This window comes from Ferruginibacter sp. SUN106 (genome assembly GCF_050611765.1).
In the GTDB taxonomy this organism is placed as follows: domain Bacteria; phylum Bacteroidota; class Bacteroidia; order Chitinophagales; family Chitinophagaceae; genus Ferruginibacter.
Window position 1 is genome coordinate 172,760 of sequence record NZ_JBODJC010000006.1, and the last position, 57,671, is coordinate 230,430.

Here is a 57,671-nt window from a genome sequence, read left to right on the forward strand (position 1 = left end):
CAATAAATATTTATATCCTTTTTTGTTATAAGCTGCAGCAATAAATAAATCCACTTCATTTTTTATAAGTGTTTTATTAATAGTGATACCACCCCAATAAGAAGATGCGGAAGAGTAACAATTGTAATCGGCAGGTGGCACTGCAAATTTAAAAAGGGAAGATTTGCCAGCACCCGCAAGTACGCCATATTTGGTTTGCGCTATTAAACTATTGCAACAAAATAAAAGAAGTATCGCCGCAAATGCTTTATTACAGAGAAGTTTCAGATGTGGATTGTGGGGCATACCTTTTATGATACTTGCTGGTTTTGGTTATAGCAATTAAAACAATCAGAGTTATTATTGTATAAATATAAGTATTAAAAATTATTTGGTTTGTAAATTGATCACAAATCAAATTTAATACCCTGCGCCAATGGTAATTTATTGGTGTAATTAATGGTGTTGGTTTGTCTTCTCATGTAAACTTTCCATGCATCACTGCCACTTTCACGTCCGCCACCGGTTTCTTTTTCTCCGCCAAAGGCGCCACCTATTTCTGCGCCGGAAGTGCCTATATTTACATTAGCAATACCGCAATCACTGCCTGATTGAGAAAGGAATGCTTCTGCTTCTCTTAAATTAGTAGTCATGATAGCAGAGGATAAGCCTTGAGGAACGCCGTTTTGCATGGCCACTGCTTCATCCAGTGTTTTGTATTTCATGATATATAAAATGGGTGCAAAGGTTTCATGTTGTACAATGGCGAAATTATTTTTTGCTTCGGCAATGCAGGGTTTTACATAACAACCACTTTCAAAACCTTTGCCTTTTACAACACCGCCTTCTACTATAAATTTGCCACCTTCGGCTTTACATTTTTCAATCGCATCCAAATACATTTTCACCGCATCTTTATCAATCAGCGGACCCACATGATTTTTTTCGTTCAATGGGTTACCAATTTTTAATTGCCCGTAAGCATGCACTAATTTTTCTTTGAATTTATTATACACCGATTCATGAATGATCAATCTCCTGGTAGAAGTGCAGCGTTGCCCGGCCGTACCTACAGCGCCAAATGCAGCCCCTATCAATGCCATATCAAGATCAGCATTTTTGGTAATGATGATGGCATTGTTACCACCAAGTTCCAGTAAACTTCTTCCTAATCGTTCTCCCACTGCTTTGCCTACAGCCTTACCCATTCTGGTGCTGCCTGTTGCAGAAACCAACGGGATACGGGTATCATTACTCATCCATTCGCCAACATTCCTGTTACCTATTATTATATTGCTTACACCTTCGGGCACATTGTTTTTTTTGAAAATAGATTGAATGATATTCTGGCAGGCAATAGCACAGAGTGGTGTTTTTTCGCTGGGCTTCCATACGCATACATCTCCGCAAACCCATGCCAATGCTGCATTCCAGCTCCATACAGCAACGGGAAAGTTGAAAGCAGATATTACACCAACAATGCCTAAGGGATGGTATTGCTCGTACATGCGGTGCCCGGGCCTTTCGCTGTGCATAGTTAATCCATGCAGCTGGCGGGAGAGGCCTACAGCAAAATCGCAGATGTCGATCATTTCCTGTACTTCGCCCAAACCTTCCTGCAGGCTCTTGCCCATTTCATAACTCACTAACTCACCAAGGGATTGTTTATTTTTTCTCAATTCTTCACCAACCTGTCTTACAATTTCACCACGTTTGGGTGCCGGCCATAAACGCCATGCAGCAAAAGCTTCCTGCGCTTTGGCGATCACCGCATCGTAATTATTTTTATCGGCAGCAGTTACAGTGGCAATAAGATTACCATCAACAGGCGAGAAGGATTGTATTTTTTCACCCTTAGCTTTTGGCCAAAGTAAACCTGTAGAAACACCGTTATTATTTTTCTGAATTTTTAATTGGGCAAGAAATTTCATGTGCAGCATTATTTAACTGTAAAGGTAATAATACTAAATGAATGGTTTTGTGTAAGATTGCTTGCAAATAATTGTGGGAAGATCTTAATACTGCTCATTCTCATTTGGAAAATCCTTGCTCTTAATATCTTTTATGTATTGCTGCACTGCACCGGTAACCTGTTCATTCAGGTTTAAATACTGGCGTAAAAAACGGGGCTTGAATTCTGTATTAATGCCCAGCATATCATGCATCACCAGCACCTGCCCGTCGCAATCGCCGCCAGCACCAATGCCTATTGTAGGTATATGTAAACTTTCCGAAACTTCTTTTGCCAATGCTGCCGGAATTTTTTCCAGTACCACTGCAAAGCATCCTGCTTCCTGCAGCAGCAAAGCATCTCTCTTTAATTTATTGGCTTCCTGTTCTTCGGTAGCCCGTACTACATAAGTACCAAATTTATTGATGGATTGCGGCGTTAAGCCCAAATGCCCCATCACAGGTATACCAGCACTCACTATTTTTTTTACAGAATCCAGTACTTCTTCGCCACCTTCCAGTTTTACGGTATTGGCACCGCTTTCCTTCATTATTTTTATAGCAGAAGCTAAAGCGATATCTGAATTGGATTGGTAATAACCAAAAGGAATATCACAAACGATCAGGCTTCTCTCTCTTGCCCTTACCACACTTTGTGCATGATAGATCATCTGGTCTAATGTAATAGGCAAAGTGGTTACATGCCCGGCCATAACGTTGCTGGCACTGTCGCCCACTAAAATGATATCAATACCTGCTGCATCAAAAATAGAGGCAAAAGAAAAATCGTAAGCCGTTATCATAGAGATCTTTTCTCCGGCGGCTTTCATTTTTTGTAATGTGTTGGTGGTTACTTTTTTTACTTCTTTAACTACTGCAGACATGATGTGTGATTTTGAATTAATAAATGGCGAAGCGGAGTTGGTTCTGCATTAGAATAAAACAAGTCCTGTAAGTTATCGCTGGTGTAAAAGTAGAAAGAAATTTAATTGAAAACTATTTTTAAAATGGGCAGAGATTCGTTTGAGACATGCCCGTCAATCCAATGATCTGAATAAATAATCAGTTCTGGTATTTTGCACAATACAATATTTTCTTTGTAATCGTAGTACCAGTTTTGTACCAGTTCCACTTCTTTGATGTAAAATGGGACCGGGGCTTCATTGTAATATTCTTCTCCTGTTTTTATTCCAGCGGTATCATAAATGAATCTGTGCCTTGCAAATTTAGATACTATAAAAGTATCCACTTTAGCTGCAGCAATTTGCTGATTTGTTTTAATAGAAAAGACAGGCAATTTGCCGTTTAAAACATAAGGCCAAAGTGTTTGTAATAAATTTCTTCCGTATAATTCTTTAAGTTTTTGTTCTGCATCTGTACTATCTAACCGTATTTTTTTAGTGGTTTGAGATAAGAAAATGATTTTGTTTTGACTACCCGGTTTAAAGTCGGGTTTGAAATTAAAACAGGTACTGAAATAATCCATTAAGTTTATTGGGGTATAAAATTCCAACATTTGTGGAGTAATCCAGGGAATGTAACTTTTAAGCCTGCCATTTTCTACATAAACAATTTGTTCGGTAAGAGAAGTAGTTTTATCTGAAGAATCAACAGGGTAGGGCTTGATCATAGGACCGGGATATTCGCCGTAAGGATCATAAGGCCGCATGATACAAAATGGATAAAGAGCTTTCTTATCTAAAGAATCTTTTTTTATAAAATCAAGAGTATACTCCGAAACGAACTCCCGGTAGAGAGCGAAGGTGCCAGTAATTTCATTTTTCGAATAACGGTTCAGCAGCAGTTTATTAAAATTAATTTTTTCACCTTTTACTTTGCCCCACATATACGCAGCCCATTCAACAGAGGGCCTGTTAATAAAGGTGTCAAATTGTGTAGGTGCAATTATACGTTGCGCTACATTTTGATTGCTGAAAAAACAAAGCATTAGTATGATCGCAATTCTCATTTGTAAAAGAAAAAATTAGTTATGCTTTACAGCTTTGGGTTTAATAGCCTTTGGTTTTTCTTCAGGGAAAAGAATGCCCCAGTGATTTTGTAATCCAAGGTATATACCTGTACTGGTAACTACCTGCGACATGGGCACTACGGCAATCACTTTAGAATATAGTTTTTCTTTTGCAAAATCAAAATACAGGTCTTGCACAATGGCGAAATTGTAGATGCTGTCGTAATTTATTTCAGGAGTAATAGTTTTGTATTTGACAAGTTCTCCATTGGTATTGTAAATAGGGACTGTAATTTTTTGAACATGGTAAGCAGTTGTTTTTTGCCAGGGTACAATTTTTTTTGCATCCGGGTAAATATTATCATCCGCATTGTAAGCCTTCAGTTTTCCCTTTTTTATGTCATTTAAAAATAAGCGGCAAAGGCTCCAGTTGTTCAGGGTTAATATCTTGCTTGTTTCTACATGGTTTTGAGTGGTGGGCAGCAGCGTGAAATTATTACAGGTTCGTGTAATTAAAACTGCTGTAGGTGGAACAGTTATGGTATCACTGTTCACATCATTAAAGGCAAGGTTTGCGGTTTCAAAAAAAATAGTATTCTCACGGTAGCTTGATCTTTCTTTGTTGTAAAGAACCGGTGTAATTAAAATATTCTGAATTTTAAACTGGTTGTTCTTATAATAAAGCAGTTGTTTTACTTTAAAAAAAGAGATGGCGTTTTTTGTATTGCAGGTATCGCATGTATTTTCTTCTTCCCTGAAAATATCTTCGTAACCATCGGTCCTGGTATCAAAATTAAAACGCCAATTCATCAGTGTGGGATTGTAGGCAATTGCTTTTTTTGTTTTTATATAGTCATTCTCATTAATGCTAACAGGAGTAACTGCCAGCATTACACTATCTTCTGTATATGCTGAAATACTACCACTTTGTAATTTTTTTAAATAATAATTACTGATACTGAAATTAGGGTTGGTAGTGGTGAGGTTGATATAAGAATTGTAAACCGCTGCCCACTTTACGGCCGTATCTGTCTGAACAAAATTGGCATATTGCAATGGCTGCTGTGCAAAACAATTGCTGGCATAAAAAAACAAGAAAACAGGGAATAGCTTTTTCATTTTTTGGAGTTGTAACGGAAAATATAAGTAAATAGTGTAAGCGAAATGTTAAATCAAAAATCATAAATCACCAATCCGCAATCCTACTTTACTTCATCCCACAAATGCCGTATCAATCCATCGGCCAAACCAATTTTAGGTACATAGATCTCTTCGGCAGCAGCCCAGCGCATGGCATTGGTATAAATTTGCAAGGCAGGTACAATTACATCGGCACGGTCTTCCCTTAACCCATATTGATTTATCCTGTCTTCCAGGGAAACGCTGCCTAATTCTTTATAATAATCTTTCAAAAGTTCTAACGAAAGTGGTTTGCCATCTTTGCGTTTACTCATACTGAATACTTTGTTGATATTACCTCCACTACCAATGGCCACTACTTCTTTTTGCCCCTTGGTTACTGCTTTAAGCGCTTCTTTCATTTCTTCCCATTGCCATTCTTTTACCATGCCTTTTAATAAACGTATGGTACCAATATTGAAAGATTTTTTATAAATGAGAATGCCATTGGTAAAAAAAGAAAGTTCGGTACTGCCACCACCAACATCAATATATAAATAGCTGTGGTCTTTATCCATATTTTCTGCCACATGATTTTCATATACCAGGTTAGCCTCCGTATCTCCGCTGATCACTTCAATAGAAATATCGGTTTCCAGTTTTATTTTCCTGATAATGTCGCCGGCATTCCTGGCATCCCTCATGGCACTGGTGGCACAGGCTTTTAAATGCTCTACATCGTAAGCATTCATCAGGTGCTTGTAAGCTTTCATGGTTTGCATTACCATGCCAATTCTTGGCTTGGATATCTCACCGGTTTCAAACACATCAAAACCAAGCCTGAGCGGCACCCTGATAAGGTTTAGTTTATTAAAGGAAGTATTCTTTTTCTCATCAACAATTACTTCAGCAATTAAAAGCCTTGCTGCGTTACTGCCAATATCAATTGCGGCTAATTTCAAATTTTATTGTTAATAGGTTAATTAGTATTTCAAATCTACAGCTACACACCAAAACGAATTTACTAATAAACCAGTAAACCAATTAACAAATTAACTGGAAAGAGATTTCTTATGCAAATAGTTGTACGTCTCCAGCTGGCTGCGTACTTTTTTGGTGTTGCGTGGGTTTACATATTGGTTGCTGAGGGTATTGTCTAAAATTCTTGCTTTAATATTATCGCTTAACTGTATCTGTATAATGTCTTTTAATTCCTGCTGAATATTTTTGTCGAAAACAGGGCAGGCTGCTTCTACACGGTGGTCTATATTTCTTACCATCCAATCGGCACTGGAAATAAAAACTTTTTCCTTTCCATCGTTATGAAAGATCATTACCCTTGCATGTTCCAGGTATTCATCCACAATACTGATGGCGTATACTTCTTTAAATTTGGCATTTTCTGTAAGCATGCAAAAAATGCCTCTTATCACCATATTGATTATTACACCAGCTTTTGCAGCTTCGTATAATTTTTCAATCAGAATTTCGTCGCTGAGCGAATTTAATTTTAATGTTATAGCTGCAGGTTTTTTATGTTTTGCTGCTGTTATTTCTTTTTGAATCAGCTGCATTAATTGCCTGCGCATGCCTGCCGGGCTTACAATAATTGTTTTGCAGGCCCTTAAAAAATGTGGCCTCATTTTAGGTTGTTCCAGGTAATGGAAGATACGGTTTACATCGGCCATAATGTTTTTGTCGGCAGTTAATAAACAATGATCGCCATACACCCGGGCTGTTCTTTCATTAATATTACCGGTACTTACAAAGCCATACAGCAGCGGTTTGTTGTTCACCATCTTTTTTATCAAACATATTTTAGCATGCACCTTCATATCGGGCACACCAATCAAAACTTTTACGCCGGCTTCTTCCAGTTCTTCTTTCCATTCAAGATTGGCTTCTTCATCAAAACGTGCTCTTAATTCCAATACTGCTGTTACCTGTTTACCATTACGAACTGCGTTGGTAAGTGCATTAATGATTTTAGAGCGGGGAGCCAGCCGGTAGCAGGTCATTTTGATGCTTACTACTTCGGGGTCAATAGCTGCTTCTCTCAACAGGTCGATAACGGTATCAAAACTGTGATAAGGGAAATTGAGCAGTATATCTTTTTCAAAAATAACATCCGTAGTGCGGCTTACATTTTTTAATGCCGGATGAATAAATGGTTTTTTGCGTGGATTTTTTTTAGCAAATACTGACTCCGGAAAATCAATAAAGTCTTTAAAATTGTGTATACGTCCGCCGGGTATAAGATTGTCTTTATGCGTTAAACCTAAACGTTTAACCAGGTAAGCCAATAAAGAAGCATCAATTTCTTTATCGTAAATAAAGCGAACCGTTTTTCCTTTCTTACGGTTCTTTAAACCTTTTTCAATTTTTTGAATGAGGGAAGTAGATACATCATTGTCAATATCAATTTCTGCGTCACGGGTAACTTTTATAATAGCAGAAGAAAAAGTGTCATAGCCAAAGAAAGAAAAAATATGTGGTAAGCAAAAGCGAATGATGTCTTCCAGTAAAATGATATGCTTTTCATTTTGCTTTGAAGGCAATATAACGAACCGGGGCAAACGCCTTGCCGGTACCGAAACCAATGCGAATTTTTTTGCAATGCTCTTATCTTTTTTAGAAAGGGTACAGGCCAGGTAAATAGATTTATCACTAAGGGTAGGAAATTCCCTGATGCTTTCCATCATCAGCGGTACTACATTGCTGCGGATCTCTTCATTAAAATAATCGAGTACAAATTTTTGCTGTACCCGGTTTAGTTTTTGTTCGGTAACTAAAAATATTTTTTCTTTTTTCAGTTCTCGCAATATTTCGTTCCAAACCCGGTCAAATTCTTTTTGCTGTTCTAATACCTTCTCCTGTATTTCTTCAAGAATTAAACGGGGATTAATTTCAAGATGCATTTTCCCTTTTTCACCTAAAGCGATCATGCGGTTTAAGGTAGCTACCCTTACCCGGAAAAACTCATCCAGGTTATTGGAAAAGATACCGAGAAAGCGGATACGTTCTCTCAAGGGTACAGTGTCGTCTGCTGCTTCCTGTAATACCCGGCCGTTAAATGAAAGCCAGCTGATATCCCTTATGATCGTTTTTTGTTTTGGCACTGAAAGAAAAATTTAATTGTGCTAAATTATAGGGAGTAATGTAACCAAATTATAAATGCTATGTTAAGTTATAATGATATTTTATGACGGCAAAATTCAGGTTGTTTTCATACGCTCAATAATACCAGTAGTAGAAAAACCTTCAAGGATAGGGGCTATAATTACTTCGCCACCATTGGCAATGACTTCTTTTGCCCCTACAATTGTTTCAATCGTATAGTCGCCACCTTTAACCAACACATCAGGTAGTATCGCAGTAATTAAATTATAAGGGGTGTCTTCTTCAAAAATCACTACCGCATCCGTCATCACCAGCGATGCTAAAAGCAATGCCCTGGAATTTTCATTATTTACCGGGCGGCTTTCACCTTTTAATCTTTTTACAGATGCATCAGCATTTACACCCACAATTAAAACATTGCCGTTTGCGGCAGCATCACTTAAAGAAGCTATATGCCCTTCATGTAAAATATCAAATACACCGTTAGTGAATACAATTTTTTTATTCAGCAGCCGCCAACGTTTTAGTTGTTGCAATAAAGCGGGCAGGGTGAAAATTTTATTGGGTATTGACTGTACTGATTTCATTTTTCGTTTTATTTAAATAAGGCAGCACTGCTAAACATATAAATCCAACAACCAGTATTATGATAAATTGTGCCGACCATTGTAACCAACCGTTAGCACTGCCAAAAGCTTCTTCTACATTATATAATAGCATGGCTTTCATTAATAATTCGGGATAGGAGCCAATGCCCCCGGGAGTGATCATTGTGGCAACGGTACCAAAAACTAAGACAGGAAATGTAGATAGAACGGGCAGGTGGCTGGTTTGTTCGATAGCAAAAAAACCTACGTATGTGCCGGCCAGGTAGCAACTCCAGATAAAAACACTGTGAAAAATAAAGGCCCATTTGTTTTTAAGCCGCTTTACGCTAAGCAAGCCGTCAATAACACCATGGTAAATATTCTTCAGCTGCTGTACAAATTTTATGTGCAGGTACTTTGTAAAAATAAACCTGGTTATAAAGAATATAGCAACCAACGATACCAGTATAATCGAAACTTTAAGTATGGCAGTACTGGTATCCTGCGACAAAAAATATTCATTAATAAAATCTTTTGCATAGGTACCCACAATATGGGCTTGCGTTAAAAGAGAAATGATAATGACGATAAAAAAAGAAAGAACATCAACGGCTCTTTCTACCAGTATGGTGCCTACTAATTTATCGGTAGGTACTTTTTCGTATTTAGCCAGTATGGTACATTTTAATACTTCTCCCAGGCGGGGAAATGCAAAATTGGCCAGGTAGCCTACCATTACTGCACAAAAAGTATTACTCAATTTGGGGTTGTAGCCCATTGATTTCATCAGTATTTTCCATCTTATAGCCCTGCTGATATGGCTGGCAGATAAAATAAAAAATACGGGGATCAAAAGATAATAATTGGCGGTTTTTAAAGCCGTGATAAACTTCTGGTAGTTTTCATCACTCATTTTATGAAGGCTCCACCAAACTAAAAAAATACCTAACCCTAAAAAAAATGCGTATTTAAGTATTGAAATTAACCGTTTTTGCATACCGGCTCAAATTACGAATAGATTATTTAATACAATTGAAATATAAAATGATAATGATTATTTTTTTATGGTATAAGCATGTTATCTATCAGCCTTACTTCGTTTAAATATGCAGCAGCCAGTGTAACCAATGGAGTTTTACCATCCCAGTTTTGTACGAGTGCCAAAGTATCGGCAGTTGCAATTTCAACATAGTCTACTTTAAAACCTTCTGCAGTTAAATATTGTACAGCCCTGTCTTTTAAGTCTTCTATATAACCGGGCCTGATTTCTTTTTTTATAAACTGTAATGTCTCGGATATTTTAACGGCCTGATTTCTTTCCACATTATTTAAGCGCATATTCCGGCTGCTCATGGCAAGCCCATCAGGCTCTCTTAAAGTAGCACCAATAACAACAGTTATTTTCAGGTTCTCCAGTTCAATCAGTTTTTTTATTACCATGCACTGCTGGTAATCTTTTTGGCCCAGGAATAATTGATCCGGTTGCACGGCATGTAATAGCCGGTGCACTACCTGGCAAACACCCTGGAAATGCCCGGGGCGGTATTTGCCTTCCAAAACAGTTTCTAAATAACCCAATTGATAATGAGGCAGGTTGGCTACACCGTCAGGGTACATCTCTTTAACCGATGGCAGGAATAATACTTCACAACCATTTTTTTCTAAAAGGTCGATGTCCTTTTCCAGCGTTACCGGGTACTTCTCAAAATCTTTGGCATCGTTAAACTGGGTGGGGTTTACAAAAATGCTGCTCACTACAAGCTGTCCCAGTTGTTTTGAATTATTTATTAATGATATATGGCCATTGTGAAGCGCTCCCATAGTGGGCACAAAGCCAATAATCCGGCCTTTTTTTTTCTGTTCTGCAATAAAAGCGCCCAGTTCGGCAATTTTCTTAAATAGTATCATTTTAGTGATTATTAGGCTTCAAGGGCTTGTGCAATCTCAATTTCCCAAATAAAATTCGTACTTTTGCACTCCTTTAGAAAATTAAACGAGCAACTAACTTAGCGCAAAATGTCAACAAAGAAAAGAATTTTATTTATTGCCAATGAAATGTCGCCTTATCTGGAGCTTACGGATTTTGCAGAGATTGTGAATAAGCTGGCTGTAAAGTCGAATGACAGTGGTATGGAAGTAAGGTGTATCATGCCTCGTTTTGGTACTATTAATGAAAGGAGGCACAGGTTGCATGAAGTGGTTCGTTTATCGGGTATCAATGTTTCTATTGATAATGATGATTACCCTTTGATGATCAAAGTGGCTTCTTTGCCCAACGCCAGGTTGCAGATTTATTTCCTGGATAATGAAGATTATTTTAAGCGCAAATCGGTATTTACTGATGAAAAAGATAAATGGTTTGAGGATAATGGATTAAGGACGGTACTATTTTGTAAAGGAGCATTGGAAACGGTGAAAAAATTCGGCTGGCCTCCAGACATTATTCACTGCAGCGGATGGATGACCGGTTTAATTCCCATGTTCATTAAGAATGCCTACAAAAAAGAACCTGTATTTGGTAATTGCAAAGTAGTGTATACGATTGGTGAAAATACATTTAAAGATAAACTGGGTGCCGACTTTTTAAAGCTGGCTACCATTAACGATTATGTTACCAAAAAAGAACTGGAGCCTTTTAAAGATGCAAATAATGCAGCCATGTTTAAAGGAGGTGCAACTTTTGCAGATGCGGTAACTTTTGGTACGGATAAAGCGGATAAAAAACTGGTAGAAGAATTTTCAAAAGTAAAGGGAAAGAAGATTGTGAAGTATAATGCTGAAAGTGATTTAACAGACTATTTGCAATTATATGCCGACCTTGCCAAATAGAAAAAACCAACACATTTTATTAAATTTTTTTTTGTGCAAAAACGTATTCTGTCGATAGCAAGTACTGCTTGTTTGTTTCTTATATTTATTAACTGGAGCTGTAGTAAGTTGGATACCACTGATATTGGCAGTGATCTTTTGCCTGCGGTGGATAATGTTAATACTTTTGATACTCTTCTTACCATTAACACCACACAAGGTATTTTTGACCAGGATTCCACTATAGTGAATTATTCTGACGATCATGTGTTGGGTAAAATTCCTAATGACCCTTTATTTGGTGCAACCACCGCAAACATTTATACACAATTCAAGCCTGGTTTTTATCCGTTTTATTATGGCAATGCCAAGGATACAATAGTAGGATTTGATTCTGTTGTACTTTGTTTGAGTTATAAAGGGTTTTGGGGAGATAGTACTGTTCCGCTTCAGTTGCAGGCAAATGCTATTCAGAATATTTTTCACAATAACGGGTTATGGGATTCTATCAGCCAATCAAGAAATATTAATTATGCACCAAATGTAGCTGGCGTGTTGGGCAATGCCACCATTGATGTGAGAAAATTGGGTAACTATGTAAAATATGCTAATGGAAAGGATTCGGTAAAAAATCAGATCCGTATCAAATTTACACCTTCTGTGGCCAGCCAGTTTTTTGCGCTCGACACCAACGTATTAACTAATAATTTTTTCAGGTCTGATTCTCTTTTCAGGCTTTTTAATAATGGTTTTGCTGTAACAGTAAATGGTAGTGGAAACGGGTTGCTTTATACAAATTTTACCGATAGTTCCTCTAAACTGGAAGTACATTTCAGGAGAAAAAATGGTGGGGTTGTAGATACCACATACACTGCTTTGCAATTGATCAGTAGTGGAGATACCCGTTCTGTTACTGCCAATAATGTTATCCGCAATCGTTCGGGGCATCCTGTATTAACGCCAGCACCCAGTGAAATTTATTTGCAAACAAGTCCGGGTACTTATGCAAATCTTGATATTCCTGCTTTAGCAACTATTTCCAACAGGATAATTCACAGGGCAGAAATTATAGTAGAGCAGATACCGGATCCATCCAGCGTAATTTATACGCCAACTAATTTCTTGTATATAGATTTAAAAGATACAGGAACCACAAAATGGAAACCTATCTATTTTGACCTGAACCCAAATGTTAGTTACGACCCGGATTTTAAATTGAATACTTTTTTCCCTTCAGCCGGAGTTGACTTTTTATACCATGGCGGATATGCAAAGGATAAGACTGACCAGTTTGGTAATACCATTAAGGCTTATAATTTTAATATAACAAGATACGTACAACAGATAGTTACAAAACATACAACTAATTATCAGCTGAGATTATATGCACCCTATATGGCTGAATATCCTCAATATGCCTCTCCATTTGATGATGCCAGGCGAAGCGGAAGTAACCGTTTAGCTTTTGGCAGGGTTAAAGTAGGAGGTGGTAATAATGCGAATTATAAATTGCGCCTGAGGTTGGTGTATTCAAAAATTTAAAATAACTTATTAAGATAGGTGTATAAGTCTCCCTAAACTTCAGGGAGACTTTGTTCTTTAACTACAGCACCCTTATCTTTGCAATCTTAAAAAAAACAATATGCCGTATTTATTTACATCAGAGTCTGTTAGTGAAGGACATCCTGATAAAGTTGCTGACCAGATCAGCGATGCATTAATTGATAATTTCCTTGCTTTTGATGCCAATAGTAAAGTAGCCTGCGAAACTTTGGTTACTACAGGCCAGGTGGTATTAGCAGGTGAAGTAAAAAGTAAAGCTTATTTAGATGTGCAGGAAATTGCACGTGGTGTTATCCGCAAGATCGGGTATACCAAGAGTGAATATATGTTTGAAGCAAGCAGTTGCGGTGTATTATCAGCCATTCACGAACAGAGTGCTGATATTAATCAGGGTGTTGATAAGAAAAAGAAAGAAGAACAGGGTGCCGGCGACCAAGGGATGATGTTTGGTTATGCAACTAATGAAACAGAACATTATATGCCAATGGCGTTGGATCTGGCTCATAATTTATTGATTGAATTAGCAGCTATCCGCAGGGAAAAGAATTCTAAAATGCCTTACCTGCGTCCGGATGCAAAAAGCCAGGTTACATTAGAGTATGATGATAATAACCAACCGGTACGTATTGATGCTATTGTAATTTCTACACAGCATGACGATTTTGACAGCGAACCAAAAATGCTGGCAAAAATTAAAGCTGATGTGATCAATATCTTAATACCAAGGATGAAAACCAGGTATAAGAAATACGCTAAACTTTTCAATGGCGATATTAAATACCACATTAACCCTACAGGTAAATTTGTAATTGGTGGCCCTCACGGTGATACCGGTTTAACAGGCCGTAAAATTATTGTAGATACTTACGGTGGTAAAGGTGCTCATGGTGGTGGTGCATTCAGTGGTAAAGATCCTTCTAAAGTAGATCGTTCTGCAGCTTATGCTACAAGGCATATTGCTAAAAACTTAGTAGCGGCAGGTTTATGCAGCGAAGTATTGGTACAGGTATCTTACGCTATTGGTGTGGCAAAACCAACCAGTATCAACGTAAATACTTACGGTACTGCAAAAGTGGGCATGACTGATGGCGAAATAGGCAAGATAGTAGAAGGCGTTTTTGATATGCGTCCTTACTTTATTGAACAAAGATTGAAATTGCGTAACCCGATCTATAGCGAAACTGCAGCTTATGGCCATATGGGCCGTGTACCGCAGATCGTAGAAAAAACATTTACTTCTCCTGATGGTAAAAAAGTAACTAAAAAAGTAGAATTGTTTACCTGGGAGAAACTGGATTATGTAACAAAAGTGAAGAAAGCTTTCGGTTTATAATTCCTGAATTTTTTATAAATGAAATGAGAACCATCCCGTCCATTTTGGCGGGATGGTTTTTTATTGCCGCAATAAAGATTAATTTTGAACTGTGAGAAATTTTAAACATCAACATCAGCGCCCCAAAAAAAGCAGCCTTGTAATTGGCCGTAAAGCCGTTATTGAAGCTATGCAAACCGGCAAACAACTGGAACGTATTTACATGCAAACCACGGTGCATGGCGAAGTGATTGATGAAATAAAAAAACTAGCCGATGAACACCTGGTACCCATTAATAAAGTACCGGTGGAAAAGCTGAACAACTTTAATGTGAGCAATCATGAAGGGTGTATAGCGCTGATCTCAAAAATACAATACCAGGATCTGCAGTCTGTAATTTCTTTTATTGTTGATAAAGGTGAAACACCCTTGTTTTTAATTTTAGATGGCATTACTGACATCAGGAATATTGGCGGTATTGCCAGAAGTGCTTTTTGCTTTGGCGTAAATGCCATCATCATCCCTGATAAAGGAGTGGGGGCATTAAACGAAGATGCGATTACCACATCCGCCGGTGCATTGGAGCAGATTGCAGTATGCCGTGTTAATAGTTTAATGAAAGCAGTTGATGACCTGCACCTCAATGGTATTAAAGTATATGCCAGTGAAATGACTGCAGAAAAAAATATCAGCGATCTTGATTTTGTAGCACCTGCGGCAATTGTAATGGGCAGCGAAGACAAAGGGATTTACCCAGCCTTAATGAAGATCTGCGACGAACAATTTAAAATACCTATGGCAGGAGATTTTGAAAGTTTAAATGTGTCCGTTGCCACAGGCATCATACTATATGAAGCCATGAAGCAACGGGGATAAGTAAAGGCTGCCAGTTTAAAGCGTCATTTTACTGAGGCTGGCAGCTGCAATAAGTGCCACTATTACCGCAGCAGAGCCAATACCCAAAGCCCAGCCAACCACGTGATGCCTTCTTGTTTTTTGTTTGTCTTTTTCCAACACTTCTATCGTATTTATTTTTGCAATTGCAATTTCGGCCAGGCCGGCTGCAAAAGTATTACCCGTTGAAAGGTATAAGTGTACTTCTTTTAAAATTACAGCTCCGTTATACTCATCGCCACCCATCTGGTATTTTAATTTTTTAGGATTGCTGCTACCCGGATATAGTGTATGCATCTCAGGTAGGGCAACCAACGAACATTGTATTTTATTCTTATTGTCAGGCAATGAAATATTTTCCATTGCAAAAACCGAACTGTCGCTATGCAAAATAAAATACCTGTTTTTCATTTCCAGGGTATGGATGCAATCAGCTGCAGCAGTACTTTTTACAGTTAGCACTTTGTAGTACCCACTGCAGGAAAATAAAACAATGCTGAGCATAAACAGGCCGATGATCCTTTTCATAATTAAAGTTTTAAGTTGTAGTGAAAAACAACTGAGCAATTTGTAAAAACCGGTATTGAAAAAGAGGGCAGTAATCACTTGTTTCCGGGGAAGAGATATATTGAAGGTAAGTACATTTATTCAGCAATACCGGAAATTATAATTAAGCCCTCAAAATGCCTGCAGGCAGGTATTTGAGGGCTTGATGGTATTTGTTGCCACGGGGATAATTCAGTAGTAAAAAGATGGGGGTATAGTTTTGTAACCAATCTCTTTTATATCAGCATCATGCAGAACAATACAAGCAGGTAGAATCTTCTTTTATTTTTTTCTCTCAGGTACATGTTTTTAATTTTCGTTTGTTGATGATTTTTGATTGGCGGCTACTTCCAGTTTAGCCAGATTCTTTTGCTGTTTGCGTTTGGCTTTGTCCAGTTCCAGGTAATTTCTGCTGCGGATATTGATATTGCCTTTTTTATCCAGCGCCACAGTATTTACACTCAGCATTTGTTCAGTGCTGTTATTATATTTTTTCCAGTTGCCCAGGTAATTCCAAACCGGCATCCAAACTGATTGTTTATATTTTTTGCCCCAGGGATAACCGGCAAAGGCAAAGTTGTCGCCAAATATTCCCGGCTTATTCATTACCCAACTTTCACTTGCATAAATAGTACTGTTGCTGAATATTTTTCCAATACCCATCATGAGCGAATCGCCATTCATTCTTCCCGCAGGGGCATGTTCATTACCGGGAAAGGTAAATGTGGCGCCACCATAGCAACTGCCAATACCAATATTGGTATTTTGATCGCAATACACTTTCAACTGTTGCAGGCAGGTAGTAGCCGTACTGTCATTAATATTTTTATAACTGAATTCGTTGCTGCCAATATGAAAAGAAGAGTAGCCTTGTTTGTAAAGGCCGTGGCTGTCGAACCATAATGAACCGATCATCCCATGATGCCTGTTTAATATCCTGGCTATTTTTTGAGTAGCTTCTGTATCTGAACCAGCAATAATGAAATGGAATTTTTTATGGAATACATCATGAAAAAATGCCTGCGCTTTTACGGTTAGTGAGGAAAAATGAAACCCTTTATCTTTTCCGGTAACATAAAAATTATGTCTTTCGTTTTGCGCTGCGGCAAAAAGCGAGATGAGAAGTGTTGCTGAGAGGAATAATTTTTTCATGATGCTGCTGTTTAATTACCTGGTAAAACTAGCAGCGGTTGCTGCGGAAATATAATTGATTAAGCAGGTGTTGAAATCAACAGTGTGGTTTTTTACCAGCCGGTGCACATAAGTGTGGCCGCAAAACGAGATTGCAGAAAAATATGATTTATTCTGCCTTGCAGCTGCATTTTATGATAAACAAAATTTTATAATTACGGAAAATCCGTAAATTTAATTTGTATGACAGAGCCTAACCTGCAAAAAGAGTTATTTGCCTATATAAAGGAAGGATTGCCTGCACATATCTCATTAGTAGATACGCTGGCTGAATTACTTGATATCAGCTATGATAGCGTTTACCGGCGCCTCCGTGGCGAAAAACCTATTACGCTGGATGAATTAAAATTGCTTTGCGAAAAATTCAATTTATCACTCGACCAGGTATTGCAATTGCGGAGCAATAAAATTTTATTTACCGACCCTGAAGCTGATAATGATGTAAAAGATTTTAAAGAATATCTTGGTGGATTGCTGCAGGTATTTGAACAATTTAAGCAGGCCAAACAAAAGGAAATGTTGTACCTGAGCAAGGATGTACCTTTCTTTCATTTTTTTTATTTTAAAGAGCTTGCCGCTTTTAAGGCATTCTTTTGGGATAAGAGCATTTTAAATAATCCGGTATACGATGGCAAAACCTTCAGTATAAAAAACTACGACGTGTCAGAATCATTTGCCATGGGGCAAAAAATTCTGCAGGGGTATAATGAGATGCCTTCATCTGAATTATGGAATTACGAAAGTATCAACAGTACCATTTTGCAAATAGAATATTATCGTGATGCAGGTATTTTTGATACTAAAGAAGATCTTGCTTTGGTTGTGGATAGTTGTGATGCCATGCTGCAACATTTACAAAAGCAGGCAGAAAAAGGTATTAAGTTTTTACCTGGCGCAGGAGAGGCTGGTTACAAAGCCAGTTTAAAATTATATATCAACGAAATTATTTTAGGTAATAACAGCATTATGGTGGAGTTAGACGGGCATCGCATTTCTTTCATTAATTATATTGTGCTGAAGTACATCAGTACAATGGATAAAAAGTTTACTGAAAAAACATTTGATAATTTTAATAATCTCGTTAGCCGTTCGGTAATGATAAGTGGTACAGGAGAAAAAGAAAGGGTTAAATTTTTTAAAACACTAAGAGACAGGGTACAGGCATGCAAAAAATAGATAAGAAAATTAAGTTAATAGAATGCCCCCGCGACGCTATGCAGGGCTGGCTGCATTTTATACCCACAGAAAAAAAGATTGAATATATCAATGCATTGCTGAAAGTGGGTTTTGATACGATTGACTTCGGAAGTTTTGTATCGCCAAAAGCAATTCCGCAAATGGCAGATACCGGTAAAGTAATTGGTAATTTGGAATTGGGAGGTAGTACATCAAAACTGCTGGCTATTATAGCTAATGAAAGAGGTGCAACAGATGCAGTGGTGTACGATGAAATAACTTACCTGGGTTTTCCATTTTCAGTTTCAGAAACATTTCAAAAAAGAAATACCAATTCAACTATTGCTGAATCATTAGCAAGAGTGGAAGAGATACAAAACCTGTGCGTTAAAAATAAAAAAGAATTGGTAGTATATATTTCTATGGGTTTTGGTAATCCTTACGGAGATGAGTATAATGAAGCCATTGTTTTTGATTGGGTGGATAAACTGGTGGCGATGGATATAAAGATAATTTCACTGGCTGATACTGTAGGACTGGCAACAGCAGCGCAGGTGAGCAGCGTAACAAAATATTTAGTAGACTCATTACCGGATATTGAAATTGGTGTGCACCTCCATTCAACAGCATTACACTGGAAAGAAAAAGTGGATGCGGCACTGGCAGCAGGCTGTATACGTTTTGACGGCGCTTTAAAAGGCATTGGCGGTTGCCCCATGGCAGATGATGAACTGGTGGGCAACATGGATACAGAACTGATGATACCTTACTTTGAACGGTTGAACTTACTCTTAGGATTAAATACGGAGGCATTAGAAAAATGCAGCAGGATGGCGGCTGAAATTTTTATTTAGCCACAAATGTCGCTAATGATCACGAATAAAAAACATTAGTGTAAATTCGTGCAATTAGTGGCAACCATGAATTTTCATTTAGAATTTTCTCCAAAACAGTTATTACAAAAAATAAACCATCAGCATAAATTGTTGCTGGTGGGCAGTTGCTTTACCGAAAATATCGGTGATAAATTAGTTGCACACAAATTTTCAGTGTTGCAAAACCCCAATGGTATTTTATTTAATCCCGTGAGTGTAAAGGAAGCACTGGAAAATTATATTGTAAATAAAATAATTAAGGAAGAAGATTTGTTTTATTTAAATGAGGCTTACCATAGCTGGCAGCACCACAGCCGTTTTTCGGGCATTACCAAAGAAGAAGCGGTGAATAAAATAAATGCTTCAACCAATGTGGCACACAGCTATTTAAAAAAAACGGATTTTGTAGTAATTACTTTGGGCTCAGCATGGGTATATGAATTATCGGAAAAAGCGGCTAATGCAAAACAAGGAGCCGTTGCAGCCAATAATCATAAAGCACCGGCAGATTGGTTCAACAGAAGATTGCTAAGTAATGCTGAAGTAACTGAATTGCTAAATGAAATGATTAAGCAATTACAAAACTTTAACCCTTCAATAAAGGTAATTTTCACCATCAGCCCGGTGAGACATTTAAGAGAAGGTTTTGTAGAAAATAACCGCAGCAAAGCGGCTTTAATCAATGCCGTTCATCTTGTAACAGAAACATTTGCTGATGTCTTTTATTTTCCTGCTTACGAATTAGTGATTGACGATCTACGGGACTATCGTTTTTTTGCAGAAGATATGGTGCATCCGAATTATGCTGCTACTAATTATGTGTGGGAGAAATTTGTTGCATGCTGTATTGATGAAACTACGCAGGAGTTAATGATAGCCATCAATGAGATCAATGCCGCAATCAGCCATAAACCATTTAACTCAACATCCGAAGCACACAAAAAATTTCAGCAAACTAACCTCACTAAAATAAAAAATTTACAAAACAAACATCCCTATTTAAGTTTTGCAAAAGAAGAGGAATACTTCAATCCAAAACAAATCTAAAATCGCAAATCATAAATCCGAAATCCTAATGTATTCTGTCTCCTCTCACTTCCGCACTCTCCATTAATTCCTTCTCATATTTTAACCACTCACTCCATCGCTTCCGCACTTTTGGCTTAGGTAAATACAGTTCTGATAAATTGATGAATAAAGTATAATGGCCGGCTTCACTCTCCATAAATTTTCTGTAAAAATTACGCATGTATTCATCATCTAATCCTTCACTCAATCGTTTAAAACGTTCGCAACTCCGGGCTTCAATTAATGCCATTGTTAAAAGGCGGTCTAAAAAACGATCTTCCACACTGCCATCTTTTTTCTGAAATTCAAGCAATTTATTTACATAAACATCTTTGCGTTGTTTGCCCAATTGTAAATTTCTTTTCTTCAGTTCCGCCAATACCATTCTGAAATGTCCCCATTCCTCTGTAACAATTGGCGATAGTTCCTCCACTAATTCAGTTCTGTCGGGATAACGCTGTATTAAAGATATGCAGGTAGTGGCTGCTTTCTGTTCGCAATAAGCATGGTCGGTTAGTATCTCTTCCAGTTCTATTTCTGCCAGGTTTACCCAGCGGGGATCGGTAGGTAATTTTAAGCCCAGGATATTTTTTACATCGATGGTTTCTTCTTTCATAATACAAAAATAAAAAACTGCCTTGTTAAAAGGCAGTTTTTATTTTTTTGCTATACAAAAGGAGTACGGATAAGAGTCCCCGTTTTTAAGATGTTATTGCTGTCTGTATTTGTGGTATAGTTGCCACATTCCGGGAGCTCTTACTGAAACTGAAAGCGGCAGACAGCATATTGTGATAGGTTTAGCGATTACTTATTAGCTGATGTAAAATTGCTACATCTTTTAAACCCGTACAATACCCTTTTAGTTGTATTTTTTACAACAAACTATTATTGCACTACCTGTTTGCAGTATTTTTCATGGATAAATTATTTTCGTTAAATTACACTACAATAAAAATACTTTATGAGGATTGCTTTCTCCATTATTACTGCAGCTATTACTGTAGTATTAATAACTATATTGAATACCACAATGCTTTTGCAGGCACCATTAGGTAAATTATTAAGTCCGCAACATGGTATTTGGCAAAATGCCGAAAAAACAAACGAAGATTTTACGGCTGATCTTAAATTTCCACAATTAAATGGTAAAGTAAATGTTTACCTGGATGATCGTTTGGTACCGCACATTTTTGCAGAGCAGGAAAACGACGCCTATTTTGTACAAGGTTACCTGCATGCAAAATTCCGTTTGTGGCAAATGGAGCTCCAGACTTTTGCCGCAGGGGGAAGAGCCAGTGAAATACTGGGTGAAAAAGGGTTGAATCATGATCGTGAATTCAGGAGACTGGGAATGGTATATGCTGCTGAAATAGCACAAAAAGAAATGGAAAAAGACCCGGTGATTAAAGCTGAATGTGATGCTTACACTGCAGGTATCAATTCCTACATCAGTTCGTTAACAGAAAGTACATTGCCAATAGAATATAAAATAATTGGTTATCAGCCCGAGCCATGGACAAATTTGAAAACATCTTTGTTTTTAAAATACATGTGTTACGAGCTGGCCGCAACTGAAAATGATATGGAGATGACCAATGCAAAAAGTTTTTTTAATCAAGCTGATTTTGCAAAACTGTATCCTGCAATACAGGACTCTCTGGATCCCATTATTCCTAAAGGGACAGTCTTACCAACACAAAAAATATTCCCCAAAGCACCGGTTGCAGCAGATTCAGCTTATTTAAATACTTCGGTTGCAGCAAATGAAACAGAAAAACCAGACAGGGAAAATGGCAGTAATAACTGGGCGGTCAGCGGTAAAAAAACTCAAAGTGGTGCGCCGATTTTATGTAACGATCCGCATTTAGGATTAAACCTTCCTTCGCTTTGGTACGAAATACAGATTTCAACACCGCAGTTTAATGCTTATGGTGTTTCTTTTCCCGGTTCTCCCGGAGTGATCATTGGATTTAATGACAGCTGTGCTTTTGGTGTTACCAATGGGGGAAGAGATGTAAGAGATTATTATGAAATACAGTTTAAAGATGATAGCCGCAAAGAATATCTATTTAATGGTACTTATCATGCCACAACATTCAGAGTAGATACAATTAAAATAAAAGGCAAACCTGATTTTATTGATTCAGTAGCGTATGTACAGTTGGGTAATGACTGGTGCCCGGTTATGTTTGATAAATCTTATGGCGGCGTTAGAATTGATAACCATAAATATTACGCCGTGCGTTGGAAAGCACATGATGCCAGCAATGAACTGAAATATTTTAATTTAATTGACCGTGCAAAAAATTATGCCGATTATGAAGAGGCAGTGGTTAATTTTCATGCACCCGGACAAAACTGTGCTTTTGCCAGCAAGGGCGGAGATATTGCAATTCGTACACAGGGCGATTGGCCGGCCAAGTGGAAAGGCCAGGGCGATTTTATAATGCCGGGTACAGATAGTAGCTATTTATGGCAGGGCATGATTCCGCAGGATGAAGTGCCTTATCAATACAACCCGGAAAGGGGCTTTATCAGCAGTGCCAATCAAAAACCGGTTGATGATAAGACTTATCCTTATTACCTTGGAAAAAGTTACCCGATGTATCGTGGTATTGAAATTAATAAGCGGCTTACTGCAATGAGCAATATAACACCGCAGGATATGATGGCTTTGCAAACTGATAATCATAATACAGTAGCAGCAATGGTAATGCCTTTGTTTTTAAAGTCAATAAAAGAGAATGAATTAAACAGTGATGAAAAAAAGTATTTTACATTGTTACAAAACTGGAATATAAGGAACGATGTCGGTTCAAAAGGTGCAACAGTTTTTGAAGAACTATGGGATAATTTTAAAGATACTGTATATGAAGACGAATATGCAAAAGCGCCTAAAAATACATTGCTACCTGTGGAAAGCACTTTACTGGAAGGAATACTAAAAGATTCTGCTTACAAATTTTTAGATAATATTACCACACCACAAACAGAAACACTTGCAGATGAAGTAACAGCAGCATTTAAAAAAACTGCGGTGCAATTAAAGCAATCAGAGCTTGAAGGTAAACTGGAATGGGAAAAACATAAAGGAACGCACCTTACTCACCTTGCCAGGATACTGGTACCATTTAACAGGATGAACTTACCAATTGGCGGCGGCACACATTGTATTAATGCAGCAAAGCCGGAACACGGGCCCAGCTGGCGTATGGTAATAAGCCTGACACAAAAAACAGAAGCTTATGGTGTGTATCCCGGTGGGCAAAGTGGCAATCCCGGCAGTAAATACTATGATAATTTTGTTGATCAATGGGCCAACGGAAAATATTATACACTGTGGATGATGACAAAAGGTGAGGAGAAGGACAACCGTGTAAAAGCAGTAATGAGTTTTAGTAAAAGCTGATGTGGCTTAAATAGTTCTTCCTGATTAACCAATAAACCAATTAACAAATTAATTTACCTGAAATGAAATTCATCACTTCTCTTATACTTACTGCATTGTTAAGTTTTGCGGCCTGTCTTTTTCTTCCCTGGTGGAGTATAGCTGTTGCAGCATTTGTTGTAGCAGCTTTAATCCCTCTGCAGCCGGGTAAAGCTTTTTTTACTGCTTTTTTAGCATTATTTTTATTGTGGGGAGGCTTAAGCTATTGGATGAGTAGCAATAATGATCACATATTGGCGCAAAAAGTTTCGCTGCTGATTTTAAAAATCGATAGCCCTTACCTGTTGATTTTAGCCACTGCAATAGTTGGCGCACTGGTGGCTGGCCTTGGAGCATTAAGCGGTTCTTTGCTTAGAAAATCAAAATAAATTGTAACTATGAAACAATTATTTACTGTTGCGTTAATTGCTTTAACTGTTTCACTTCATGCCCAGGATTCTGTAGTAATTCCTAAAGGAGTGGCATATAAAAAGAAAGAAGCAGCGGTTAACAATAATGCCCGTACATTATTACAAATGGAACTGAACAGTGCAACAGCAACTTATTCTTTATTCGACGGCATTGTTTTTATGGGCCCACGATTATGGAAACGTTATAAAGAGAATCCTACCATAGGAAAGATAAAAGCCGGTAATGTACAATTTCGTGTACCATTTACTGATACCATTACAAAAAAACAAACCCTGGAAGTATTAAATGGCAAACTGATCCAGGATAAGGAAGATTTTAAGACGCTGTGGAAACAAATTATCACAGATGTAGGCAATACCACTCCACTGATAAGAAAAGTAAAAGAAAAGGAGCTGAGCTATTACTGGGCTATTATTAATTTTGATATTGAGGAGCCGGTATTTGTGGTAGAGACGGTTAATTTTAATCTCCTGGTACAATTTTCAAATAAAAAGATGGTGATTTACTGGCTGGAAGAAATGCCAAAGAATGGATAATAATATTATTCCTTTCACAGCTTTGTAACAATCCCGGTTTTAATTTCGTCTAATGTTAAAATCTTCTATGCGTTTTATACTATTATCGGGTTTCGTATTCCTTAGTTTCTATTCTTTAGCGCAAAAAATTTCCGGAACTGTATTTAATACTAAAGGAGATTTGTTGCCTTATGCTTCGGTTACAATTAAAGGAACCTCTGTTGGGGCCAGTGCCAACAACAGGGCCAAATTTTCCTTTAATGTGGCGGCCGGTACGTACACCATCGTTTGTCAGCATATTGGTTATACAAAGCAGGAAAAAACAGTAACTGTTAAGCAGGATGATATTGGCGTGCCTGACCTGCAAATTGCTTTTGTACTTACGGAACAGAAACTGGACCTGAAGGAAGTGATTGTAAAAAGCGGCGGCGAAGATCCTGCTTATGCTATCATCCGGCAGGCGATTAAAAAAAGAAACTATTATAATAAACAGGTGAATGCTTTTGAGTGTGACTTGTATGCTAAAGACCTTATCAAATTACGTAGCCTGCCTAGAAAAATAATGGGGCAGAAAATTCCTGATGGAGACAGAAGTGAAATGGGATTGGATTCTTCGGGACAGGGTATTATTTATTTATCGGAGTCAGTAGCAAAAGTGCACACCAAACAACCCGACAAATTTAAAATGGAAGTACTCAGCAGCAGGGTAAGTGGCAGCGGAGGTTTTGGTTTTACTTTTCCTACATTTATCAGTTTGTATACTAACAATGTAAAAGTATTTACAGAAAAACTGAATCCACGTGGATTTGTTTCGCCGATTGCCGATGGCGCAATCGGGTTTTACAAATATAAATTCCTGGGTAGTTTTTTTGAAGATGGCAAAGAAGTGAACAGCATCAGGGTAACACCAAGAAGAAATTATGAACCTTTATTTTCCGGTGTGATTTATATTACTGAAGGAGACTGGCGCATACATAGTTGTGATTTAAAGCTTACTAAAACTTCGCAATTAGAAATTTTAGACACCCTGCAACTGACACAATTTTACGTGCCTGTAGGCAATGATGTATGGCGGGTGAAAAACCAATTGCTGCATTTTAATTTTAAACTGATTGGTATTGATGCTATTGGGAATTTTGTAAACGTTTATTCTAACTATGTCATAAATCCTTCTTTCAGTAAAAAATATTTTGATAATGTGATTATAAAATATGATACGGCAGTAAATAAAAAACCAAAGGAATATTGGGATACGATACGGCCCGTGCCACTTGAGCCCGAAGAGAAAAAAGATTATGAAGTAAAAGATAGTATGTACCTGCTGCAGAAAGATTCTTTGTTAAGTAAACGATCAGTGGATTCTTTGAATAAAAAACAAGGCAAGATAAAAGTGCTGGATATTTTCTGGACTGGTTTAAACAGGAGGCACTATACAAAAACGGGTTCTACCACTTGGGGGGTGGAATCGTTAATAAAAAACCTTGAATACAATACTGTAGAAGGAGTAGTGTTGAATACCAACATTTATTATAACCGGTACCTTAAAAAATTAAAATCTAATTTTTCCATCAAGCCACATGTGAGGTATGGTTTTAGTAATACGCATTTAAATGCCTGGGCCGATCTTAGTTTTAGTACCAGAGACTGGAGCAGTGATAAAAAAATAAAACGTCAAAGCTGGTCCTTGTCTGGTGGTAAACGTGTGAGCCAGTTTAATAAAGAAAGTACTATAACGCCATTGAACAATAGTATTACCACTTTATTGTGGGGGGATAATTTTTTAAAAATTTACGAGAATTATTTTGGCAGCGTAGGTTTTAATAAAAGGTATGAAAGTGGGCTAAGGTTTTCTGTTAATGCCTTGTATGAAGATCGCATACCGGTAGAGAATACCAGCAAGTTTACCATCTTTAAAAAAGATTCGGTTAACATTACACCAAATTATCCTTACGAAAGAATTGCTCAGCAGTTCAGCCGCCACCAGGCAGTTATTTTAAGCTTTGATGTCAGTATAAAACCCGGGCAAAAATATATTGAATTTCCCGGGAACAAAGTGGCTATAGGATCTAAGTATCCTACATTCAGTTTAAATTATACCAAGGGCATTGAAAATATTTTTGGCAGTGATGTGAATTTTGATAAATGGAAATTTACTGTTAGTGATACAAAGAATTTTAAGTTAGCGGGAGAATTAAAATACAAAATCGGGGTAGGAGGTTTTCTGAATAACAAAAAAGTATTTATACAGGACTTTCAGCATTTCAATGGCAACCGTTCCACTGCGGCAAGTGAATACGTAAACAGTTTTCAATTAGCTTCTTACTATGCCAATAGCACAGCTGCCGATTTTTATTCGATAGTTCATCTTGAACACCACTTAAACGGGTTGCTGACCAACAAAATTCCGATGTTTAAAAAGCTTAACTGGAATTTAGTGGTTGGGGGCAATGCTTTTTATGTCAACAAGAATAGCAATTACGCCGAAGTATTTATGGGGCTTGAAAATATCTTCAAAATTTTACGGGTTGATTTTGTTACAGCCTACGAAAATGGAAAGAAAGGGACAACCGGCATCCGTATAGGGTTTGGCGGCATTATTGGTAGCAGCATAAAACCCGGTGCAGGTGGCAGGGGCGTTTCATTAGGTTTATAATTTTTAATTTATCTTTGCCATAGTAATTTGGTTTGCCCTGCAAGCATCCAATCAAATAAATGACCGGGCATTTTCCCTGGTCATCAAAAGATTTCCTGAATAGAGCGTACATGGTCAGACGAGGACGTCAGACCATATGTGCAAAAACAGGATCAAATTTTAAAACTATGGCAGTATTACACAACCGTATTTCCCAGGCGGAGCTAAAAAAATTATTGTACCAGGAAACGGAGCACCGCACCACCATTTCATTTTACCAGTATTTCCCTGTTATTGATCCTCAACAATTTCGTGATGAACTGTATACGGCTTTAAATGCATTAAAAGTATTTGGTCGTATTTACGTGGCACATGAAGGTATTAACGCACAGATAAGCGTGCCGGAAAGTAATTTTGAAGCATTAAAAAATTACTTGTATTCTATTGAGCCACTCAATGGATTAAGATTGAATATTGCTGTAGATGACGATGGTAAATCGTTCTGGGTATTAAAAATTAAAGTAAGAGAAAAAATTGTTGCCGATGGTATTACAGATGCCAGCTTCAGCATGGAGAGAAAAGGAAAGTATGTGAATGCTGAACAGATGAATGAATTACTGCAGGATGATAATACCGTAGTAATAGATATGCGCAATCATTACGAATATGAAGTAGGCCACGTTGAAAAAGCCATGGAAATACCCAGCGATACTTTTCGTGAACAATTGCCCATGGCAGTAGAAATGATGCAGGATAAAAAAGATCAGAATATCATTATGTATTGCACCGGGGGTATCCGTTGCGAAAAAGCCAGTGCCTACATGTTGCACAACGGATTTAAAAATGTTTTTCACCTGGAAGGCGGCATTATCAATTATGCACAGCAGGCTAAAGCGAAAGGTTTACAAAGTAAATTCATTGGTAAGAATTTTGTGTTTGACGACAGGCTGGGAGAGCGTATTACAGAAGATGTGATTGCCAAATGCCACCAATGCGGACAGCCGGCCGATACCCACACCAATTGCAAAAACGACGGCTGTCATTTATTATTTATACAATGCGAAGCCTGTGCCACCCAATACGATGGCTGCTGCAGCCAGGCCTGCCAAACCGTTTATAATCTGCCTGTTGAAGAACAAAAAGAACTCCGCAAAGGAATTGATAAAGGCATGATGGTATTTAATAAAAGTAAGAAACGGTTGCGGCCAAGATTGGATGAGATTAATGGGATATAATTAATACTGTAATAATCAGTACATCTTTTATTGCCTGTACTATATTTTTGAATATACCTGTAGTATGTGTAAGTATTTATGGTGCTTCCAATAGGTTACCAGAATGCCGCCCTGGCTTGCTTTTGTGGGTTTTATACGCAATATTTTCCCGTTTACAACGTTCTGCTACCGTAAAAAGAATTTAAAAAATATTTAACCCTCTGTTAAACCCTTTTGCAGGTCCACAGTCTATGAGTGGTATTAATTCACCACAAAAAATTATAAATGTTATGAAAAAAGTTATCATCGTCTCTATGGGGCTTTTATTAAGCTCATCCGTTTTGTTCACGTCTTGTAAAAAAACTAACAACGACAACAATGGCACATCAGAAAATGTGACCGAATCAAAAATTCAGTCTGATGACCAGGCTAATGTATCTAACCTTATGGATGAGGTGACTACAGATGCCAGTACTTCAGTAGAAAATGTAATGGCAGTTACTGGCGGCAACCTTTTAAATCACTTTTTAAGCCCTTGTAACAGCACTATTACTTACGATACTTTAAATGCCGTAAGAACTTTGACTATTACTTACAATGGTTTAAACTGTGCCGGTACACGTACACGTACAGGTTCAATTACTGTTTCTATTCCTGCAGGAGATAAATGGAAAAACGCAGGGGCTCAGTTAACAATTACTTACAACACTATAAAAATCACAAGGGTAAGCGATGGTAAAAGTATCACCATCAATGGTAGTGAAGTAGTTACGAATGTTACCGGTGGTTTATTATATCAATTACCAACAATCGGCACCATCACCCATACATTGTCAAGTCCTGGTATGTCTATCACATTTGATGATGGTACACAACGTAACTGGCAGGTGGGTAAACAAAGAGTGTTTACTTATAATAATGGTTTAGTCATCAGCACAACAGGTACCCATACTGATGGTGGAATTACAGGTATTTCTGAATGGGGTACTAACCGTTTAGGCAATGCATTTGTTACAGCCATTATCGACCCGATGGTAATTCGCCAGGATTGTAATTTCCGTTTAACCAGTGGCCGTGTAAAACACAGTAAATTATTGCGCCAGGTAGATGTTACTTTTGGTTTAGATGCTACAGGTAATCCAACTTCCTGCCCAGGTACCGGCACTTACTACATGAAGATTGTTTGGACTAATGCTGTTGGAGTAAGCATTACAACTATCTTACCATACTAAGTAAAATATAAAACTTATAATAGAAGCCGGATCAAAACTGATCCGGCTTTTTATTGTTATTTTATCAACTACAAATCAGGTACCCGTTTTCGGAAGCGGTATAACCCTGAAAATAATTTCTTTTTGTTTACAGGTATCAGGCGTTGTGCAGGTTGAAATGGTAATTTTTACAGGGGTTTCTTTTTTAATTAGTATTTTATAATTGCCTAAGGCCTCTGAACGTGTTGCTGTGGCTCCACTAACAGACACAGTTGTCATATCCCAGCCAACTCCAAGATGGGTTATTTTAATCTCGTTAGAAAAACCGGAATATAAAACGGGAGTGTTTGAGGTATCTCTTAAATCCAATACCGCACAATTTTTCCCATTACGATCGTCGTAATATTTTTGTGTAGTGTCAACTATCTTTCCTGCAACTGCACATTTGTAATAGATCTTATTGGTTAATATTTCAACTTCAGGTGTTTTTTCGGGATCTTTTAATTCAACAACTATTACCCCGTTTTTACCCTTTTTGCCAAATGCCGTGTTACCAGCATTAGGTTGTATCACTGTTATCTTTTTTAATTCTTCCCGGTTGTAAAAAGCAATAGTGGCAACTTCTTTATCATTCACTAAAAATAAAGGTTGCTTATTTTTTTTAAACTCAAAGGGGGTATAAAAAATCATTTCATTGGTAATGACTTTTTGATTGTTTATAATTTCTGTCCCTTGCGCATTACAAATGTAAAATGAAGCCAGGTAGAATAATGAGAGCACTATTTTTTTCATTTTATCCATTTTAAACAAACCGGGCTGCCCACACTTATTTTCTTTCCTGTGTCAGTTAACATACCGGTTTTCTTATCTACTTTAAAAATAAAAATATCATCTGTGTTTTGATTGGCCACCAGTAAAAAATTGCTTGAAGGATCGAAATTAAAGTTCCTGGGTGTTTTACCCATTGTAGATTGATCTCCTTTTAAAGTTAACTTTCCCGTTGTTCTGTCAACAGAAAAAATACTGATGGTGTTGGCATCGCCCCGGTTACTGCAATACAAAAATTTACCATCAGGAGAAACATGTATGTCGGCGCTGCCAATGGCACCTTTAAAATCAGCAGGCAATGCACTGATGCGCTGCTGCATTTGTAAACTGCCATTATTTAATTTATAACAAACTACGGTGCCGCTCATTTCTTCCATCAGGTAAGCAAATTTATTATCGGGAGAAAAGGACATATGCCTTGGGCCATTGCCGGGAGTGGACGGCGCTTCAGTTTTATATTTTAAGACTCCTTTGGTTTTATCAAAACTATAGATCATCACTTTATCAATACCAAGGTCCGGCACGTACAAATATTTATTATCTGCAGAAAGATTAGTGGAGTGTACATGCGGCCCTTTTTGCCTGTCCGTATTTGGCCCCGATCCATTGTGTTGTATGGTTTGTTTTAATGTGTCTAGTGAACCATCTTTATTAGCATGTAATAAACCAATACTTCCACTGGTGTAGTTGCCGGCAAAAACCCATTGGCCTGTTTTATCAATGGCAACATAACAGGGATGCTTACCCCCTGACGGTTGTTTGTTGATCTCGGTTAAAGTACCATTTTTTTTGTTGAAAGAAAATGCCGAAATATTACCACCCACAGTAAACCTTGTGCTATCAGCATTTTCATTTACCGCATACACATATTTCTGGTTGGGAGAAATGGCCAGGAAAGAAGGGTTGGAGCTTTTAACAACACTTACAAAACTGTTATCACCGGTCGTAGAATTAAATTTATACACGTAGATACCTTCGCTTTTGCCACCGGTATAAGTGCCGATCAATAAATAATTTTCCTGTGCCATAATGGCCAGCGGAAAAAATAAAAATAACGAAACAATAATTTTTTTCATTTGATTAATTAGGTTGTTTAAAAAAATAAAGGGATGCCTTTTATTGCCTGTAGAAAAAGAGCTGCTGTAAACATAAAGTAGATAGCCGTGTATAAAAATAGTTGATTTTTATTTCTGGCAACATAATACCCTAACAGCGGTATAACCTGTAATGCATGTATTCCCATAAAATGTGCAATCCGAAGATCGCCATATTTCTTGCTCCAGTTTAAAACAGGAAGGCCTTCGCTGCCATCTGCGCCGCCAACGGTATGTTTAAGTAATGCCACCATCATACCACCTTCTATTGAAAATATAAGAAACAATACCAATCCAAGCCGGATGCCCCAAAAATAGGCAGGTGGAATTGTAAATTCTTTTTGCCTGAAAAAACTGACGGTGATGAAAATACAAACAATAGTAAATAGGAGGATTAATAAACCCATGATGGAAAATACCATACCATTAAATGAACTGGTAATATTAAAATGAGAAGTGGTGTGTCTTATAGCCTGCATTAAAATAAATCCATTTTCAAAAAGCATAGTGATCACAATAAGCCAGGAATAAATTTTTATTTTTTTTGGATTATTTAAATAAAATAACAACCAGTCAAAAGTTAATACCATTATACCTACAGAGAGATAAAATTTCATTGGCTTTAACCAACGGCTTACATGGAGTATTTGTGTGTCATCAATAAATTGTAACATAATACAAGCAAGGCCAACTGCAATATTAAACAAGCCAAACCAGTAAAGTAATTTGTTTCTGCGATGGAGTTCTGCAAAAATTTCCATTGTGAATTAATTATAATTTGCTGCAAAATAGTTTTTAGTTTTTGCAAATCGTATCAAAAGATAGAGTAGCAAACCTACTGGCCCCAGCATAAAAGTAAAAAATAAAGCCGGCGTTATTAGCCAATGGTTAATGCCGTATTGTTTGGCATTGCTGGTTATCCAAATGCCGGTCATTAAATCAAAAGCTAAGTAATGCACCCAGCCACCAACTACTACTGTTTTATCAGCAAACAAACTTACTACACCATCAAGGGTGCTGAATTTCTGAAAATCAGCAGCATGAAAATTAGTACATATCAACCAGGAATATACCAAACAGAAAAGTGTGATCACAATACCAACTAAAAATTTGTGGGTATGTTTCCAGAAAGGAGTTGCAAAGATAAGAATGACCCATGCCAGTAAAGCAATGGTATTACAAAGTTTAAAAATAGTATCCGGGATCATGGTAATAATTTGAAATGACTAAAAATATAAGAAGCAGAAAGCTACAAATAAAATCAGGGAGTATAAACTTATCAAACAGAAAAATAAATCAACGCAACTGCTGCCGCAGTCATTAAAAGTAAAGAAAGAATACCAAATATGTTTTGAAAAGGTTTGTTGGTGAAATGGCCCATGATCTTTTTATTATTGCAGATATGCAAGATCAGGGCAATTAAAACCGGGGCTGTAATACCATATAATACCGCAGTGTAGATTAACGCTTTAATGGGGCTGATGCCTAAAAAATGCATCAGTAGCCCGAGTATAAGCGAAACGATCATTGTGATATAAAATCCTTTTGCTTCGTTAAATTTTTTACTCAATCCTTCTTGCCAGCCAAAAGTTTCGGCCATCATATAGCTTAAAGCACCTGCCAGTACAGGTATTGCCAGCAAACCAGTGCCTATTACACCCATTGCAAATAAGGCATAAGCCATATTGCCTGCCAAAGGTTTTAAAGCCTGTGCAGCTTCTTCTACGGTGTTGATGTTATGTATGCCGGCATTAAACAAAACAGTACCGGTAGTAAGTATCATAAAAAAGAAAACAAAATTAGAAAACGCAATACCTCCTTTTACATCAAACTGCATATCTGCAATGATCAGCTTATCTACAATTATTTTTTTCTCCTGCACTTCTTCTACTTCCATAGAGGCTTGCCAGAAAAATAAATAGGGAGAAATGGTAGTACCTAAAATACCAACAAGTGCCATAAAATATTCTGCATTGTTTTCAAATTTGGGTATCACCGCACTTTTTAAAACGGTGAGCCAGTCAATATGAATTAAAAAAGGGATAAGAATATAACTGAATAAAACAATGCAGAGCCATTTTAAAATCGTGGCAATTTTACGGTAGCTGAAAAAAATAAAACTCACCATCAATAAGATGGTAAAAAATATAGAAAAAATAAATGGAGGAACCTGCGGCACCATCAGGCTACCTACAGCACCCATGCCTGCAATATCTGCACCAACATTAAGTGTGATGGAAGGAAAACTAATTAAAAGAATGAGGTATAAAATGGATTTACTGTAGTAACGTTTTATCGTTCCTGTTAATCCCTGCCCGGTAACTAACCCGATTCTTGCACACATCTCCTGCAGGGAAGCCATTAATGGATATGTGAAAATTGCAGTCCATAAAAGTTTAGTGCCAAATTTTGCCCCTGCCTGGGAATAGGTGGCAATACCTGAAGGATCATCATCACTTGCCCCGGTAATCAATCCCGGCCCCAGTAGTTGCCAGTATTTTTTTATCTTTTGTGCAAATGAATTTGTATGCTGCATAATGCGTAAAGGTAGCACTTACAAAATGCAATCAATTTTATACCAGCTTGTTTAATTCAGCAACAATTATTTTTTCTGTTTCTTCTTCACTTAATTCCTGCGGCACAAATTTTTCGCCAATTACTTTTTCATACAACTCGATATATCTTTTGCTGATCACTTCCACCCATTCGTCGCTCATTGCAGGAGCGGTTTGTCCTTCCTTGCCCATAAAATTATTTTCAATCAGCCATTCTCTTACAAATTCTTTACTCAGTTGTTTCTGGCGTTCACCTTGTTGTTGCCTTTCTTCAAAACCATCAGCATAAAAATACCTGCTGCTGTCGGGGGTATGAATTTCATCCATCAAAACAATATTATCACCCAGTTTCCCAAATTCATATTTTGTATCTACTAAGATCAAACCTTGCCTGGCTGCAATTGCTTTACCTCTTTCAAAAAGCTGCAATGCATAAGCACTTAATATTTTCCATTCGGCTTCACTAGCTAAACCTTGTTTAATAATTTCTTCAGCGCTGATATCTTCATCGTGTCCTTCGGCAGCTTTGGTACTTGGTGTAATAATTGGTGTGGGAAAATAGTCATTCTCTTTCATGCCTTCGGGCATTGTTACCCCACACAATATTTTATTGCCCGAGGAATACGTTCTCCATGCATGGCCGGTAAGGTTGCCCCGGACCACCATCTCAATCTTAAACGGTTCGCACTTTGTGCCGATACTAACATTAGGAGCCGGAGTAGATAGTAACCAGTTGGGGCATATATCTTTGGTGGCTTGCAGCATATATGCAGCAATTTGTGTTAATACTTGTCCTTTAAACGGAATAGGGCGGGGCAGGATAACATCAAATGCGGAGATGCGATTGCTGGCTATCATTACCAATAAATTGTTAGAAATGTAGTACACATCTCTCACCTTGCCTTTATAAAAAGCGGTTTGATGGGGGAATTTAAATGGGCTCATACCGCTAAAGTACCATCAAGTGTTATAAATGCCTAAATTTGTTACAATTAGTATTCAACAGGCAGTTGGAAAGAAAATTTCAATAAAAAAATAACAATGCTTATTTTGCCTTATATTTTAACCCAAATAAAAGCTATATGAGAAAATTTGCAAGCTATGCGGTTGCTTTTTTACTGGCCAATGTTTTAACGATTGCGGCCTTTGCACAAAATGTAACTGTAAGCGGAAATGTACGTAACAGCGCTTCCAAAGAAGGTGCTGGTGCCGTATCCGTAACCATTAAAGGAGCATCCACAGGAACGTTTACAGATGATAAAGGAAATTTTAAATTATCGGTAAAAAGCTTACCGGTAACTCTGTTGATTTCCTCAGTGGGGTACGAATTGCAGGAAGTAACGATAAGTAGTGCGTCGTTTACCCAGGTCGAATTTAAACCAACATCGGCATTAGGGCAGGAAGTTGTGGTATCTGCAACCCGTGTGCCACAGAAAATTCTGGAATCCCCGGTTTCTATTGAAAGGGTAAGTGCGGCACAAATACGCAGCGCCCCGGCTGCAAACTTTTATGATGTGGTGATGGCACTTAAAGGAGTGGATGTAACTACCTCTTCATTGACTTTTAAAACACCTACCACCCGTGGTTTTAACAGTAGCGGTAATACCAGGTTTAATCAATTGGTAGATGGAATGGATAACCAGGCGCCGGGACTTAACTTTTCTGTAGGCGCTATCATTGGTTTAAGTGAACTGGATGTTGATAATATAGAATTGCTATCAGGTGCATCTTCTGCATTATATGGTCCTGGCGGTATGAACGGTACTTTACTGATGACCAGTAAAAATCCTTTTAAATACCAGGGGCTGTCTTTTTTAGTTAAAGAAGGTATGATGAATACTGATGGCAGGCAAAGGCCTTTATCACCTTACCATAACTGGAATTTACGTTGGGGTAAAAAAGTATCCGAAAAATTTGCATTTAAGATCAACGCAGAATTAATACAGGCAAAAGACTGGCAGGGAACAGACAGCAGGAACTACAGCAGGACAGGTACTACTGGTGCTGTAATTGCGGGCGACAGAAAAACTGATCCTAATTATGATGGTATCAATGTTTATGGAGATGAAACCACTGTTGACATCCGTGCATTTTATGCCAGCATTGCAGCAAGTTTACCGGGTGCTGCCAACTTTATTGCAGCTAATAATTTATTGGCTACGCCACAAAATGTTTCCCGTACAGGATATTCAGAAAAAGAATTGTTGAATCCTAATACCATCAATTTCAAGCTGGCAGGATCTTTACATTATAAATTATCTCAAAACACTGAAGCCGTATTAGCAGGATATTGGGGTACAGGTAATACTGTTTATACAGGTAGCGACAGGTATTCATTGAAAGATTTTAAAATGGGCCAGTACAAATTAGAATTGAATAATAAAAACTGGTCTTTAAGAGCCTATACTACACAGGAAAATGCAGGAGAGTCTTATAACGCCACTGCAACTACAAGGTTGTTTAATGAATCATGGAAAAAATCAGTTACTACCGATGCGGCCGGTAATCCAACACCACTGCCAACTGACTGGTATATTCAATATGCGTTTTCTTATTTAAGCAACCTGATGAACGGGATGACACAGTATGATGCTCAGCAGGCTTCAAGAGCTTTAGCAGATGTGGGAAGGCCGACCGCAGGTACACCTTCATTTAATGCTGCTTATGATGCTATCCGCAGAAGGCCCATCTCTCAGAATGGTGGTTTGTTGTTAGATAAATCTGATCTGTATTCTGTAGAAGGTAATTATAACCTTACCTCAGTTACAAAAGATTTCGCTGATATCTTGGTAGGTGCAAACTATAAAAAATATGTGTTGAATTCACAAGGAACTTTATTTGCAGATTCAGCTGGTACCATTGGTATAGCTACTTATGGTGCTTATATTCAGGCAACAAGACAAATTATTGATCGCCTAAAATTAACGGTATCCGGCAGGTACGATAAAATGGATAATTTTAAAGGCCGTTTTACACCAAGGGTAACTGCTTTGGTTAAACTGGCAGAGAATAATAACTTACGTTTCTCTTACCAGACTGCATATCGTTTCCCCAGCAGCCAGCAACAATATATTAACCTGCAGGTGGGTAGTACCCGTTTAATCGGTAGTAACCCAACATTTGCAAATGCTTTTGGTTTCCCTGGTAATCCATTGTACACTTTCAGTACTACAACAGGATCGTCTACACTAAGTAATTTTAAAGCATTTAATCCACCGGCAGTAAAACCAGAATCAGTAAGTTCATTTGAAGTGGGCTACAAAGGATTAATGTTAGGAAGCAAACTATTGATTGATGTATACGGTTATTATGGACAATACCAGGATTTTACCGGAAGAGTAAATACTATACAGACTACTTCGGGAAATGCGGCTGATACTGCTAACCCAAGTAAGAGAAGGAATATTTCTGTAGTGGTTAATTCTACCGACAAAGTAAAAACCTATGGTTTTGGGCTTAGTGTAGATTACAGGCTGCCTTTGAATTTTACAGTGGGTGCTAACGTAGCATCTGATGTATTAAAAGATGTACCTGCAAATTTTGTAGCATATTTTAATGCACCAAAATATAAAGCGAATGCCAGCTTTGGTAATTCAGGATTTGGTCCTGATAAACGCATGGGCTTTAATGTAGCGTACAGGTGGCAGCAGGCATTCTACTACCAGGGAGATTTTGCCAGCGGTAACCTGCCTGATGTACATACTTTAGATGCACAGATAAGTGTGAAATTGCCAAAAACAAAATCAATAATAAAATTGGGTGCTAATAATCTGCTGAACCAGTATTATTATAATGCTATTGGAAACTCACAGATCGGTGGTTTATACTACCTGAGTTTTGGATACAATGTTTATTAATACTTAAACCGTAACCAAATTTTAAATTTTAAACTTACTATAATGAAAATAATAAATAATAAACTGAGGGCTTTTTACTTAGTTGCTATATCAGGTTCGTTGCTGTTAACGGCATGTAATAAGGACCTGGAGCAATTGGCTCCGATTGCTAAACCAACTTATCCAAGTGGCTTGAATGTAGCAGCAACAATTGCAGCAAATCCAAATGACAGTTTGTTCTATAAAATGATAGTACGTACAAAAAACATTTTGTCTACTACCTTGCCAGACAGTAATTTAGTTCCTGTATTATCAGACTCAACTAAAACCTTTACGATCTTTGCGGTAGATAATGCCGGGATGAAAGTATTTGTAAATGCGGCATCTGGGGGTGCAATACCAATAAATGCTCCTGATGCAGCTTTTGTAAGTTTTATCAATAATAATGCTTTTCAAAAGTCTGCTTATAGTATTATAAAATATTTGATACTTGGCCAAAAAGTAACTGCGGGTTCGATTGGAGTCGGTTTTCCTAATTACCCTTTTACCACTCAGTTTATTTTAGATACAACCCAGCAATTTGTAAGGATGAACATTTTTCCGGCAAGAGGAACACCTTATTCATATGTAAATAATATTCCTCTTACAGCTGTGGATCAGGGGGCATCCAATGGGATAATACATCATACTTATACAGTGGTTGCACCACCATCTGCTACATTAAAAACAATGTTAGCTGCAGAACCTTCCCTGTCTTTTTTCAGGGCTGCAGTTGCACGTGCTGATAGTGGTTCTGTTGGATTATCTAAATTTGATTCTCTGTTAAATTATGGGGTAACCAACATGACTGTTTTGGCACCTAATGATGTTGCTTTTCAGAATTTACTTATACCAACCATTACCCAGGCTTTAATTGCACAAGGAGTGCCTCCCGCAACTGCTGCTGCACAAGCTGCTGCATTGGCATCTACTCCTGCTGTGTTTTCTAATCCTGCGTTGTATGGTGCCCTTACAGCTAGTACAGTAAAAAGTATCATTGCTTATCATTTGTTAGCATCTTTAACCACCAGCACTACAACGCCATATCAACCTAATATCAGGGTATTTTCTAACAATATTTCCGCAATTCCAATTTTTATAAAAACATTGGTAAATAATGTTGTTGCGGTTCACCCGGGTGTAATGGCGCAATCAACTTATGCAGGGCCTGCGGTTACCAGCTTAAAGTTCTCCAGCTATGGTACCTTCCCTCCGGGTGGAGCTCCATTTAGCTACACTGCTACAGCAGTTACTATGGATAAATTTGCAGTAAATGGTGTGTATCATATTATTGATAAAGTTTTATTGCCACAATAATTTTTCAACTTACAATTCTTACAATAAAGAGAACGGGCTTCAATTTTGAAGCCCGTTCTCTTTTATAAACTCTATAAAACTTTATTTACTCTTCGCACCTTACACATTAAACCTGAAGTGCATCACATCACCATCCTTTACTACATATTCTTTTCCTTCAATTCTTAGTTTACCATTTTCACGGCAGGCAGCTTCACTTTTGTATTGAATAAAATCTTCGTAGGCAATTACCTCTGCTTTAATAAAACCTTTTTCAAAATCGGTATGAATTACACTGGCAGCCTGAGGCGCTTTCCAGCCCTGATGAATGGTCCATGCCCTTACTTCCTGTACACCTGCAGTAAAGTAGGTGGAGAGGTTTAAAAGTTTGTAAGTGGAATGAATTAAACGATCTAATGCAGGCTCCGTCATTTTATATTCTTCCATAAACATGGCTTTGTCATCTGCATTTTCAAATTCTGCAATCTGTGCTTCAATGGCATTGGTCATGATGATCACTTCATTGCCTTCGTTTTTTACTGCTTCAATTAAAGCGGCAGAAAATTTATTACCGGTGTGCATGCTGGCTTCATCAACATTGGCCACATACAAAATAGGTTTATCTGTCAATAAGAAAAGATCAGCAATAGCTACTTTGTCTTCTTTACTTAAGCCAAGGGATAAAATATTTTTTCCTTTGTCTAAATGTTCTTTACATTTTGTAAGAATCTCCAACTCCACTTTCATTTTCGGATCTGTCTTGGCCATTTTTTCGGTACGCTGCATTTTCTTTTCCACGCTTTCCATATCTTTCAACTGCAATTCAGTTTCAATAATTTCTTTATCGCTTACCGGGTTAATAGGGCCTTCATCACGTAAAATATTTTCATCTTCAAAACAACGGATCACATGAATGATGGCATCCACTTCACGGATATTGGCCAGGAATTTATTACCCAACCCTTCACCTTTGCTGGCGCCACGTACCAGGCCGGCAATGTCCACAATTTCAATCTGTGTAGGCACGGTTCTGTCAGGAATTACCAATTCGGCCAGTTTATCCAAACGGGGATCAGGCACATTTACCAAACCGGTATTGGGTTCAATAGTGCAAAAACGGTAGTTGCTTGCCTGTGCTTTGGCGCTGTTACTCACTGCGTTAAATAAAGTTGATTTACCTACATTGGGTAACCCCACGATGCCTGCTTGTAATGCCATGACTGATTTTAGATTTTAGATTGACGATTGCAGATTTTTACAGGATTTACTCATTCACTAATAATGACTTCCTGTTTTAAAATCGGCTGCAAAGGTAAGTGGTGATTTCTGATTTTGGATGTATGATTTTTAATTGCCAATAAAATACTATTTTCATAGCTAATTGGAGTGCTATGAGGTAAAAAAGATCATAAATCTGCAATCAAACATCTAAAATCGTACTATGGCTTTAAGCAGAATATGGAGCGCTTTTATAATAATTGCAATTTTTGCTGCAGGCATCAAGTGTGTTACATCGGCCGATAGTAAAATGATCTTTAATAAAATGGTGGTAGGCAAAAGCGGCGATACCACTAATACCAAAGCTATTGACAGTACCAGCCTGCCACCGGCAATTGCCACATTACTGCTTACAAACAAGGAAACTAAAATTGGCGAAACAAAATATACAAAGCTTGCTGACGGGAAATTTATTACTTATAAAGAACAAAATGCCAACGGTATTTTAGCTACCTGCAATGATGCGGTCACTATTTGTATCGGGCTGATTGGCATTATGGCTTTGTTCATGGGATTTATGAGTATTGCTGAAAAGGCAGGCGGAATTAATTTTTTATCCCGGATCATAGGCCCTTTTTTCACCAGGCTTTTTCCTGAAGTACCTAAAGGCCATCCTGCATTTGGCCATATGATGCTTAATTTTTCGGCCAACTTATTGGGGCTGGATAATGCAGCCACGCCTTTTGGCATAAAAACCATGGAGACCTTGCAAACACTTAACCCTGATAAAGACAGGGCAAGCAATGCACAGATCATGTTTTTATGCCTTCATGCATCGGGATTAACACTAATACCTGTAAGCGTAATTGCTGTACGTGCAGCTAATAAAGCATCTGTACCTACTGATATTTTTCTTCCCTGCATGATAGCCACTTTTATGGCAACAATGGCGGCCTTATTTATTGTTTCATTCAAACAAAAAATAAACTTATTGCAACCCGTAGTGCTGGCATGGATCGGAGGTTTGTCTGCAATTATAGCTGCATTGGTATGGTACCTTACTACTTTAAACAGGGAAGGGCTGGAGCAATTTTCCGGCATTTTCAGCAATGCATTTATTCTGCTGATTTTTTTATTGATTGTAATTGGCGGTTTAATTAAAAAGATAAATGTGTTTGATGCTTTTATTGAAGGGGCAAAAGGCGGTTTTGAAACTGCGATAAAAATTATTCCTTACCTGGTGGGCATGCTGGTGGCCATTTGTATGTTGCGCAATAGCGGTGTATTTGATGTTATAATTGATGGGGTAAAGGGCTTATTTGGATTAATGGGTTTTGATACCCGCTTTGTAGATGCTTTACCAACGGCTTTAATAAGGCCTTTAAGTGGCGCAGGCGCAAGAGGAATGATGGTGGACACAATGAAGACTTTTGGGCCTAATTCTTTTGCCGGAACATTGAGTTGTATTATGCAGGGCTCATCCGATACTACTTTTTACGTAGTGGCCGTTTATTTTGGAGCTGTAGGTATTAAAAATACACGCTACGCAATCGGGGCAATGTTGCTGGCAGACCTGGTGGGCTTAATAACCGCAATTAGTATTTGCTATTTATTTTTTGGATAAAATATCTGTCATGATTGCTGAAAGAAAAATACCTCTTCAAACAATTTTGCTTGCAGGCTTGCTGGTGGGCACATTGGATATCCTGTCTGCATTTGTAGATGTGTATGTTAATACCGGTAAAAATCCATTGATTGTTTTAAACTATATTGCCACCGGAGCTTTTGGTAAAACTGATTTTACTGCCAGCAACGGGGGAGCAGCAGTGGGTTTACTGTTTCACTACATTATTGCATTCGCATTTACTATACTGTTCTTCTGGTTGTATACTAAAAGTAATTTTCCATCGAAGAATTGGGTTCTAACAGGCATTGTGTATGGTTTATTCATCTGGGCAATAATGAATTTTATTGTAGTGCCTTTAAGCAATGTACGCACGGCTCCTTTTACTGCGTTCAGATTAATAAAGGCAGCGCTTATACTTATTGTGATGATAGGATTGCCGCTTTCGTTTATAGCAGGCAGGTTTTCAAAAGGTTGATAAATTTCCCTGAATTCTTATAATTAAAAAGAGGCCGACTTATTAAGTCGGCCTCTTTTTAATTTATTATGAAATCTATTTTACTGGTTTAATAAAAAAGAAATATAAGGTTTGGTATTTGCGGCTGTTGCTCCTTTATAACCAGAAGCAAAAGCAGTGTATACTCTTTGGTTAGTTGATGTGCTAAGACTTGAATATGTTGCCATAGCTGTGCTTGTAGGCAAAGTGCCTGTTTCTCTTATGCTCCAGGTACCGGCAACAGTTTGCACAGGATAACTAAAATAAGCACTGCTACCAAGGTAAGGAATTTTTGTAGCTAACAATGTAGTGTTATAATAAAGGTCTACAAAAGGGGCATTCGGCATCATATTTACAAACCTGTACTTACAGGTATTACCATCAGGAAGCGTAAGGTTATCTTCAATAGATAAAGCCTTAGTGTTAGTAAGGGTATCAGTAACATGCACGGTATAATTTTTATTGGATGCAAGTGTTATTGATGTAGTAAACAGCACTACGGAATCTACATTAGTATTTTTTTTAGGTATCGCAATAGAAAGCGTATTTGTTCCCGGGGCTACCGCCAGATAGTCGGGAAAATTTGAGCCATTGGTATTATAACCGCCTCCGGGAAAAGGAGTTCTTCCCGTAATTAAACCACTTACCCTTTGGCTATTAATAGATAATTGAACACCCGGATTATTCACATAGGCGCTTAAATAATTGATCTTTATTAAAGCATTATCTGTGGTTACAAATATTCGTTCAGCATTGTACTCGATTTTTTTTGTACAACTGCCGGCAGCAATAATTATTGAACCCAACAGTATATTTTTAATTATTTTTTTCATTTGTTACTTATTTAAAGTGACTGAATTTATTAAGGTTCTGTAAACCACATTTTAACAGTGTGGTAATCATTATTAGTAGCACCTATACGTTGTAATTCCAGTATGTTCCATACATATTCAGAATTAAAACGAGGCCTTACTCTATATACCAGTTTAGTGGCGTTATCAGGAAAAAGGTCACCGCCACTAGGCACAACAAAATTGGTATATACCTGTTGGCCTCCATAGGAGTCAATATAATGAAAGCGCCTCATATCAGCCCATGTTTCTAACGTACCCCAGGCAAACATGGCAATATATTTTTGTAACATAATTTTAGACATAGTTAAGCCAGCGGAAGTTGCAGGTACTACAGCTGTATTCGTCATGTAAGTATTCTTGTTAATAGCGTTAATGTCTTTACCGGTAGGAATATTTACATTGTATGTTGATGAAAGCATGTCAAAATTTAAGCTGATACCATCCTGGTAGGCCTGGTATGCCAAAGCTTTATCTCCTTTTCTAAAAGCTGCCTCAGCAATCATAAATTTCACTTCACTTGCCGTCATAACGGGAAAGGGTGCACTATTACGAAAAAGATAGCGGCAGTTAAGATCGTTAGCAGGGGCAGTATTACTGGCAGTACCAGACTGGCTTACTCCCCAGAAATTTTCAGGCCTGTCGTTAGCCGCCATTACTGCCTGGCCTTTGTTTGGATCTAAACCTTTAATAGTGCCGTTAGTATTACCTCTTAAAATATACCAGCCTCTTGGATCTTGTACACCTGCAAATTCGGTGTTAGTACCATTTACCAGGTTGGCAATATAAGCGCCCTGGCGAATTGCTGTAGGATTTGTAACCCCTGTTCCGGTTAAATTTCCTCTGAACGGGCCAAAGAAATTATTGGTTGCACTTAACGAATTAGCAGTAAATTTTACTACCGCATTATCATTGTTATTAGCCATAGAAAGATTGCCATAGTAAATAACTGAATCTGCCTTGTAAATAGATTTGTTAGAAAGATGGTTATGATACCTTGCCAAAATACCGTACACAAATTTTTTCCATTTAGCTACATCGCCATTATAAAAGAATGCATCACCTTTGGCAAGGTTAGCCTGGCTTACAGCATCACCTGTTTTATTTAGGTTATCTAAGGCTTCAAAACAAAGTTGTCTAACATAATTGTATACATCTTCTTGTGTATCGTACTTAAAGGTTATTTTTTCTGTTTGAAATGCTTCTTTTAGAATTACATCACCATAATAATCGGTTAAGGTTAACCAGCTCCAGGCTGCAATAGCTTTACCAACCCCTACATAATCCCATTTTTTTTCCTCTGCAGCCCATGCCATCATCTGCATATTATTCTGCCCGATATCATAGTAATGCATACGCCATGTGGATTGCCCGATATCTGATGCGTTATTAGTGTAGCCCATCTCGTCGTAATTACTTAAAGGAAGGTAGAACTGGAAACTCTGTACATAGGCACCTATATACCTGATATCGTTCATCGGGCCATGCCCTGCATAATTACCAGCCATGGAAGCAATTATATTGGGTAATAATTCTTCAACAGGAACCCTTACCGGAGCATTAGGGTTTTGATAAACATCATCAATTTTTTTTGAACACGAAAAAAACGAAATCACAAGTGTGCAAAAAAGGAAAGTTTTTAAAATAATATTTTTCATAATCATTTCTTTTTTAAATTTAAAATCCTGCTTTAATACCAAAGTTTACACTAACAGGTGTACCTACGTTACCATAGTCAAATCCAAATGCACCAACGCCTCTGCTTCCCGCAGTATTGCCATTTACCTGAGGGTCGGCGCCGGTATAATTCGTAATTAAAATCAGGTCGTTAATAGTTACAAATGCACCTAATGAACTAAGCAATTTTATTTTTTTAACAGGGAAAGAATATGATAAAGACACATCCCTTAATCTTAACCAGTTCACATCTTTTTCTATAAATTCTTCTTCAGGCATCGTGGTATAATATGCCTGATTGTAATAAGGAGTTATTGAAATAGTGTTTTTTGTAGGTGTGGCAGTGTTTTCTAAGCCATCCTGTAATACACCTTGAATTACACGTGGGTTTAATCTGTCTAAGGTTCTCAAGCTTCTGCCTTGCGTAGTAAGGTATCTGTCTGTAGCGTTAAATATATCGCCACCTACTTTTAAATCCCAAAGAAAACTGAATCTAAACCTTTTATAACTCATGTTATTAACGAAGCCAAGTGTAAAATCAGGGTTTCTATCACCTCTTACTCTAAAGTTATTATCAAGTACCGGTAAACCTGTTGTTGGGCTTATTAATAAAGTGCCGGCATCATTTCTTGCATAGCCGTAAGCTGTAATTGTTGTTGTTGGTCCTCCAACTACCAAGCCACCACGTGCGTTGGCATAAAGCCATGTATCTGACTGGTAAAATTCTGGTACGTTAGCTGGCAGTTCCAAAACCTTATTCCACATTTTATTAAAATTCAATCGACTGGTCCAGGTAAAGTTTTTATTCTTTACCAGATCGAGGCTTGCTGCAATTTCAACTCCCTGATTTTGATTGGCTCCTACATTGAGTGTGTTCAAAACAAAACCAGTACCATAACTTGCCCTGAACTGTTCTACAATCAGGTTCTTGTTTTTGGTGTTATAGTAAGTAGCTTCTAATGAAATGCGGTTATTATTAAATCTCAATTCTGTACCTACTTCAAAAGTTTGTTGTTTTTCGGGTTGTAATAAAGGATTGTTGTTGGTAAATCCATAAGCATATCCCAGGCCACTTGAAAGTACCTGGTTAAAAACTGATTGGTTGGCATAAGGCTGACTTGATCTTGCAGTACTTGCCAATGAACCTCTCAGCTTCCAGTAACCTAAAATATTGTTTTTTAAAGAAGGTATTAAATCGGTAACGATTACACTTAAACCAGCTGCAGGATAGTTATAATTCCTGAACTGTTTAGGAAAAATGGAAGATTCTTCAAAGCGGTGAGAATAATTCAAAAACACAGCCGACTTCCATCCGATCGATACTTCTCCAAAATACGCCATAGACCTTCTGATATTATAATTCGGTAAACCTTTTATGGCGTTGGATAAACGAACCCTCGTTGCAGGGTCAGTATTGTTACTATCTGTACGGTTTGCATCTGTAAGATTGTTACCAACTACGGCCCATTGCTGATATTCATAATCCTGCCACATATTACCAACCATTATTCTACCGGTAAAATCACCAACAGATTTTTTTGCAGTTGCGGTAATCGTATGGTTATAGCCATAATAACTTCTGTAATAATTATCCTGCTGCCCTTTTTGAGCACGGGTTAGATAAAACGACATAGAATCGTACCTGGTATATCCATCATTTTCATAGGTATCATAACCAAATCTTCCCGCAATAGATAACCATTTTGTAGGATTGATATTGATGCCAAATGTTGCTAACCAACGATTGGTTTTATCTGAACTACGATTCTTGTATACATTATAAAAAGGATTATCTAAATCTGAATTGGGATTAGAACTGAATAGCGGTTTTTTAAGACCACTTGCTGATTGCCAATCTCTGATATCGTCTGTAGCCGGCCAAACTAAAAGGTTTAACAAATAACCACTTGCTCCTCTTAACGGCTTGTCATTAACTGTGTTGATATAACTAATAGACGGCATGATCTCAATATATTTTCCAATTTTTGTGGTATTACCAACTCTTAAATTATACCTGGTGTATGTATTAGTTGGAATAGTTGATTTCTGATCAAAAAATGAACCTGAGAAAATAAAGCTGGCATTTTTTTTACCATACGATGCAGAAAGATTATGGGTTTGAGAAAAACCATTTCTGAAAAAATTATTAAGATTATCGTATTTGGGAGTACCTACCTGGTATGCAGGACCAAATGCTGCAAAAACGTCCTGCGCAATGCCATTGGTTCCTCCTGCAAAGGCAGAAATATTTTGAGGGTATCGGTTCAGTGTCTGAGTCCTGAAACTATTATCATAGCTAAGGGCCAGCTTTCCAGTTGGCTTTGCTTTTTTAGTGGTAATTATAATAGCACCAGAGCTGGCTTGGCTACCATACAAAGCAGTTGCTTCCGGTCCTTTTAAAACAGTTATTGATTCAATATCATTTGGGTTAATATCAGAAATTCTGTTGGAATAATCGTTGCCTCTGTTTGGTCTGTCAGACGCAAGGCCTAAAGAAGTACCACCATTGCTGGTTTCATTAAGTGTAGAGTTATCTGCAATTACACCATCAATCACAAAAAGCGGTGTATTATCTAATGATAAAGAGTTAAAACCACGCAATACAATTTGTGAGCTTGAACCAGCAGCACCACCTGTTTGGTTAACCGTTAAACCAGCTACACGACCCTGAAGGGAGTTTACAAAATTTTCTCTTTGCGTTTCCTGCAGTTCGCTACCCGATACCTTTTGTACAGAATATGGAAGTTCTTTTGGATTTCTTTTAATATCCATTGCTGTAACAACTACCTCATCAAGCGTTTTGTCGGTAAGTCTAAGCTTTACTGTTATGGTGGTGGCATCTTTAACTGTTACCTGTTGTGTAACAAAATCAACAGACGAGATAACCAGTACATCACCCTTGGCAGCATTTATAGTAAAGTTACCCTGGGCATCTGTTTTAGTTCCGGTACCCTTTCCTTTTATAGTAACAGAAGCACCTTCGGCAGCAGAGCCGTCATCTTTCAATACCCTTCCGGTAACAACCGTTTGCGCCTGCGAAACAAGCGGAATCAGAAAAAACAGAAATACAATTAATCTGTTTGCAAATTTTCTCATATTGTGTAGTTTAGTTGGTTTAAAAAAATTAAATACATAAGTGTACAAACAGGAAGGTTCTTTGAAGGAGATTGGAATTCATAATAGCAAGTCAACAATATAATCATAACACGGTTACCCCTGCATCTTTATAAGGCTGCAGCATGGGATGGTCGTGTGGCAATTCTGTAATCAAAACATCTATCTTATCTAAATCACAAACATGAATGGGTTGTATGCTACCGATCTTTTCAGAAATAGTGAGGCACACAGTTTTTTGCGAAGCCTTTATCATCGCTTGTTTTAAATGCACCACGTCCCAGTCATTATCAGTTATGCCATGTTCCGGATCGATGGAGTTAATGCCTAAAAAACAAAGATCAGGTTTTAAGCTTTTGATACGGGTAAGCGCATCTGCACCCAATGTTATTTTAGAATTTTTCGACAGCTTATCACCAATAACAATCACTTCAATATTGGGATGGTGCATGTATTCAACGATAGCAGGTATACTACCCGAAATAAAAGTGGCCGATAATGAAACCGGCAACGACCTGGCTAATTCTATAATGGTAGTGCCACCGCCGGTTAACACAAACATGCCGTCTTTAATTAACTGCACTGCTTTTTCGGCAATGATCTTTTTGTTATCCTGCGAATACACTTTTTTGGATGGGTAAGTGATATCATTGAAAGCATGAGACAGGGCGCCGCCGTGTACTTTTATTAATTTACCTTCTTCTGCAAGTTCCTGTAAATCTCTTCGGATGGTGTCTTCAGATACATCTATTTCGGTGCTCAGGCTGGCAGACAGCACTTTATTATGCAGGTTTACCTGGTGTACAATATACGCCTGTCTTTCTTTTTTGAGCATTAGCCTGGTAATTACTCTTCAAATTAAAGGAAATTATTGCAAAAAGCCGCAAAAATAACTCACTATTATTGCACATTGTTTGCAATAACCTGCAAAAAATGCAAGTTTAGAGGCGTTTCAGATAAAACTGCTTCACAAAAATGCCTAAAGCCGCACTCCTTCAATCATACATCTAAAATCATACATCTGAAATCCTAATGCTTGTTTACTTTGTTCTTGTCTTTAAACAACTTTTGCATTTTGCCATTCTTTTTTGAAAGTTCCGGGGCTGGTGCTTTAACCGCCGCAGGTTTTGCAGTTGAGGAGTTGTCAGTAGTTTTTGCGGCGTCACTTTCCTCATCCTCTTCACCGGTATAATAATCACCAAACAGGTTGGATAAAATTTTAGCGTGATAGATAGAACGGAAATCTTTATTGCTGATGAGAATGATAGTGGCATCTTCTTTAAGCAGCCTTATAAACACTGCACGGCTGCCGTGCCACCAGCCATTGTGGTAGATCATTTTTTTACCATCGGCATAAATATTCATGCGCCAACCCAATCCATAATTTCTTACGCCTGGTTTTTCGTTGCTATAGGGAGCATAAGCTTGTGCCAGCGTTTCTTCAGTAAATATTTTTTTGCTGGATAAAGCCCTGTCCCATATCAGCAGGTCTTCGGGAGTGGTGTATACATTTTTATCTCCATAAACACCATCCGAAGAATTGAAAGGAATTAAACCTCCTCTCCAATCGTAGCTGTAATTTACTTTTACAGAATCTGAAGGCAGGTAAACAAAAGTATTTTTCATTTGCAATGGTCCAAAAAAATGCTGTTGCAGGTACGCCGGAAATTTTTCGCCTGTAACATTTTCAACCAGCAAAGCCAGCAAGGCATAATTGGTATTGCAATAAGTAAAGTGTGTATTGGGAGATGTGATATTTTCAAGTTCCGCCTTTTTGGTAACCATATAATTCAGCACATCTTCGTTGCTGGCAATTTTCTTTTTATCCCAGCCCAGCTTTTCCATAAAATACAGGTAATTGGGCAGGCCGCTGCGGTGATTTAATAAAGAACGTATGGTAACACCGGGGTAATTAAAAATTTTAATGTACTTGCTCAACTCGTCATCAATATTCAATTTGCCTTCCTGCCATAGTTTTAAAACTGCCATGGCAGTAAATGTTTTGGAAGTAGAAGCAATTTGTAAAGGTGTAGAGGCGGTTAGCAGGTCGTTGCCAGGTAAATGTCCTGTGCCGGTATATTTTTCAAAAACGATGTTGCCGTTTTTAGCCACCAGCATACTGCCGTTATATCCTTTATAAAGTAATGCAGAATCAAACCATTGTTCGCAGCCTATGCGTAAACGCTCTGCTTCAGCTTTTGCGAGGGGAGCAGGCTTGGGTAATTCAATAATTCCGGTAGTATCTTTAAGGGTGCCACCGGCCGTTTTTTTTGAGCTTGCCTGGCAGGAAAATAATGCAGGAATTATAATAAGTACAGCAGAGATTTCACGCAAACGTTGCCATTTCGAATTAACAGCCGTTTTATTGAATAAGGTCGAAAAAGTTGGTATCATAAAAATATTAAGACATAGATAGAATATATTTGCACAAAATACGGCGTAAATATCATGGCAGAAAAAAAAATCACCAGTTATCCCAAAGAAAAAATTAATATCCTTTTTTTAGAAAATATAAGTGACGTAGCGGTAAAGTTCTTTAATGCAGCCGGTTATGCTACGGTAAAAAAAATAAATGGAGCTTTATCAGAAGAGGAATTGATTGCTGCGGTAAAAAATGTGCATTTGCTGGGTATCAGAAGCAAAACACAGATTACTAAAAAAGTACTGGATGCAGCTGAAAAACTGCAGGCAATTGGTTGCTTTTGCATTGGCACTAACCAGGTAGATTTAAAAGAAGCTACCAATAAAGGTGTGGCTGTTTTTAATGCGCCTTACAGCAATACCAGGAGTGTAGCGGAATTGGTAATCGGCGCTTCTATAATGCTGATAAGAAGAATTGTAGATAAGAACAGGGCCGCACATGAAGGAATATGGAATAAAGATGCCAGCGGCAGTTACGAATTGCGGGGTAAAACATTGGGCATTATTGGTTATGGAAATATCGGCAGCCAGTTAAGTGTATTGGCTGAAGGCCTGGGAATGAAAGTGATTTTTTATGATGTGGAAACCAAACTGCCATTGGGTAATGCAGAAGATAGAAAAACATTGAAGGAACTGGTGAGCCATGCAGATATTGTAACCTTACACGTTCCTGAATTAGCGAGCACTAAAAACCTGATCAACAAAGGCAACTTAAAATATTTTAAAAAGGGCGGTATACTTATTAACTACGCCAGGGGTGAAGTGGTAGACCTGGATGCTTTGGCCAAATCTTTAAAAGAAGGGCATTTAGGTGGTGCAGCTATTGATGTATTTCCATGGGAACCTGAAAAGAACGGCGATAAATTTACCACACCACTACAGGGATTGAGCAATGTGTTGTTAACGCCACATATCGGGGGCAGCACGCAGGAAGCTCAACAGAATATCGGCGAAGATGTAAGCAATAAATTGTTTAATTATTTAGAGAAAGGTGCCACTTATGGTTCTCATACCGTGCCTGCATTAAGCCTGCCGCCGCAGGAAGGTACGCACCGCATATTGCATATACACAATAATGTTCCCGGTGTGTTATCAGAAATAAATACCCAATTAAGTAAGCATAAAATAAACATCTTAGGGCAGTACTTAAAAACAAACGAAGCCATTGGTTATGTGGTACTGGATGTAGATAAAGGGCTAAGCAAAAATGCAGTAGAACTGCTGCGTAAAGTGAAAGCGACGATTAAGGTGAGGGTGCTTTATTGATGTAAGGTTTTTTAGTTACGGGTTAAAGAAGTTACGGGTTAGAAGAGTTACGGGTTATTTGATTGTTGGTTTGATAAAAGGAGTTCATTCCTTCGCAAACAATCAAATAACCCGTAACCCGTAACTTCTTTAACCCGTAACTTCTTTAACCCGTAACTCGTAACTCCTTTAACCCGTAACTATTTAGTAATACTTAACTCTATCGACACACTCGTCCCAATTCCTTTTTCACTGCTGATCTGCAGTTTTGCATTCATCGTTTTTATCAGGTCTTTAATAATAAGGTACCCCAGGCCGTTACCTTTTCTGTTATCAATATTGGCAGAAGAAATAATGAACTGATCGGCCATAATATTTTTTATCTGGTCAGCTGTCATTCCAACGCCTTCATCTTTTACAGTAATAATTAATTTATCTCCAACCGGCTGTGCGCTGATGATGATGCTGCCTTTCTCTGAAAAATTAATGGCGTTGGTAAAGAGGTTATAAACGAGGATCTTCAGTGGTTCAAAATACTGGTATATCTTAAGTTCAGGGTCAACAGTGTTTTCCAGTACCAGGTTTTTCTGTTTGGCTAAAGAAAATAAAACACCCAATACCTGGTTGATCATGTCGTGTAATGTAAAAGATTCTTTTACCAGGCGCCTGTTTTCATTCTGGTATTTTATCCAGTTTAAAATATTGGTAGATAACAATTGCAATTCCTGCGATGTATTGGTGATTTCCTGAATAGTTTCCTGTTGCAATTCTTCCGACATCAGACTTCTTTTTTCAATTAAATTTTTACCGGCTACCGTTACAAATCTTAACGGTGTAACAATATCATGACTGATGATAGAAATCAACCTTGTTTTAATGGTGTTATTTTTTTCAAGTATTTCATTTTGGGTTTGTAATTCCTTTGTCTTTTCTGCAACCTGCTTTTCCAGTTTATACTGCCTGATTTTGTATTGCCTTGTGCGAAACCGGAAGAAAAGTGCGATGACGCCCAAAAAAGCCAATACGCAAAGCAGCACAAACCACCAGCGTTTATACCATGGCGTATTGATAGTAAACTGAACAGTGGCGTACGAAAAATTATGCTGCCCGTAACCGTTCATTTTTCTTATGCGGACAGTATATTTTCCCTGTGATAAATTAATAAGGCGAATGACACCATTGCTCTCGGGTGTTACCCAGTTCCAATGTGTGGTATCATTTACCTGGTATTGCAGATAAATATTTTCGCTGCCGCACCAGGCTGCAAATTGAGGCCTGATAATTATTTCACCGGTATAGGCATCCAGTTTTATTTTTGAAACCGAATCCGCAGGTATTCTTTTATTGTCTGCAACTATTTCATCAATATAAATATCACCAGTGGGTAATACTTCCTGTATCTGGTCTGGTTTTATCCATTGCAGCCCATCCATCGACGGAAAGGACACTGTTTTATCCTTCATATACAAAGCGCATGGTGTGCAGCCTCCATTGAGCTCGGTCATTTTCATGCCATCCTTCTTGCCAAAATAGTGATAGTACACCGGCTCGGAAACTTCGTTTTCAAAATAATTCACCAGGTCGCTTAACAGGCATTTATATATTCCTTTGTTGCTGCTTATCCAGCAAAAGCCTTTGTCGTCAGGTACAAAACAATTGGTGAACAATAAAGAGTTTTGTTTATCAAGGGGCATTGCTTTTACCTTATTGCCCTTGCACATATAAAATCCTGCGCCATTACTGCCACACAAAACATACTCTTTGTATAGCCAAACATTGCCAATGCAAAACCCCGGCCGTGATAATAGCGTGTCTAACTTTTGCAGGTGCATATTATAACGCAGCAGGCCACCGCAATTAGCAATATAAAAAATACCCTTTTCATTGCTTTCTACAAAATCATAGGACTCCAGTCCGGGTTTTGCCTGCGTTTTAAATTTATATATGTAATCCATACTGTCTGCCTTAAGCAGGCCTATGCCAATATGATTTACAATGTACAATTGCTCACTGTTGGTTACAACAAGTTCGCTATGCGACAGCTTATTGTAAACTATTGTTTGTTTAGAAGCTGCATTATATTGATGCAAAGTTGCAACAGGCTGGTGAGGCTCCTGCTTGCTGTACCAAAGGCTGCCATCGGGGGTTTTAGTTACGTTGTATAAAAATTTACCGGCAATGGGCAGGTCACCGGGTGGAAAATTTGTTTTACCAATAATATCGCCTTCATTGGTAAGTACATTTCCATTGTTTAATTCTACCTGCGAAAAATAACTGTTGCGGTTCTTAGGGTTGCCATTTTTTCGCTGCAGCGATTCAACTTTATTAAGGCTGGCCACTATCAATCCGGATGATTCTGTACCAATAAACAGCAACTGTTTTTTTTTGCTGTACTGTACAGATTTTATATAAGAATCTGTAGGCACGCCCACAAACTGTAATTCAGCTTTTAAAACACCGTTTTCATATTTCAATACCCATACTTTGTCATCTTCTATATAAACAGGTTCAGTCATACCGGGTTGCCAAAACAATAAGTTGTTATCGCCGGCAGGTTTTAATAAGCCTGCATTTGGGCCGGCAATGGGTACAGGGCTAAGGGTATTATCATTAAAATTGATCTTGTATATTTTTTCATTGGTATCAATTAAAAAATAATTTTTATCAATTTCGAATATATAATTTACCTGTTTAAAAGGCAATATTACCGGTGATGGCAAACTTTTGGAATGGTAATACAAATTATTTTTATTCAAAACAACGCTTGAAGTATCGCTCAGGCAAAATAATTTATCAATGCCTTCAGCAAAAGTTTTATTGCTCTTCTTTTGAAAAAAAGTATCGGCATCAGCAGCAAAATAGGGAAACTGACTACTGGGTTTACCAGATGCTGCAGCAGTCCGCCATAATACCGGTTCATTTTTTTGTATCACATACATATTGCCTAACTGGTCGGCAATATGTATGCTGCCGGTATTGTCATGCAGGGCAAACAGCATCCGGTTCATTGCCATTTGCGGAATATTTTCTTTGTTGAATACTTTAAAATCTATGCCATTAAAACGCACAATACCAATACCGGTAGCCATCCACAAAAAGCCGGTTTCATCATCCCATTGCAAACCACTGATCACATTGGAAGGAAGGCCATTCTCTGTAGTAAATTGCTGCACATAACAATTGGGCTCATTTTGTGCAAATGATATTGTAAAGGCAAATGCAAAGAAAAGAAGGAGTAAAGTTTTCTGCATAGTCAACTACAAATTACACTAATTTAATTCATAAGTTATGCTAATTTCATTTCCCAATCCGGCGCATTATTTAAAAATTTCAATAACTGCCATCAATTAATAACTCACATTATACAAAGTGGCCAGTTCCATCAGTTCTTTAATGTTACCGGCATTGGTCTTTTCAAAAATGCGGTTCTTAAGGGTGGAGATGGTATTCATTTTTAAATTAAGGTTATCGGCTATTTCTTTGGTGCCGATGCCCTTCAATACATAGTGCAGAATTTCCAGTTCTCTTGGCGCTAAAGCCTTAAAAGGGTTATCCTGGTGCTGGATATTGTTTTGACGAACCGGCATTTCATTATGCATGAATTTATACAGTATCTGCACCATTTCTTCTTCGCCTACCGATTTAGACATGTAGTAGTTAATGCCATACTGCTTTAATGCTTCGCCATAAATTTCTGCCGGCTGCATCGAAAAGATAAGGATATTTAAAGCGGGATATACTCTGCGGATGTTAGGAATTACTTCCAGCGTACTGCCATCCGATAGAATAATATCCAGCACCAGGTGGGTGTATTTATTTTTTACCAGCTCCTTCATCAACTCATTACAGGTAGCCACTTCCTGAATGTCAGTAAAGCCCAGTGTAAGCTGCATGTGCAACTTAAGGCCCTTCCTGATCATACTGTGATCATCTGCTATTAAAATTTTTGGCTGCATCGTTCTTTTATTCTTCTGTTTGTTATGCTAATTTCTATATTTTATCGGAGCTTCTTCTTTTTATTTTTTTACTTACCGGATAAGAATAAAAGTGCCTTTTACTACTTTTAATTCTGTGGAGCTGCTTTCTTTAAAACTAAGTAAATAAATAAAGCCACCGCCGGGAGAGTTGGTACCATTCAGTTTACCATCCCAGCCTTTATTTTTATCACTTGTTTCAAAAACAATTTGTCCATAGCGGTTGAAGATCTTTAAATTAAAATCAGTAACCAGTTCGGTACCAAAAACTTTAAACAAATCATTTTTACCATCGCCGTTGGGGGTAAATGCATTGGGTATAAATATGGTGCAAAGCCCTTTTGAAATAATGATATCATCTGTAGTTGAACCGCAGGTATTGGTGGCGGTCAAAGCATAGTTTCCGGTTTTGGTGATGGTATACACCGGGTTGCTTGTTCCGTCCTGCCATTGTAATTGCCATAGCGGATCTGTTACAGGATTGAGTGTGATAGTATTACCCGGGCAGATCAACTGATCGGGCCCTAAAGTAAATTTTGGTTTTAAATTGTAATTGATAACTACCGTATCAGTTTTTTTACAACCATTTAAATCCAGTTTTACAATATAGGTTCCTGGTTTGCTTACAGGGTAAATGGGATTGGTATTGCCATCCTGCCACAGGTAAGTGGCGTTTGGATAGGTGGCATCCAATGTTACTATAACGCCTTCGCATACTGTTTTATCAGCGCCTAAATTTATTACCGGCGATGGCTTAACTGCTGTGATAATTAAACTATCCCTGTAAGAACAACTGCCTTTGCTTACTTCGCACCAGTAAAGGCCGGCCTGGAATGCTTTTATTGTAGCAGCAGTGGCACCGGTGTTCCATAAATAACTGGTAGCATTAGATACAGAAGCATTAAGTGTTAAACTATCTCCTGCACAAATAGCTGCATCGGGCCCAAGGGTAAAAACAGGCGCAGCAGTAAACAGTACATTGATGCTGTCTCTTTTTTTACAACCACTGATGGTGTTACTTGCTTCTACCCAATACAAACCAGAAGTGATTGGTGTATAAACAGGGTTAGTTGTTCCATCCTGCCATAAATAAGTTGCGTTAGGATTAGTAGCATTGAGCGTTACAGGAACTCCCTGGCAAACCGTAATATCATTGCCCAGGTTAACTACCGGTGCAGGTTTTACAGCCGTTATAGCTAAGCTATCCCTGAAAACGCAACCGTCTTTATTTACATCACACCAGAAAATACCTACCTGGAATGCTTTGATGGTGGGAGTGGCAGCGCCTGTATTCCATAAATAACTGGTGGCGTTTGCCACAGTGGCATCAAGTGTTAAAGAATCACCGGCACAAATTGCCGCATCTGCACCAAGATTATATACCGGCATTGGTTTAAAGGTAACATTGATACTGTCTCTCTTCATGCAGCCGGCACTGTTACTGGCCTGCACCCAATATAAGCCGGAAGCAGTTGCTGTAAATGTAGGATTGGTGGAACCGTCCTGCCATAAAAAAGTATTGGTACTTCCAACACCCGATGAGTTCAGTAATAAACTGGTAGCGCCGCAAACCAAAGTGTCGTTACCTAAATTAATATTTATAGCATCGGTGCTTACCTGCTTTTGTAAAGTATCTGTTCCGCAGTTGGTGAATTTTACCAGCTGTACAGTATAATTGCCGGGGGCAGAAAATATATGTACTGCATTGTTTTGTGTAGAGATGTTATTAGCGCCGGATGCCGGATCTCCGAAGATCCATTTTACTGATACTACATTTGACGCAGGTGTGTAATTAAAAGTACCTGTTAAAGTCT

At 37.9% G+C, this 57,671-nt stretch carries 46 protein-coding genes (2 of these 46 running past the window's edge); 18 read left to right on the forward strand and 28 right to left on the reverse strand.

Annotated elements, in window-relative coordinates:
* From ACQ334_RS23060 to panC, 10 genes are all read right to left on the reverse strand, one after another.
* Window positions 1-285, reverse strand: the 5' end (the start) of a protein-coding gene (locus tag ACQ334_RS23060) for an OmpA family protein (RefSeq protein WP_430990644.1). 1,071 nt of this gene lie to the left of the window's left edge; 285 of the gene's 1,356 nt are visible here — the first part of the coding sequence; the start codon lies at window positions 283-285; the stop codon falls past the left edge of the window.
* Between the two features lie 101 nt (window positions 286-386).
* Entirely contained in the window at window positions 387-1,910 is a 1,524-nt protein-coding gene (amaB, locus tag ACQ334_RS23065; protein ID WP_430990645.1) for an L-piperidine-6-carboxylate dehydrogenase, read from the reverse strand.
* A gap of 84 nt (window positions 1,911-1,994) precedes the next feature.
* Window positions 1,995-2,813, reverse strand: a complete 819-nt coding sequence (gene panB, locus ACQ334_RS23070; RefSeq protein WP_430990646.1) for a 3-methyl-2-oxobutanoate hydroxymethyltransferase — start codon at window positions 2,811-2,813, stop codon at window positions 1,995-1,997.
* A 101-nt stretch (window positions 2,814-2,914) separates the two neighbouring features.
* The gene (locus ACQ334_RS23075; protein ID WP_430990647.1) at window positions 2,915-3,898 is read right to left on the reverse strand and encodes a hypothetical protein; all 984 of its coding nucleotides are present in this window, start codon (window positions 3,896-3,898) and stop codon (window positions 2,915-2,917) included.
* A 15-nt stretch (window positions 3,899-3,913) separates the two neighbouring features.
* Window positions 3,914-5,017: a hypothetical protein gene (locus ACQ334_RS23080; protein WP_430990648.1), complete on the reverse strand. Its 1,104-nt coding sequence runs from the start codon at window positions 5,015-5,017 to the stop codon at window positions 3,914-3,916.
* Window positions 5,018-5,100: 83 nt separating this feature from the next.
* Window positions 5,101-5,979 (reverse strand): exopolyphosphatase, encoded by an 879-nt coding sequence (locus tag ACQ334_RS23085; RefSeq protein ID WP_430990649.1) that lies wholly within the window; start codon window positions 5,977-5,979, stop codon window positions 5,101-5,103.
* 90 nt (window positions 5,980-6,069) lie between these two features.
* Complete coding sequence (gene ppk1 / locus ACQ334_RS23090) at window positions 6,070-8,136, reverse strand: polyphosphate kinase 1 (protein ID WP_430990650.1); 2,067 nt, start codon at window positions 8,134-8,136, stop codon at window positions 6,070-6,072.
* A gap of 96 nt (window positions 8,137-8,232) precedes the next feature.
* Complete coding sequence (gene rfaE2 / locus ACQ334_RS23095) at window positions 8,233-8,724, reverse strand: D-glycero-beta-D-manno-heptose 1-phosphate adenylyltransferase (protein ID WP_430990651.1); 492 nt, start codon at window positions 8,722-8,724, stop codon at window positions 8,233-8,235.
* Entirely contained in the window at window positions 8,696-9,721 is a 1,026-nt protein-coding gene (locus tag ACQ334_RS23100) for a lysylphosphatidylglycerol synthase transmembrane domain-containing protein (protein ID WP_430990652.1), read from the reverse strand. The genes rfaE2 and ACQ334_RS23100 overlap by 29 nt, the downstream gene beginning before the upstream one ends.
* A 65-nt stretch (window positions 9,722-9,786) precedes the next feature.
* Complete coding sequence (panC, locus tag ACQ334_RS23105; protein WP_430990653.1) at window positions 9,787-10,632, reverse strand: pantoate--beta-alanine ligase; 846 nt, start codon at window positions 10,630-10,632, stop codon at window positions 9,787-9,789.
* 108 nt (window positions 10,633-10,740) lie between these two features.
* On the opposite strand from panC, the gene ACQ334_RS23110 reads away from it, so the two are divergent.
* The 4 genes from ACQ334_RS23110 (at window position 10,741) to rlmB (ending at window position 15,284) form a co-directional block, all read left to right on the forward strand.
* The gene (locus tag ACQ334_RS23110) at window positions 10,741-11,553 is read left to right on the forward strand and encodes a glycogen/starch synthase (RefSeq protein WP_430990654.1); all 813 of its coding nucleotides are present in this window, start codon (window positions 10,741-10,743) and stop codon (window positions 11,551-11,553) included.
* Between the two features lie 33 nt (window positions 11,554-11,586).
* Window positions 11,587-13,074: a DUF4270 family protein gene (locus tag ACQ334_RS23115; RefSeq protein ID WP_430990655.1), complete on the forward strand. Its 1,488-nt coding sequence runs from the start codon at window positions 11,587-11,589 to the stop codon at window positions 13,072-13,074.
* A gap of 100 nt (window positions 13,075-13,174) precedes the next feature.
* A complete protein-coding gene (gene metK, locus ACQ334_RS23120) occupies window positions 13,175-14,428 on the forward strand; it encodes a methionine adenosyltransferase (RefSeq protein WP_430990656.1) in 1,254 nt (417 codons plus the stop codon).
* 91 nt (window positions 14,429-14,519) lie between these two features.
* Window positions 14,520-15,284 carry a 23S rRNA (guanosine(2251)-2'-O)-methyltransferase RlmB gene (gene rlmB, locus ACQ334_RS23125; protein WP_430990657.1) on the forward strand — a complete coding sequence of 255 codons (765 nt, stop codon included), beginning with the start codon at window positions 14,520-14,522 and terminating at the stop codon, window positions 15,282-15,284.
* Window positions 15,285-15,299: 15 nt separating this feature from the next.
* Here rlmB and ACQ334_RS23130 read toward each other — a convergent pair whose 3' ends face one another.
* A complete protein-coding gene (locus tag ACQ334_RS23130; RefSeq protein WP_430990658.1) occupies window positions 15,300-15,830 on the reverse strand; it encodes a hypothetical protein in 531 nt (176 codons plus the stop codon).
* A gap of 327 nt (window positions 15,831-16,157) precedes the next feature.
* Entirely contained in the window at window positions 16,158-17,000 is an 843-nt protein-coding gene (locus tag ACQ334_RS23135) for a hypothetical protein (RefSeq protein ID WP_430990659.1), read from the reverse strand.
* A gap of 222 nt (window positions 17,001-17,222) precedes the next feature.
* On the opposite strand from ACQ334_RS23135, the gene ACQ334_RS23140 reads away from it, so the two are divergent.
* From ACQ334_RS23140 to ACQ334_RS23150, 3 genes are all read left to right on the forward strand, one after another.
* Window positions 17,223-18,215, forward strand: coding sequence for a helix-turn-helix domain-containing protein (locus tag ACQ334_RS23140; protein WP_430990660.1), 993 nt, complete (start codon window positions 17,223-17,225; stop codon window positions 18,213-18,215).
* The gene (locus ACQ334_RS23145; protein WP_430990661.1) at window positions 18,203-19,069 is read left to right on the forward strand and encodes a hydroxymethylglutaryl-CoA lyase; all 867 of its coding nucleotides are present in this window, start codon (window positions 18,203-18,205) and stop codon (window positions 19,067-19,069) included. The genes ACQ334_RS23140 and ACQ334_RS23145 overlap by 13 nt, the downstream gene beginning before the upstream one ends.
* A 66-nt stretch (window positions 19,070-19,135) precedes the next feature.
* Window positions 19,136-20,137, forward strand: a complete 1,002-nt coding sequence (locus ACQ334_RS23150; protein ID WP_430990662.1) for a GSCFA domain-containing protein — start codon at window positions 19,136-19,138, stop codon at window positions 20,135-20,137.
* Between the two features lie 25 nt (window positions 20,138-20,162).
* On the opposite strand, the gene ACQ334_RS23155 is transcribed toward ACQ334_RS23150, so the two are convergent.
* Window positions 20,163-20,774 (reverse strand): tRNA-(ms[2]io[6]A)-hydroxylase, encoded by a 612-nt coding sequence (locus tag ACQ334_RS23155; RefSeq protein WP_430990663.1) that lies wholly within the window; start codon window positions 20,772-20,774, stop codon window positions 20,163-20,165.
* A gap of 345 nt (window positions 20,775-21,119) precedes the next feature.
* On the opposite strand from ACQ334_RS23155, the gene ACQ334_RS23160 reads away from it, so the two are divergent.
* The 6 genes from ACQ334_RS23160 to ACQ334_RS23185 all read left to right on the forward strand — a co-directional run bounded on the left by ACQ334_RS23160 (window position 21,120) and on the right by ACQ334_RS23185 (window position 29,610).
* A complete protein-coding gene (locus tag ACQ334_RS23160; RefSeq protein ID WP_430990664.1) occupies window positions 21,120-23,567 on the forward strand; it encodes a penicillin acylase family protein in 2,448 nt (815 codons plus the stop codon).
* Between the two features lie 62 nt (window positions 23,568-23,629).
* Window positions 23,630-23,974: a hypothetical protein gene (locus ACQ334_RS23165; protein WP_430990665.1), complete on the forward strand. Its 345-nt coding sequence runs from the start codon at window positions 23,630-23,632 to the stop codon at window positions 23,972-23,974.
* A gap of 9 nt (window positions 23,975-23,983) precedes the next feature.
* Window positions 23,984-24,553, forward strand: a complete 570-nt coding sequence (locus ACQ334_RS23170; protein WP_430990666.1) for a hypothetical protein — start codon at window positions 23,984-23,986, stop codon at window positions 24,551-24,553.
* Between the two features lie 52 nt (window positions 24,554-24,605).
* Window positions 24,606-27,185, forward strand: coding sequence for a DUF5686 and carboxypeptidase regulatory-like domain-containing protein (locus ACQ334_RS23175; RefSeq protein ID WP_430990667.1), 2,580 nt, complete (start codon window positions 24,606-24,608; stop codon window positions 27,183-27,185).
* Between the two features lie 167 nt (window positions 27,186-27,352).
* Entirely contained in the window at window positions 27,353-28,399 is a 1,047-nt protein-coding gene (locus tag ACQ334_RS23180) for a rhodanese-related sulfurtransferase (protein WP_430990668.1), read from the forward strand.
* Window positions 28,400-28,668: 269 nt separating this feature from the next.
* Window positions 28,669-29,610 carry a hypothetical protein gene (locus ACQ334_RS23185; RefSeq protein ID WP_430990669.1) on the forward strand — a complete coding sequence of 314 codons (942 nt, stop codon included), beginning with the start codon at window positions 28,669-28,671 and terminating at the stop codon, window positions 29,608-29,610.
* A gap of 75 nt (window positions 29,611-29,685) precedes the next feature.
* Here ACQ334_RS23185 and ACQ334_RS23190 read toward each other — a convergent pair whose 3' ends face one another.
* The 6 genes from ACQ334_RS23190 to ACQ334_RS23215 all read right to left on the reverse strand — a co-directional run bounded on the left by ACQ334_RS23190 (window position 29,686) and on the right by ACQ334_RS23215 (window position 35,011).
* The gene (locus ACQ334_RS23190) at window positions 29,686-30,381 is read right to left on the reverse strand and encodes a hypothetical protein (protein ID WP_430990670.1); all 696 of its coding nucleotides are present in this window, start codon (window positions 30,379-30,381) and stop codon (window positions 29,686-29,688) included.
* Window positions 30,378-31,493 (reverse strand): lactonase family protein, encoded by a 1,116-nt coding sequence (locus ACQ334_RS23195; RefSeq protein WP_430990671.1) that lies wholly within the window; start codon window positions 31,491-31,493, stop codon window positions 30,378-30,380. Before ACQ334_RS23195 ends, ACQ334_RS23190 begins: the two co-directional genes overlap by 4 nt.
* 17 nt (window positions 31,494-31,510) lie before the next feature.
* Window positions 31,511-32,272, reverse strand: a complete 762-nt coding sequence (locus ACQ334_RS23200; protein ID WP_430990672.1) for a hypothetical protein — start codon at window positions 32,270-32,272, stop codon at window positions 31,511-31,513.
* Window positions 32,273-32,278: 6 nt separating this feature from the next.
* Window positions 32,279-32,719 (reverse strand): ABA4-like family protein, encoded by a 441-nt coding sequence (locus tag ACQ334_RS23205; protein ID WP_430990673.1) that lies wholly within the window; start codon window positions 32,717-32,719, stop codon window positions 32,279-32,281.
* Between the two features lie 71 nt (window positions 32,720-32,790).
* Complete coding sequence (locus ACQ334_RS23210) at window positions 32,791-34,047, reverse strand: NRAMP family divalent metal transporter (RefSeq protein WP_430990674.1); 1,257 nt, start codon at window positions 34,045-34,047, stop codon at window positions 32,791-32,793.
* 37 nt (window positions 34,048-34,084) lie between these two features.
* Complete coding sequence (locus ACQ334_RS23215; RefSeq protein ID WP_430990675.1) at window positions 34,085-35,011, reverse strand: phosphoribosylaminoimidazolesuccinocarboxamide synthase; 927 nt, start codon at window positions 35,009-35,011, stop codon at window positions 34,085-34,087.
* Window positions 35,012-35,148: 137 nt separating this feature from the next.
* On the opposite strand from ACQ334_RS23215, the gene ACQ334_RS23220 reads away from it, so the two are divergent.
* Together ACQ334_RS23220 and ACQ334_RS23225 are read left to right on the forward strand one after the other, a co-directional pair.
* Complete coding sequence (locus tag ACQ334_RS23220; RefSeq protein ID WP_430990676.1) at window positions 35,149-37,923, forward strand: TonB-dependent receptor; 2,775 nt, start codon at window positions 35,149-35,151, stop codon at window positions 37,921-37,923.
* 42 nt (window positions 37,924-37,965) lie between these two features.
* The gene (locus tag ACQ334_RS23225; RefSeq protein ID WP_430990677.1) at window positions 37,966-39,258 is read left to right on the forward strand and encodes a hypothetical protein; all 1,293 of its coding nucleotides are present in this window, start codon (window positions 37,966-37,968) and stop codon (window positions 39,256-39,258) included.
* A gap of 99 nt (window positions 39,259-39,357) precedes the next feature.
* On the opposite strand, the gene ychF is transcribed toward ACQ334_RS23225, so the two are convergent.
* Window positions 39,358-40,455, reverse strand: coding sequence for a redox-regulated ATPase YchF (gene ychF / locus ACQ334_RS23230; protein WP_430990678.1), 1,098 nt, complete (start codon window positions 40,453-40,455; stop codon window positions 39,358-39,360).
* A 223-nt stretch (window positions 40,456-40,678) separates the two neighbouring features.
* Between ychF and ACQ334_RS23235 the strand changes: the two genes are divergently transcribed.
* Both ACQ334_RS23235 and ACQ334_RS23240 read left to right on the forward strand, forming a co-directional pair.
* Entirely contained in the window at window positions 40,679-42,079 is a 1,401-nt protein-coding gene (locus ACQ334_RS23235; RefSeq protein ID WP_430990679.1) for a nucleoside recognition domain-containing protein, read from the forward strand.
* A gap of 10 nt (window positions 42,080-42,089) precedes the next feature.
* Window positions 42,090-42,557 carry a hypothetical protein gene (locus ACQ334_RS23240; protein WP_430990680.1) on the forward strand — a complete coding sequence of 156 codons (468 nt, stop codon included), beginning with the start codon at window positions 42,090-42,092 and terminating at the stop codon, window positions 42,555-42,557.
* Window positions 42,558-42,637: 80 nt separating this feature from the next.
* Here ACQ334_RS23240 and ACQ334_RS23245 read toward each other — a convergent pair whose 3' ends face one another.
* The 5 genes from ACQ334_RS23245 to ACQ334_RS23265 form a co-directional block, all read right to left on the reverse strand.
* Window positions 42,638-43,408: a DUF4397 domain-containing protein gene (locus ACQ334_RS23245; RefSeq protein WP_430990681.1), complete on the reverse strand. Its 771-nt coding sequence runs from the start codon at window positions 43,406-43,408 to the stop codon at window positions 42,638-42,640.
* A 29-nt stretch (window positions 43,409-43,437) separates the two neighbouring features.
* Window positions 43,438-45,084, reverse strand: a complete 1,647-nt coding sequence (locus ACQ334_RS23250) for a SusD/RagB family nutrient-binding outer membrane lipoprotein (RefSeq protein ID WP_430990682.1) — start codon at window positions 45,082-45,084, stop codon at window positions 43,438-43,440.
* Between the two features lie 19 nt (window positions 45,085-45,103).
* Window positions 45,104-48,199 carry a SusC/RagA family TonB-linked outer membrane protein gene (locus tag ACQ334_RS23255; protein ID WP_430990683.1) on the reverse strand — a complete coding sequence of 1,032 codons (3,096 nt, stop codon included), beginning with the start codon at window positions 48,197-48,199 and terminating at the stop codon, window positions 45,104-45,106.
* A 103-nt stretch (window positions 48,200-48,302) separates the two neighbouring features.
* Complete coding sequence (locus tag ACQ334_RS23260; protein WP_430990684.1) at window positions 48,303-49,052, reverse strand: DeoR/GlpR family DNA-binding transcription regulator; 750 nt, start codon at window positions 49,050-49,052, stop codon at window positions 48,303-48,305.
* A gap of 194 nt (window positions 49,053-49,246) precedes the next feature.
* Window positions 49,247-50,611 carry a serine hydrolase domain-containing protein gene (locus tag ACQ334_RS23265; RefSeq protein ID WP_430990685.1) on the reverse strand — a complete coding sequence of 455 codons (1,365 nt, stop codon included), beginning with the start codon at window positions 50,609-50,611 and terminating at the stop codon, window positions 49,247-49,249.
* A gap of 54 nt (window positions 50,612-50,665) precedes the next feature.
* On the opposite strand from ACQ334_RS23265, the gene serA reads away from it, so the two are divergent.
* Complete coding sequence (gene serA, locus ACQ334_RS23270) at window positions 50,666-51,904, forward strand: phosphoglycerate dehydrogenase (protein ID WP_430990686.1); 1,239 nt, start codon at window positions 50,666-50,668, stop codon at window positions 51,902-51,904.
* Between the two features lie 179 nt (window positions 51,905-52,083).
* Here the strand turns inward: serA and ACQ334_RS23275 are convergent, their stop codons facing one another.
* The 3 genes from ACQ334_RS23275 to ACQ334_RS23285 all read right to left on the reverse strand — a co-directional run.
* Window positions 52,084-55,134 (reverse strand): ATP-binding protein, encoded by a 3,051-nt coding sequence (locus ACQ334_RS23275; protein WP_430990687.1) that lies wholly within the window; start codon window positions 55,132-55,134, stop codon window positions 52,084-52,086.
* A 96-nt stretch (window positions 55,135-55,230) separates the two neighbouring features.
* Window positions 55,231-55,839 carry a response regulator gene (locus ACQ334_RS23280; protein WP_430990688.1) on the reverse strand — a complete coding sequence of 203 codons (609 nt, stop codon included), beginning with the start codon at window positions 55,837-55,839 and terminating at the stop codon, window positions 55,231-55,233.
* A 72-nt stretch (window positions 55,840-55,911) separates the two neighbouring features.
* A protein-coding gene (locus tag ACQ334_RS23285; protein ID WP_430990689.1) for a gliding motility-associated C-terminal domain-containing protein crosses the window boundary here: on the reverse strand, window positions 55,912-57,671 show its 3' portion. It continues 1,258 nt past the right edge of the window; 1,760 of the gene's 3,018 nt are visible here — the last part of the coding sequence; the start codon falls outside the window, past its right edge — the gene reads right to left on this strand; its stop codon occupies window positions 55,912-55,914.

Bases quoted from the DNA above. Each gene is read 5' to 3' on its own strand.
- amaB (WP_430990645.1), bottom strand. From the start codon at position 1,910: ATGAAATTTCTTGCCCAATTAAAAATTCAGAAAAATAATAACGGTGTT.
- panB (WP_430990646.1), bottom strand. From the start codon at position 2,813: ATGTCTGCAGTAGTTAAAGAAGTAAAAAAAGTAACCACCAACACATTA.
- ACQ334_RS23075 (WP_430990647.1), bottom strand. From the start codon at position 3,898: ATGAGAATTGCGATCATACTAATGCTTTGTTTTTTCAGCAATCAAAAT.
- ACQ334_RS23080 (WP_430990648.1), bottom strand. From the start codon at position 5,017: ATGAAAAAGCTATTCCCTGTTTTCTTGTTTTTTTATGCCAGCAATTGT.
- rfaE2 (WP_430990651.1), bottom strand. From the start codon at position 8,724: ATGAAATCAGTACAGTCAATACCCAATAAAATTTTCACCCTGCCCGCT.
- ACQ334_RS23100 (WP_430990652.1), bottom strand. From the start codon at position 9,721: ATGCAAAAACGGTTAATTTCAATACTTAAATACGCATTTTTTTTAGGG.
- panC (WP_430990653.1), bottom strand. From the start codon at position 10,632: ATGATACTATTTAAGAAAATTGCCGAACTGGGCGCTTTTATTGCAGAA.
- ACQ334_RS23110 (WP_430990654.1), top strand. From the start codon at position 10,741: ATGTCAACAAAGAAAAGAATTTTATTTATTGCCAATGAAATGTCGCCT.
- metK (WP_430990656.1), top strand. From the start codon at position 13,175: ATGCCGTATTTATTTACATCAGAGTCTGTTAGTGAAGGACATCCTGAT.
- ACQ334_RS23130 (WP_430990658.1), bottom strand. From the start codon at position 15,830: ATGAAAAGGATCATCGGCCTGTTTATGCTCAGCATTGTTTTATTTTCC.
- ACQ334_RS23135 (WP_430990659.1), bottom strand. From the start codon at position 17,000: ATGAAAAAATTATTCCTCTCAGCAACACTTCTCATCTCGCTTTTTGCC.
- ACQ334_RS23140 (WP_430990660.1), top strand. From the start codon at position 17,223: ATGACAGAGCCTAACCTGCAAAAAGAGTTATTTGCCTATATAAAGGAA.
- ACQ334_RS23145 (WP_430990661.1), top strand. From the start codon at position 18,203: ATGCAAAAAATAGATAAGAAAATTAAGTTAATAGAATGCCCCCGCGAC.
- ACQ334_RS23150 (WP_430990662.1), top strand. From the start codon at position 19,136: ATGAATTTTCATTTAGAATTTTCTCCAAAACAGTTATTACAAAAAATA.
- ACQ334_RS23155 (WP_430990663.1), bottom strand. From the start codon at position 20,774: ATGAAAGAAGAAACCATCGATGTAAAAAATATCCTGGGCTTAAAATTA.
- ACQ334_RS23160 (WP_430990664.1), top strand. From the start codon at position 21,120: ATGAGGATTGCTTTCTCCATTATTACTGCAGCTATTACTGTAGTATTA.
- ACQ334_RS23165 (WP_430990665.1), top strand. From the start codon at position 23,630: ATGAAATTCATCACTTCTCTTATACTTACTGCATTGTTAAGTTTTGCG.
- ACQ334_RS23170 (WP_430990666.1), top strand. From the start codon at position 23,984: ATGAAACAATTATTTACTGTTGCGTTAATTGCTTTAACTGTTTCACTT.
- ACQ334_RS23175 (WP_430990667.1), top strand. From the start codon at position 24,606: ATGTTAAAATCTTCTATGCGTTTTATACTATTATCGGGTTTCGTATTC.
- ACQ334_RS23180 (WP_430990668.1), top strand. From the start codon at position 27,353: ATGGCAGTATTACACAACCGTATTTCCCAGGCGGAGCTAAAAAAATTA.
- ACQ334_RS23185 (WP_430990669.1), top strand. From the start codon at position 28,669: ATGAAAAAAGTTATCATCGTCTCTATGGGGCTTTTATTAAGCTCATCC.
- ACQ334_RS23190 (WP_430990670.1), bottom strand. From the start codon at position 30,381: ATGAAAAAAATAGTGCTCTCATTATTCTACCTGGCTTCATTTTACATT.
- ACQ334_RS23195 (WP_430990671.1), bottom strand. From the start codon at position 31,493: ATGAAAAAAATTATTGTTTCGTTATTTTTATTTTTTCCGCTGGCCATT.
- ACQ334_RS23200 (WP_430990672.1), bottom strand. From the start codon at position 32,272: ATGGAAATTTTTGCAGAACTCCATCGCAGAAACAAATTACTTTACTGG.
- ACQ334_RS23205 (WP_430990673.1), bottom strand. From the start codon at position 32,719: ATGATCCCGGATACTATTTTTAAACTTTGTAATACCATTGCTTTACTG.
- ACQ334_RS23210 (WP_430990674.1), bottom strand. From the start codon at position 34,047: ATGCAGCATACAAATTCATTTGCACAAAAGATAAAAAAATACTGGCAA.
- ACQ334_RS23215 (WP_430990675.1), bottom strand. From the start codon at position 35,011: ATGAGCCCATTTAAATTCCCCCATCAAACCGCTTTTTATAAAGGCAAG.
- ACQ334_RS23220 (WP_430990676.1), top strand. From the start codon at position 35,149: ATGAGAAAATTTGCAAGCTATGCGGTTGCTTTTTTACTGGCCAATGTT.
- ACQ334_RS23225 (WP_430990677.1), top strand. From the start codon at position 37,966: ATGAAAATAATAAATAATAAACTGAGGGCTTTTTACTTAGTTGCTATA.
- ychF (WP_430990678.1), bottom strand. From the start codon at position 40,455: ATGGCATTACAAGCAGGCATCGTGGGGTTACCCAATGTAGGTAAATCA.
- ACQ334_RS23235 (WP_430990679.1), top strand. From the start codon at position 40,679: ATGGCTTTAAGCAGAATATGGAGCGCTTTTATAATAATTGCAATTTTT.
- ACQ334_RS23240 (WP_430990680.1), top strand. From the start codon at position 42,090: ATGATTGCTGAAAGAAAAATACCTCTTCAAACAATTTTGCTTGCAGGC.
- ACQ334_RS23245 (WP_430990681.1), bottom strand. From the start codon at position 43,408: ATGAAAAAAATAATTAAAAATATACTGTTGGGTTCAATAATTATTGCT.
- ACQ334_RS23250 (WP_430990682.1), bottom strand. From the start codon at position 45,084: ATGAAAAATATTATTTTAAAAACTTTCCTTTTTTGCACACTTGTGATT.
- ACQ334_RS23255 (WP_430990683.1), bottom strand. From the start codon at position 48,199: ATGAGAAAATTTGCAAACAGATTAATTGTATTTCTGTTTTTTCTGATT.
- ACQ334_RS23260 (WP_430990684.1), bottom strand. From the start codon at position 49,052: ATGCTCAAAAAAGAAAGACAGGCGTATATTGTACACCAGGTAAACCTG.
- ACQ334_RS23265 (WP_430990685.1), bottom strand. From the start codon at position 50,611: ATGATACCAACTTTTTCGACCTTATTCAATAAAACGGCTGTTAATTCG.
- serA (WP_430990686.1), top strand. From the start codon at position 50,666: ATGGCAGAAAAAAAAATCACCAGTTATCCCAAAGAAAAAATTAATATC.
- ACQ334_RS23275 (WP_430990687.1), bottom strand. From the start codon at position 55,134: ATGCAGAAAACTTTACTCCTTCTTTTCTTTGCATTTGCCTTTACAATA.
- ACQ334_RS23280 (WP_430990688.1), bottom strand. From the start codon at position 55,839: ATGCAGCCAAAAATTTTAATAGCAGATGATCACAGTATGATCAGGAAG.